At 55.7% G+C, this 57,671-nt stretch carries 58 protein-coding genes (1 of these 58 running past the window's edge); 36 read left to right on the top strand and 22 right to left on the bottom strand.

Features of this window, described 5'->3' with window-relative positions; genetic code table 11:
• Positions 1-512: the final stretch of a hypothetical protein gene (locus GJ633_RS00780; protein WP_122105580.1), read on the top strand. Its footprint begins 847 nt before the window's first position; 512 of the gene's 1,359 nt are visible here — the last part of the coding sequence; the start codon falls outside the window, past its left edge; its stop codon occupies positions 510-512.
• A gap of 115 nt (positions 513-627) precedes the next feature.
• Here the strand turns inward: GJ633_RS00780 and GJ633_RS00775 are convergent, their stop codons facing one another.
• Complete coding sequence (locus tag GJ633_RS00775; RefSeq protein ID WP_197431165.1) at positions 628-981, bottom strand: hypothetical protein; 354 nt, start codon at positions 979-981, stop codon at positions 628-630.
• 291 nt (positions 982-1,272) lie between these two features.
• Between GJ633_RS00775 and GJ633_RS00770 the strand changes: the two genes are divergently transcribed.
• Positions 1,273-2,034 (top strand): DUF429 domain-containing protein, encoded by a 762-nt coding sequence (locus GJ633_RS00770; RefSeq protein ID WP_122105581.1) that lies wholly within the window; start codon positions 1,273-1,275, stop codon positions 2,032-2,034.
• Between the two features lie 149 nt (positions 2,035-2,183).
• Positions 2,184-2,462 (top strand): hypothetical protein, encoded by a 279-nt coding sequence (locus GJ633_RS00765; protein WP_122105582.1) that lies wholly within the window; start codon positions 2,184-2,186, stop codon positions 2,460-2,462.
• 109 nt (positions 2,463-2,571) lie between these two features.
• Here GJ633_RS00765 and GJ633_RS00760 read toward each other — a convergent pair whose 3' ends face one another.
• Positions 2,572-2,814, bottom strand: coding sequence for a HalOD1 output domain-containing protein (locus tag GJ633_RS00760; protein ID WP_122105583.1), 243 nt, complete (start codon positions 2,812-2,814; stop codon positions 2,572-2,574).
• 372 nt (positions 2,815-3,186) lie between these two features.
• Entirely contained in the window at positions 3,187-4,857 is a 1,671-nt protein-coding gene (locus GJ633_RS00755; protein WP_156586331.1) for an ATP-binding protein, read from the bottom strand.
• 155 nt (positions 4,858-5,012) lie between these two features.
• Here GJ633_RS00755 and GJ633_RS00750 point away from each other — a divergent pair, with 155 nt between their 5' ends.
• A complete protein-coding gene (locus tag GJ633_RS00750; RefSeq protein ID WP_122105585.1) occupies positions 5,013-5,456 on the top strand; it encodes a pyridoxamine 5'-phosphate oxidase family protein in 444 nt (147 codons plus the stop codon).
• Between the two features lie 86 nt (positions 5,457-5,542).
• On the opposite strand, the gene GJ633_RS00745 is transcribed toward GJ633_RS00750, so the two are convergent.
• Together GJ633_RS00745 and GJ633_RS00740 are read right to left on the bottom strand one after the other, a co-directional pair.
• Complete coding sequence (locus GJ633_RS00745; protein ID WP_122105586.1) at positions 5,543-8,134, bottom strand: DEAD/DEAH box helicase; 2,592 nt, start codon at positions 8,132-8,134, stop codon at positions 5,543-5,545.
• Between the two features lie 116 nt (positions 8,135-8,250).
• Positions 8,251-9,684: a metallophosphoesterase gene (locus tag GJ633_RS00740; protein ID WP_231741170.1), complete on the bottom strand. Its 1,434-nt coding sequence runs from the start codon at positions 9,682-9,684 to the stop codon at positions 8,251-8,253.
• Here GJ633_RS00740 and GJ633_RS00735 point away from each other — a divergent pair, their 5' ends adjacent.
• From GJ633_RS00735 to GJ633_RS16870, 8 genes are all read left to right on the top strand, one after another.
• On the top strand, positions 9,685-10,332 hold the full coding sequence (locus GJ633_RS00735; RefSeq protein WP_156586329.1) for a BrxE family protein: 648 nt from the start codon (positions 9,685-9,687) through the stop codon (positions 10,330-10,332).
• Between the two features lie 9 nt (positions 10,333-10,341).
• Entirely contained in the window at positions 10,342-11,154 is an 813-nt protein-coding gene (locus tag GJ633_RS00730) for a BrxA family protein (protein WP_156586327.1), read from the top strand.
• A complete protein-coding gene (locus tag GJ633_RS00725; RefSeq protein WP_156586325.1) occupies positions 11,144-11,713 on the top strand; it encodes a BREX protein BrxB domain-containing protein in 570 nt (189 codons plus the stop codon). Before GJ633_RS00730 ends, GJ633_RS00725 begins: the two co-directional genes overlap by 11 nt.
• Positions 11,706-13,310 (top strand): BREX system P-loop protein BrxC, encoded by a 1,605-nt coding sequence (gene brxC, locus GJ633_RS16875; RefSeq protein ID WP_197431163.1) that lies wholly within the window; start codon positions 11,706-11,708, stop codon positions 13,308-13,310. Before GJ633_RS00725 ends, brxC begins: the two co-directional genes overlap by 8 nt.
• Before the next feature lie 2,228 nt (positions 13,311-15,538).
• The gene (pglX, locus tag GJ633_RS00715; RefSeq protein WP_156586323.1) at positions 15,539-19,261 is read left to right on the top strand and encodes a BREX-1 system adenine-specific DNA-methyltransferase PglX; all 3,723 of its coding nucleotides are present in this window, start codon (positions 15,539-15,541) and stop codon (positions 19,259-19,261) included.
• A gap of 6 nt (positions 19,262-19,267) precedes the next feature.
• Positions 19,268-21,694 (top strand): PglZ domain-containing protein, encoded by a 2,427-nt coding sequence (locus GJ633_RS00710; RefSeq protein ID WP_156586321.1) that lies wholly within the window; start codon positions 19,268-19,270, stop codon positions 21,692-21,694.
• Between the two features lie 121 nt (positions 21,695-21,815).
• The gene (gene brxL, locus GJ633_RS00705) at positions 21,816-23,438 is read left to right on the top strand and encodes a protease Lon-related BREX system protein BrxL (RefSeq protein ID WP_197431162.1); all 1,623 of its coding nucleotides are present in this window, start codon (positions 21,816-21,818) and stop codon (positions 23,436-23,438) included.
• Complete coding sequence (locus GJ633_RS16870; protein ID WP_321168845.1) at positions 23,323-23,844, top strand: S16 family serine protease; 522 nt, start codon at positions 23,323-23,325, stop codon at positions 23,842-23,844. Before brxL ends, GJ633_RS16870 begins: the two co-directional genes overlap by 116 nt.
• Positions 23,845-23,851: 7 nt before the next feature.
• Here GJ633_RS16870 and GJ633_RS00700 read toward each other — a convergent pair whose 3' ends face one another.
• Entirely contained in the window at positions 23,852-24,088 is a 237-nt protein-coding gene (locus GJ633_RS00700; protein WP_156586319.1) for a helix-turn-helix domain-containing protein, read from the bottom strand.
• Positions 24,089-24,184: 96 nt separating this feature from the next.
• On the opposite strand from GJ633_RS00700, the gene GJ633_RS00695 reads away from it, so the two are divergent.
• From GJ633_RS00695 to GJ633_RS00670, 6 genes are all read left to right on the top strand, one after another.
• Positions 24,185-24,781 (top strand): hypothetical protein, encoded by a 597-nt coding sequence (locus GJ633_RS00695; RefSeq protein WP_156586317.1) that lies wholly within the window; start codon positions 24,185-24,187, stop codon positions 24,779-24,781.
• Positions 24,778-25,773, top strand: a complete 996-nt coding sequence (locus GJ633_RS00690; protein ID WP_156586315.1) for a hypothetical protein — start codon at positions 24,778-24,780, stop codon at positions 25,771-25,773. The genes GJ633_RS00695 and GJ633_RS00690 overlap by 4 nt, the downstream gene beginning before the upstream one ends.
• A 326-nt stretch (positions 25,774-26,099) precedes the next feature.
• Positions 26,100-26,603 (top strand): hypothetical protein, encoded by a 504-nt coding sequence (locus tag GJ633_RS18160; RefSeq protein ID WP_321168843.1) that lies wholly within the window; start codon positions 26,100-26,102, stop codon positions 26,601-26,603.
• A gap of 392 nt (positions 26,604-26,995) precedes the next feature.
• Complete coding sequence (locus GJ633_RS00680; RefSeq protein WP_321168842.1) at positions 26,996-28,024, top strand: hypothetical protein; 1,029 nt, start codon at positions 26,996-26,998, stop codon at positions 28,022-28,024.
• The gene (locus GJ633_RS00675) at positions 28,024-28,716 is read left to right on the top strand and encodes a hypothetical protein (protein WP_321168841.1); all 693 of its coding nucleotides are present in this window, start codon (positions 28,024-28,026) and stop codon (positions 28,714-28,716) included. Before GJ633_RS00680 ends, GJ633_RS00675 begins: the two co-directional genes overlap by 1 nt.
• 298 nt (positions 28,717-29,014) lie before the next feature.
• Positions 29,015-29,941: an HNH endonuclease gene (locus tag GJ633_RS00670; RefSeq protein ID WP_394351109.1), complete on the top strand. Its 927-nt coding sequence runs from the start codon at positions 29,015-29,017 to the stop codon at positions 29,939-29,941.
• A gap of 121 nt (positions 29,942-30,062) precedes the next feature.
• Here the strand turns inward: GJ633_RS00670 and GJ633_RS00665 are convergent, their stop codons facing one another.
• From GJ633_RS00665 to GJ633_RS00660, 3 genes are all read right to left on the bottom strand, one after another.
• Positions 30,063-30,629, bottom strand: a complete 567-nt coding sequence (locus GJ633_RS00665) for a hypothetical protein (RefSeq protein WP_156586311.1) — start codon at positions 30,627-30,629, stop codon at positions 30,063-30,065.
• Between the two features lie 442 nt (positions 30,630-31,071).
• Positions 31,072-31,194, bottom strand: a complete 123-nt coding sequence (locus GJ633_RS18045; RefSeq protein ID WP_255470481.1) for a hypothetical protein — start codon at positions 31,192-31,194, stop codon at positions 31,072-31,074.
• A gap of 148 nt (positions 31,195-31,342) precedes the next feature.
• Entirely contained in the window at positions 31,343-32,122 is a 780-nt protein-coding gene (locus GJ633_RS00660) for a CBS domain-containing protein (RefSeq protein ID WP_122105601.1), read from the bottom strand.
• Positions 32,123-32,197: 75 nt separating this feature from the next.
• Here GJ633_RS00660 and GJ633_RS00655 point away from each other — a divergent pair, with 75 nt between their 5' ends.
• A complete protein-coding gene (locus tag GJ633_RS00655; protein WP_156586309.1) occupies positions 32,198-32,530 on the top strand; it encodes a hypothetical protein in 333 nt (110 codons plus the stop codon).
• Between the two features lie 203 nt (positions 32,531-32,733).
• On the opposite strand, the gene GJ633_RS00650 is transcribed toward GJ633_RS00655, so the two are convergent.
• Positions 32,734-33,159: a hypothetical protein gene (locus GJ633_RS00650; protein ID WP_238987657.1), complete on the bottom strand. Its 426-nt coding sequence runs from the start codon at positions 33,157-33,159 to the stop codon at positions 32,734-32,736.
• Between the two features lie 262 nt (positions 33,160-33,421).
• On the opposite strand from GJ633_RS00650, the gene GJ633_RS00645 reads away from it, so the two are divergent.
• Positions 33,422-33,952, top strand: a complete 531-nt coding sequence (locus GJ633_RS00645; RefSeq protein ID WP_004594164.1) for a hypothetical protein — start codon at positions 33,422-33,424, stop codon at positions 33,950-33,952.
• Positions 33,953-33,973: 21 nt separating this feature from the next.
• On the opposite strand, the gene GJ633_RS00640 is transcribed toward GJ633_RS00645, so the two are convergent.
• A complete protein-coding gene (locus GJ633_RS00640) occupies positions 33,974-34,504 on the bottom strand; it encodes a hypothetical protein (RefSeq protein ID WP_122105602.1) in 531 nt (176 codons plus the stop codon).
• A gap of 76 nt (positions 34,505-34,580) precedes the next feature.
• Here GJ633_RS00640 and GJ633_RS00635 point away from each other — a divergent pair, with 76 nt between their 5' ends.
• The 3 genes from GJ633_RS00635 to GJ633_RS00625 all read left to right on the top strand — a co-directional run bounded on the left by GJ633_RS00635 (position 34,581) and on the right by GJ633_RS00625 (position 38,511).
• Positions 34,581-34,925: a hypothetical protein gene (locus tag GJ633_RS00635; RefSeq protein WP_122105603.1), complete on the top strand. Its 345-nt coding sequence runs from the start codon at positions 34,581-34,583 to the stop codon at positions 34,923-34,925.
• Between the two features lie 124 nt (positions 34,926-35,049).
• Positions 35,050-37,338, top strand: a complete 2,289-nt coding sequence (locus GJ633_RS00630; protein WP_156586353.1) for a tyrosyl-DNA phosphodiesterase — start codon at positions 35,050-35,052, stop codon at positions 37,336-37,338.
• 174 nt (positions 37,339-37,512) lie between these two features.
• The gene (locus tag GJ633_RS00625) at positions 37,513-38,511 is read left to right on the top strand and encodes a tyrosine-type recombinase/integrase (protein WP_122105605.1); all 999 of its coding nucleotides are present in this window, start codon (positions 37,513-37,515) and stop codon (positions 38,509-38,511) included.
• A 30-nt stretch (positions 38,512-38,541) separates the two neighbouring features.
• Here GJ633_RS00625 and GJ633_RS00620 read toward each other — a convergent pair whose 3' ends face one another.
• Entirely contained in the window at positions 38,542-38,979 is a 438-nt protein-coding gene (locus tag GJ633_RS00620) for a hypothetical protein (RefSeq protein WP_004594159.1), read from the bottom strand.
• Positions 38,972-39,547 carry a hypothetical protein gene (locus tag GJ633_RS00615; RefSeq protein ID WP_004594158.1) on the bottom strand — a complete coding sequence of 192 codons (576 nt, stop codon included), beginning with the start codon at positions 39,545-39,547 and terminating at the stop codon, positions 38,972-38,974. Before GJ633_RS00615 ends, GJ633_RS00620 begins: the two co-directional genes overlap by 8 nt.
• Before the next feature lie 156 nt (positions 39,548-39,703).
• Here GJ633_RS00615 and GJ633_RS00610 point away from each other — a divergent pair, with 156 nt between their 5' ends.
• Together GJ633_RS00610 and GJ633_RS00605 are read left to right on the top strand one after the other, a co-directional pair.
• Positions 39,704-40,654, top strand: a complete 951-nt coding sequence (locus tag GJ633_RS00610) for a MarR family transcriptional regulator (RefSeq protein ID WP_122105606.1) — start codon at positions 39,704-39,706, stop codon at positions 40,652-40,654.
• Complete coding sequence (locus tag GJ633_RS00605) at positions 40,651-41,487, top strand: DUF6036 family nucleotidyltransferase (protein ID WP_122105607.1); 837 nt, start codon at positions 40,651-40,653, stop codon at positions 41,485-41,487. The genes GJ633_RS00610 and GJ633_RS00605 overlap by 4 nt, the downstream gene beginning before the upstream one ends.
• Positions 41,488-41,489: 2 nt before the next feature.
• Here GJ633_RS00605 and GJ633_RS00600 read toward each other — a convergent pair whose 3' ends face one another.
• The 5 genes from GJ633_RS00600 to GJ633_RS00580 form a co-directional block, all read right to left on the bottom strand.
• Positions 41,490-41,837, bottom strand: coding sequence for a hypothetical protein (locus GJ633_RS00600; protein ID WP_122105608.1), 348 nt, complete (start codon positions 41,835-41,837; stop codon positions 41,490-41,492).
• Between the two features lie 26 nt (positions 41,838-41,863).
• The gene (locus GJ633_RS00595) at positions 41,864-42,481 is read right to left on the bottom strand and encodes a tyrosine-type recombinase/integrase (RefSeq protein ID WP_122105609.1); all 618 of its coding nucleotides are present in this window, start codon (positions 42,479-42,481) and stop codon (positions 41,864-41,866) included.
• Between the two features lie 633 nt (positions 42,482-43,114).
• Positions 43,115-43,957 carry a GNAT family N-acetyltransferase gene (locus GJ633_RS00590; protein ID WP_197431161.1) on the bottom strand — a complete coding sequence of 281 codons (843 nt, stop codon included), beginning with the start codon at positions 43,955-43,957 and terminating at the stop codon, positions 43,115-43,117.
• A 212-nt stretch (positions 43,958-44,169) separates the two neighbouring features.
• Positions 44,170-44,913, bottom strand: coding sequence for a site-specific integrase (locus GJ633_RS00585; protein WP_161607607.1), 744 nt, complete (start codon positions 44,911-44,913; stop codon positions 44,170-44,172).
• Positions 44,914-44,960: 47 nt separating this feature from the next.
• Positions 44,961-45,167: a hypothetical protein gene (locus GJ633_RS00580; RefSeq protein WP_004594151.1), complete on the bottom strand. Its 207-nt coding sequence runs from the start codon at positions 45,165-45,167 to the stop codon at positions 44,961-44,963.
• Between the two features lie 264 nt (positions 45,168-45,431).
• On the opposite strand from GJ633_RS00580, the gene GJ633_RS00575 reads away from it, so the two are divergent.
• The 5 genes from GJ633_RS00575 to GJ633_RS00555 all read left to right on the top strand — a co-directional run bounded on the left by GJ633_RS00575 (position 45,432) and on the right by GJ633_RS00555 (position 49,083).
• A complete protein-coding gene (locus GJ633_RS00575; RefSeq protein WP_136516503.1) occupies positions 45,432-45,803 on the top strand; it encodes a hypothetical protein in 372 nt (123 codons plus the stop codon).
• 135 nt (positions 45,804-45,938) lie between these two features.
• Positions 45,939-46,637 (top strand): site-specific integrase, encoded by a 699-nt coding sequence (locus GJ633_RS18390; protein ID WP_122105612.1) that lies wholly within the window; start codon positions 45,939-45,941, stop codon positions 46,635-46,637.
• 325 nt (positions 46,638-46,962) lie between these two features.
• Positions 46,963-47,607, top strand: coding sequence for a DNA-directed RNA polymerase subunit epsilon (locus GJ633_RS00565; protein ID WP_122105613.1), 645 nt, complete (start codon positions 46,963-46,965; stop codon positions 47,605-47,607).
• Between the two features lie 907 nt (positions 47,608-48,514).
• Positions 48,515-48,817, top strand: coding sequence for a hypothetical protein (locus GJ633_RS00560; RefSeq protein WP_122105614.1), 303 nt, complete (start codon positions 48,515-48,517; stop codon positions 48,815-48,817).
• Positions 48,818-48,840: 23 nt separating this feature from the next.
• A complete protein-coding gene (locus GJ633_RS00555; RefSeq protein WP_122105615.1) occupies positions 48,841-49,083 on the top strand; it encodes a hypothetical protein in 243 nt (80 codons plus the stop codon).
• Between the two features lie 6 nt (positions 49,084-49,089).
• On the opposite strand, the gene GJ633_RS18155 is transcribed toward GJ633_RS00555, so the two are convergent.
• The 4 genes from GJ633_RS18155 to GJ633_RS00535 form a co-directional block, all read right to left on the bottom strand.
• Positions 49,090-50,460: a tyrosine-type recombinase/integrase gene (locus GJ633_RS18155; RefSeq protein WP_197431160.1), complete on the bottom strand. Its 1,371-nt coding sequence runs from the start codon at positions 50,458-50,460 to the stop codon at positions 49,090-49,092.
• A 70-nt stretch (positions 50,461-50,530) separates the two neighbouring features.
• Positions 50,531-50,794 (bottom strand): hypothetical protein, encoded by a 264-nt coding sequence (locus GJ633_RS00545; protein ID WP_156586305.1) that lies wholly within the window; start codon positions 50,792-50,794, stop codon positions 50,531-50,533.
• On the bottom strand, positions 50,772-51,374 hold the full coding sequence (locus tag GJ633_RS00540; RefSeq protein WP_156586303.1) for a hypothetical protein: 603 nt from the start codon (positions 51,372-51,374) through the stop codon (positions 50,772-50,774). Before GJ633_RS00540 ends, GJ633_RS00545 begins: the two co-directional genes overlap by 23 nt.
• Before the next feature lie 391 nt (positions 51,375-51,765).
• Positions 51,766-52,569, bottom strand: coding sequence for a MarR family transcriptional regulator (locus GJ633_RS00535; RefSeq protein WP_156586301.1), 804 nt, complete (start codon positions 52,567-52,569; stop codon positions 51,766-51,768).
• Between the two features lie 150 nt (positions 52,570-52,719).
• Here GJ633_RS00535 and cbiT point away from each other — a divergent pair, with 150 nt between their 5' ends.
• From cbiT to GJ633_RS00505, 6 genes are all read left to right on the top strand, one after another.
• The gene (gene cbiT / locus GJ633_RS00530; protein WP_156586299.1) at positions 52,720-53,298 is read left to right on the top strand and encodes a precorrin-6Y C5,15-methyltransferase (decarboxylating) subunit CbiT; all 579 of its coding nucleotides are present in this window, start codon (positions 52,720-52,722) and stop codon (positions 53,296-53,298) included.
• Entirely contained in the window at positions 53,295-54,149 is an 855-nt protein-coding gene (locus GJ633_RS00525) for a cobalt-factor II C(20)-methyltransferase (RefSeq protein WP_321168840.1), read from the top strand. The genes cbiT and GJ633_RS00525 overlap by 4 nt, the downstream gene beginning before the upstream one ends.
• Entirely contained in the window at positions 54,146-55,087 is a 942-nt protein-coding gene (locus GJ633_RS00520) for a cobalt-precorrin-4/precorrin-4 C(11)-methyltransferase (protein ID WP_156586297.1), read from the top strand. Before GJ633_RS00525 ends, GJ633_RS00520 begins: the two co-directional genes overlap by 4 nt.
• Positions 55,087-56,166 carry a cobalt-precorrin 5A hydrolase gene (gene cbiG / locus GJ633_RS00515; protein WP_156586295.1) on the top strand — a complete coding sequence of 360 codons (1,080 nt, stop codon included), beginning with the start codon at positions 55,087-55,089 and terminating at the stop codon, positions 56,164-56,166. The genes GJ633_RS00520 and cbiG overlap by 1 nt, the downstream gene beginning before the upstream one ends.
• Before the next feature lies 1 nt (position 56,167).
• Entirely contained in the window at positions 56,168-57,139 is a 972-nt protein-coding gene (locus GJ633_RS00510) for a precorrin-3B C(17)-methyltransferase (RefSeq protein ID WP_156586293.1), read from the top strand.
• Positions 57,140-57,141: 2 nt separating this feature from the next.
• Positions 57,142-57,671: SAM-dependent methyltransferase (locus GJ633_RS00505; RefSeq protein ID WP_231741168.1), on the top strand; the 530-nt coding region annotated here is incomplete at its 3' end.

Genomic DNA, 57,671 nt, shown 5'->3' with positions numbered 1-57,671 from the left:
TCGATATTTTCCACGACCAGAACGGCGCGATCGACTTCCACGAAACCCTTGACCCAGACGTTGTACCCGCCCACCCGACGTTCAAACGCTACCAAGACGCGCTCGTCGACTATACCAACGCACTTCGCGGGTTGACTGGGAGCGATCAAGATCCTGTTCTGTATCGAGGTCGCCCCGACATCGTTATCGAAATCTACGACACGAGTTCCCCAGACGACGACCTCGTCGCCGTGCTTCTCGGCGAAGTCAAGTACTCATCCGCAGCTCAAACATTCCGGCAGGGACTAGAGGAGTTGGCTACCTACCGACGGTTTGCGTACCACGACGACTACCTCATTGACAATCCAGATCTACCGGTCACTAGTCTCCTCATCACGAACGGGTATTCAACAGCCGGTACTGCTGACGAGCTCATTCACCTGAACGGGAGCGAGTTACTCACCGACGATGTTGATTTGTTCCGTTCGTTCGCTGCTGATTCATTTCCTGATAGCCCTACAATCAAGCCGTAAGTCGACTGAGGTCGAGATATAATGGGTATTGAAACATCTCATATCAGGAGAGTCTCCCAACAATCACATCTCGTCGAACCTAGTTAGCTCTAGTCGCTACACGGATGGTTCCCCTTTACGACTCGTCAGAGGTTTCTAACGTCGCACCATTACCGGCTGGCACGAGTTCCTCATCAAGTTCATCGAGTATCTGTTCGAACGAGAATTCGGACTGCGGGTCCTGGGCGACTCGCATCGCCTCAAGATGTCGTTCGGTTTTGGTAAGGCGATGATAAAATATTCGGTAAAGCTCTTCTTCTTGCTTAGCATCGGCGGCCGCAGCGCGACCGTTTATTTCACACCTTATTTCTGACATCTTCCGAGCAAGATCACTATCGTCACTCGATCGATGCGCATCAGTCGTAGTCCCGGTCGTTGAATTGTGTTCTTCTGTTGTCATAGTTTGTTGTTGTGATTCTCGATTGTTCATCTGCCGGTCTGTATGAGTATCGGCCCTTCTGCTGTTCGGACGCGTATGATTGCCCGTCCGCTGGTATTGACTCCGCTTGGAAGCGGCAGCCGTACTCAGGGGTGGGGGTGGGATCCGGACTGCTCCCGAAAATTACTATGGATGCGGGGATTCTGCATCCTGAGATTAGTTGGGGTTAGGTGTCCGGTGGTGTGCTTACATTCGTGAAAAACGGAAGCTCATTTATATGTCTTGTGGGGATAGGATGATCGCCGGACAGATTGATACGAATACTGTGTAATAGTACAACTTATGAGCGCCTCGCTCGGGGTCGACTGGGCCGGTGACCACTGGCTTTGCCTCGAACACCGACCCAACTCTGCTGCACCACATCCAGAGACGTACGACTCAATCAAAGACGTGTGGGAAGACTACGATGATGGACACGATATTGACCGTCTTTGTATCGACATCCCGATCGGGTTACCAACCGGCCCGAACGAACGTGCCGTCGACAAGGATTGCCGATCGCATCTTGACCGTACTTCAACCGTCTTTCGTGTCCCCGTTCGTGAAGCCCTCGAAGCTGACACTCCTGAGGAAGTAAACCAGAAAAGTCGTGCCGCTACGCAAACCGAAGAAACAGACGGTGTCGGCGTCCAACCACCTGCCTACGCCATCCGCAACCAGATCCTCGAAGTGAACAACTTCATCGACGACTGTGCACAGGATACCACGGACAAACTCTACGAAGTTCACCCAGAACTGTGCTTCACCGTGTTCTCCAGATCACCACCGCAGTATAGCAAGACGACTGCCCACGGTGCCGCTGAACGTATCGAAGCCCTCGACACGGTCGTTGACAACGCAGCAGTACTCGTTGGCGCGACACTCACTGCAGTCAAAGACAATATCGACGATGCTGCCGGGATCGAGGTCGATGACGTACTTGATGCCCTCGCAGCGATGTATACTGCAACTGCACCCGAGAATGAGTTCTGGTTGCTCACCGACGACGCCGACGCGACCCCACCGCAACGAATGGCCTATCGTTCCCCCTCAGAGTTAGATTAAGCTGTTGAGAGGGTCACAGAAGACTTCCCACATTAAATAAGAATCGCTCAGTCCAGCCTCTGAAACTATCGATTCATCCGTAGTCCAATAGCGGTATGCGAGTCTTTGTATGACATTCACTAAGTTGTTAGAGTAGATATGGCTCTGGTATGCCAAGTGACGCGAACGATTTTGTGGAGAAGTTAGACTCGTTCAAAGAATTTAGCGACGATAAAGGCGGCCACTACCTTGTAATCCAGTTCGAGGATGACAGCGGCCGCGTATTCAAGAAACAAGCAAGCGAAGACACTCGTTCAATCGCAGAACTCGAAATCTGTGTAGGACATACGAGAAATGCGATGCGGAGAATCTCCGAAGCAACCGACTTTGAATTCAACGAGGATATGAACACTCAGCAGAATCTCCGTCACCTGATGAGGGAAGGCTAACGATCTATGGGGGGCCGCCGCTAAATATACAGGTTCTTTCTAACGACTAACTCTCCTAATTACGGGTGTAAACAACACCTTGGGAATCGTTCTATGACATCCTCTGCTGTTAGCTGTCTTCAGTCAGAGTAACGTTGCCATCTTCGTCGACGGCGACTCGGTAACCATAGTAAGTGAAGCTAATCACAACAGAGTCTCCCGGGCCTTTGAAGAGATTATCTAACGCATCCGTATCAATCGCTTCTGCAAGCGGAGTCTCCAGTTCAGTCGGGTCGACATCCAATTCATCAGCGACGGCCTCAACGACTTTCGTACTTGGTGACGGTTCCGTAGGAGTTCCGTATTCACTCATCGTTACGCATCTGCCCGTAGATATGTGTTCGTTTGCCATAAAACCCGATATCCGGCTCCTTGGGACCTGAATCTAATTTTTGTCGATGCGCACATACAGATCTCCGGAGTGCGAGTTGCCATTCTCTGTATTGTGCAAGGCGACATTATGCCGGGAAGGACTCCAAGCACATCAACAGACGACGTATTAGCAATCTTCGAAGACAACTCCGACAAGTGCGAACCATTCACCGCTCCGCAAATCGCAAAACAACTTCAGACCGATATACACCGCAATACCGCTCGGAATTATTTACAAGACCTCGAATCCATAGGTGAACTCCGCACTAAGAAAGTCGGATCCGGACGTGTCTGGTGGAGACCCTGCAAATAATCATCTCTTATTCAACGGTGTATGGATCGGTAGCTCGACGACGAAGACCGAACCATTGGGATCTTTGTCTTCGACCCACACCTCACCACCGAATTGATTGGTTAAGAGATGAACGAGATACAGACCAATCCCAGATCCGGGGCTGTCTAATCCTTTTTCTCCCTTCCCGAAGATCTGGTCTTTCTGGTTATCGGGGATACCAGGCCCATTATCTGCAATCCGAACACGAACTGTGTCTGAATCCTCTTCGCAACTAATCGTGACTTCAGGAGTCTCTTTGTCGTTGTGTCGAACCGCATTTTCGAGGATATTCCGGAAGACCGAGGAGAGCATCTCGTTTGCCAGTACTGATACGTCGCAGAGTTCACCCGATACCTGAAAGTGAGCATCCGGGAACGAATCACGTACTGCGGCGAGTTCCGCATCCAGAAGCGGCTGTAGTTTGATTGGTTCCAATTCAGCATCCGCATCCTCTGAGAGTGACTCAACGAAGTCACGAGCAACCTCAGTGAACTGAATCACGTGCCGGGACTTCTGTAAGACTCGCTCTAAGGCTTCTTCTCCATCTTCATCGATATGGTCTTCCAGGATTTCGGCCCAGCCCAGAATCACCGCCATATCGTTCCGGATGTCATGCCGAACCACGCGATTCAAGGCTTCAAGCTGTTCGGTTTTCTCTTCAAGCCGTTTCCGATACGACTCACGTTCGGTCACGTCGGTAACTGTCACCAACTGGCCCGTCGTCACCTCACCAGCTAAGAACGGCGTGCTTGACACATCATAATATCGTGTCTCGTCATTCTGCGTAATCGCCAGCACGTCTTGCTTCGTGAGATGATCCGCAAGTGCTGTATTCACAGCAGTTAGAGGTTTGCCAAACGATTCCTCAAGCCCCGGAAAGAGTCTACGGGCTGCTTGGTTGTAATCCCGGACACAGGTATCCTGATCGAGGAAGATCGCCGGTTCGTCTGATTCGCCAGTGAGGCGGATCCCCTCAAACCGCTGTCTATAGAAAAACAGCGTTCCGACGGCGAAGAGCGCGACGCCAGGCGGCTCATACATTAATGGGAGCAGCCAGTCAATCTGGCCGCCAATGATCGTTGCACCAGCTGGGAGCCCTGAAAGTCCAACGAGCACGACGAGCGGACGGCTGTCACTGCCAGTATGATAGAATCGCTCCATAAGGACGAAAAATCCGACAGTGATGGCGGCATATGACAGTCCTAAGACGATCCAGTAGAGCAGTTCATGGTGAATAACGAGATGTGGAAACGGCTCAGTGACCCATTCGGTCGTAAAATAGAGATTGTGGAGTGGATTCGTGACTTTGAGCGCGATGAAAAAGAGGAACGTCCCGAGGATAAGATTCCGGAACGGGGCGTGTCGCGGTGGGCGGCCAGTATAGGCAGCACAAAAGTAGAGCCAGGCCGCGACAGCGACGAATGCGAACACAAACCCAAGAATATAGAACGCAACTTTTCCCGACCGTGTCGGTGCGATGAGGTAGCCGATGTATCCCCCAGACCACAGGGCGACTGAACCGAGGAAAACAACGAACCCTTCCCGTGTCCCCGGATGCTGGATCTTCCGTGCTTGAGGAATCGCAGCCACACAGGCAATCGCAGACAGCGCGAAAATGATGAGATGACCGAGAAGAAGTGGGTCTATCATTCTCATAAAAGACATTCTCTAGCTATCAATAACTGTTGGTCAAGTACTCTGACAGAGACCGATCTGACCTTCTCTCTGCTAATTGAGATGAGCTACCACTCGCAGTTCAAGCTATAAGCAAAACATATTCCGTTAGATGACGACTACGTGTTAGTATGACTGATAAATTATCGCAGGAAGAGATTAACACACTACTTTACGAGTCTGGAGTTGGTGTACTCGCACTTACTGACGGTACAGAAGCGTATTCGATTCCAGAATCGTTCGGCTACGACGGTGAGAAAGTGTATTTTCAGTTTGTCTATACCGCTAATAGCAAGAAGATGAGATTCCTCGAAACGACAGAGACAGCGACGTTGACGGTCTACGACGAAAACCCTACAAGAAGCGTCCTTGTTCAGGGTTCGATTGAACCTGTCCCTGGAGAGGACGAAACCAAGGCCGACACAGCAATCGCAGAAAATGCTTCTATTCCAACTCTGAATGTTTACACCGAAACGACCCCAGATGAATTCACAATGGACTACTACCGCTTAGAACCGACCGCAATATCCGGCCGTCAGTTCAGTGCTTTCACCCCTACTCCTGACGACCGATAGGCAAGCGCGTTCTGATGGGTGACCCATGTTTGCCGGTGTGAGTAGGCTCCTTTCGAATAGTTCTAGGGCACTTCTATTCGTTGTAACTACGAAAAAAGACGCTTGATTCGACTAACGACACTTCCGTCATCGGATTGCTCTCCAGAATCATCAGCATCCTGTTTATTGGCCTCGACGGAAGTCCTCTTTTTATCCGGCGCTGGCGAGTCAGATGTCTGGGTATCACCTCTGCTTGACGGCTCCTCTGTCTCGTCTGTGTTCTCTGAGCCTTCCTGGGACGTTTCGCTGCCCCGGTGCGTGCTCGTCTCGCTCGTCGTTTCTGTTGGTGTACTGGAGTCGTCAGCTGCATCAGACGCAGTACGGTATTGAGCTACCTTACGGAGCAGTTCTTGGAGTTCGTCCGGTCGGTTACGGTAGACCGGGAACAGCCACCATGTCCGTTGCAGTGCCTTTGGTGTGAGGGACTCATTCGTGCGGAGTAGTGTCATTGCTGTTTCCCAGTCAGATTCAACGACAGTATCGTGGTCGAAATCAACGGTATCGAGTAGTGTTTGCACCGCTGATGACGTTAGCCCCTCGACGATCTCATCCATCCGAACCGACCCTTGAACGGTTTCGATTTCAAGATCATCAAGTAGATCCTGCGCCCACAGTTCGTTTCCGCGGGCCTCAGCACGAGCGAGCAACGCCTCGTCGACGTTCGCCTCGTCGATCGTCGGCTGTTGCCCGATCTTTTCACCGAGTTCACGCACCCAGTGCCGCTGCTGGACGTACTGCTTGTCGTCTAACCCTGCGAGGTGATCGTCGCCTTCGGGCACAGCGACGAAGTGATGGAAGTGTGGCTCCTGATCGCCGTGGCGGCGGAGTACTCGACCCATCCGCTGAACGAGTTGCAGTTTCGTCTTGGTTCCCGAGACGTTAATCCCGACTTCTGCATCCGGAACGTCAATCCCTTCGTCGAGAAGTTTTGGCGCGATGAGGACACCGTGATCAGCCGCTGAGAACTGCTCGATCCGGCGATTAACCATCCGGTCCTTCTTGTTACTAGAGGCGGCGATTTTGCTGTGTACCACGAACACGTTCTCTGTCGCGTCGGCCAACTCCTCACCAAGTTGCTCTGCGGTTTCGATGTCCATAGCGAACATCACCAACTTGACTCCGTCATCGACGCCGGTGAGGTACTCACGAGCCAGCGTTACTGCACCTTCTATTTTCGGCTGTGACCGGTGCCGGATCCAGTTGCGACTCTGAATCGCCGCTTGGAGCTGCCCCCATGAGTCCGGCACGTCGTTGAGTTCGAGTTCTGCCGCCCGGTGTGCGCGGATGAAATCACCGAGGTCCTCAAGCTGGGTGAACGGCACACTCAGCTGGCGGAGCAGTTTCGTTGTCGTGTCGTCGTGTTTGAGTGCTCGGAACTGATTCGTGATGGACTCAGTCGCCTGTTCCCACTCCTCGCGCTCATACGGATCCAACCCAATCGGATGAACAGTCCACTCGAAATCCGGGATCACTCCATCACGTTGAGCGTCCTGCAGATCATACGTATAGACCACTGGCGCGAGGATCTCTTCAAGCCGGTCCCGCTTCGGGTCTGTTTGCTCCCCGATCGTCGCCGATAACCCCATCGCACGGTCGTAATTCGGCCGGCGTATCGCCTCGCCGTACCCACCGTCAAGATTCGAATAGTGATGTACCTCATCATAAATCACGAGATCGTATTGATCGGCCAAATCACGGTCGTAGCGCGGGAGCAGCGACTGAGCGGTGTAAAACTCCACTGTCGCCGTCGAAAACGACAACCTGTCCGGGCGTCCGCTACCGCTGCCTGCCCGAGTCGTCAATCCAAGCCTGTCTCGGATTTCTCGCTCCCACTGACTGAGGATCGCGTTCGAATGCGCGACGATCATAATCTCCGCATCGTCAGTCTGCGGGGTCTGCTCAGGGTTCTCCGGCACGTCACCGCACAGGTTAGCGATCGCTGCGATGCCAGCAACCGTCTTCCCCGTCGCCGTCGCCATCTCAAGGATGCCCTCGCCGTCGCTCGCAAGCCAGTGGTCAAGCCCTTCCCGCTGATTCTCCCAGAGAGACACCATCAGCACAGGTCGGGTCAGTAACGCACGGGCGTCCGCTTTGTCAAGCTCCTTGAACGCAGTAGTCTGAGCCAGCAACGTTTCGAGCAGGTCCGTCTCGGTCGTCACTGACTGCTGGGCTGCCGTTGCGAACAACTCAAGCAAATACAGCCCGCTGCCACGACTAATATGAGACACGTCCAGATCAGACGGATCGTACCGCTCCTGTCGTAGCCGTTTTAAGAGCACGCGTTCCGCTGGACGTGAAATCGTCGTGCCGTCCGGAGACCCACCTGCCGACAACTGCTGATTCAAACTGATGATCGCCTTCCGGAACTCGTGGAACTGATCTTCTCGGGTTTCAATCGGTGTCGTATCGATAAGCCCTGCAACGCGCTCAGATACGAAGCTCCCAAAGAGTTCACCGTAGTACCCCCCGAGAAAGGACCACTCATTCGGGCCGATCGGGCCTTGGTACCGTGACAGAAGCGCCTTATTGACGATCTCCTCATCAAGTATCGCAAGCTGCTCAATAGTGGGGCGGTCTGCAAGGAAATCATCGCGGTATGCGGTAAATGACCAGTACTCAGGATCCCCAAATCGTCGCACTACGAATAGTCTTGGACGGTGTCATATATGTGTGATGGTGCGTCTTACTCTCACGATCGCACAGTTCGTTGAAGCCTCTGACTAGAACAGCATCGCTACGAGAGACGGTTACACACTCATACAGAGTGTTGAGTCGTACTGACCCCATCAGCAGCGAACGTCAACTCCGTCACGAATGACTCGTGATCACGGTATGGCTCACTAATCCGTATAGCTGGTCCGGTGTAGAGTACTGGCGTCCCGTCTCTCGCTTGGAATGAATATCCGTTATCAAAATCATCGTCTTTCGGTCGATGCTCATCCCCGATCAATACACAATCGAACGAGACTCCGGACCGGCTAAGCAACTGATCCAGATCAATATCAGCAGTCGACCGATCTCGGTACGGTGTGACGCCGTCATGGAGACAGAGCACGTTCGGCTCGGGTGACGACGACCCGAACTGCATATCGGATGGCTCCCATCCCAGAGGCTTGAACTTCGCAACGTCGTCGATCCCCGTATTTCCCGCTGGAATCCCATACGCGTCAAGCGGCCCGCCAGCAACCGGCGTCGGACTCGTCGAGAGTTCCACGAGGGTACCCTTTCTAACCTGCTGTTGTAACCACGCGATCCCATTCTTCGAATTCGCGTGTTGCGGTGCGTATGAATCTCGATCGTGTGAGCCAATGATACAGTAGACTGGGATCCCTACCTTGGATAATAGCTCCAGCCTCGCCGCAGCGTTATCGAGAGTTTCCTGGTCAACCTCGTGATCGACAATATCGCCCGTATGAATAACCGCATCAACATCCTGCTCAATCGCAATCGTCACGATTCGTGTGAACGCGTCGGTACTCGACACCTCACTGATCCACGACACCGTCTTGCCGCGCCCCGTCACCGCCCGATTCTCATACCCAAGGTGCGTATCACTCACAAATAGGACCGTTACCGCATCGCCCCCTGATCCCTGTCCTGTATTCTCCCGAGCACGGCGAACACGAGCTGGATCAAGCAACACATCGACACCATCACCCGGCCGATCTGCCGCCGGCTCAGCCGGGAATTCCGCCAATAATGAAATCGCTCGATCGACTTCGTTCGTCGAGACGTGTACCGGGAGCACCTCTCCAGACTCTGGTGCAACCGGGATCACCGCACCGGGCGGAACATACTGCCGATCTTGTGGCCGTGGCTCCGCCACCGTGATGGCTGAAAAATCCGTAATCCGTGACCCATCACCATATCGGCGGACGTACTCTTTCCGCTTCTTGTGGTTCCGCTTATTCTGCTGTTCCCCATAACACGACACTTCTTCAGCCAACAGCTCGCCACCGTACAAGACTGATTTCACCGCTCGCTTCCACTCCAACTCCGTCGCCTCAGGCAGCGAGCTATAGAGAACCGAAAGACCGTCATACAACTCCACCAACTCATTCCCAGCACCCATCGTACTCGACAACTCCCTGCCGTACGGTGATATTTGTTCCGTACCGAGCCAGATACTACTACGTGCTCCAAGAGTTGAGGCGCTGGTTCTAAGCCATCCCGACTTGAGGATGTACATATGACCTCACACGATCTCGTCGAGGTGTTTACCTCAACACGGCAGAATCTCCGCGAGGCGGGACTGGAAGATGACTTCTTTCTAGATCTCATCGGGTCCCGGTTATTGATCGAACGCGTGGGTGAATCGAATAATCAAGGATGGTGGGACTCACGCGTTCTCTCAGAAACTGGCCGAGCAAGACTGGAAGAAGTGACTCCTAAAACCCGGCTGCAGTCTCAGATCAACCTTGCAATGAAGGTCGGTCGGAAAGCAGAATCGGATGTGCTCCCTGCGGATTCTATCTCGCTGTTTTCGTTCGGTCCAAAGCTCGAAGCACAACTCGGAGCTGCCATCGAAGACCTCAACGCTTCCGATGAGCCGTTATTGACTGACCTTGAGGGTCTCTCTGTCCAGTCTCTAGAGACCGATTGGGCGGACCCGATTATTGAACAGATGGCATCGAATATCTCCGCCGCTTCCATTTCACTCCCCGATCCGGGGAGTGAGTCATATCGTATCAGCGAAGATGGATTCGACCAGTCCGAGATTGAGGCAGAGAAATGGCGACTGCTGGCCACTCTGTTGCGTGGCTACGGCCAAAATACGGAACGGCTACACGTCCCGTATTATCCACTCAACTCGGAACTTAAATCGGAAAGCGCGTGAGGACTCCATATGAGCAACGAACACCTGGAGCCTGAAAACGAAGACAACGGCGATCAAGCCACGAGTCTTGACCCAAAAATCGCCCATCACAGTACCTACATCGACGAGACCAAGCGAATCCTTCAGGCGTACACCGAATCAGAATCGTACGATGAACTGGAGCGGATGGTGGTCGAAGACAACATCCTGAACAAAAACACGGACGAGTACCGAACGAACATTCTCCGCGAGGTAACCCGGAGACACATCCCGAGTAAAGAAGACTACACCGAGACCCCGCTAATGCGGGTACTTTCAACTGACGTTCGGAGTGATGTAGCCGATTGGTGTCTCTACTACGAGTTCGCCCAAGACCCATTCATCCGCCTCATCACGATCGAATTCCTCTATCCCGAGTTTCAGCGCGGCACTCTCTCTATCCAGGCCGAAGACATCGTCACGTTCCTCAAATCCATCAAGGACGACTATGCTGACCTTCGTGACCGGTCCGACTCAACGATCAATGAGGCAGCAACGAAGTATCTCACTTCACTCAGAAACTTCGGCCTGTTAGAAGGTAGACAGCGAAAGGAATTCGCAGTTACCTACATCCCTGACGAAACGATCGCGTACGTGGTGTATCGTCTCTTCGACGACGAGGCTTCGTCCGCATCGGACGTGATCGAACACGATGACTGGAAACTCTTCTTGATGGATGAATCCGAAGTCCAGCGCCGAATCCGCGATATTTCGCCACAGTACATTAACTATGAGAAACGCGGATCGACAGAACGATTGAGAATGAAACACGAGACGATAGACAAGTTGATCGATGCTTTCTGACTTTCAAACACGACTCGAAGAAGTCGAACGACTTGTTCGTGAGGATAGAGAGGAAGTCGGAAAGCGAGCGGGTGTTCCATTCATCGTGTTCACGTACGATCCCGCCGACGAAATCGAAGTCGATGAGGAAATTCGGAGTCTCATCGAGAAACTGGAGTACCACGACCAAACGGTTGCCGCGATCGATATGCGTGACCTCGTCTTCAGCGTGCTAGAGGAGCGAGGCATCCTCGACAACGTAATCGACCTCGAACGCCGGGATCGTGAACAGCTGCTCAGCGGATTGAAATCCTCACTACTCGACGACGGTGAAATGGGGCAACTGGCATCGGCTATTGCCACGCAAGCCGAAGACGCAGACACCGTTGTTGTGTATCGAATGGGTATCCTGTATCCGTTCGCTAGTGCATCTACGCTTATGGGGCAGTTGGAGACGAACACGCCAGATGACACCCCGATCGTGTTTTGTTATCCGGCGACCGTTGATGACAAGAGTTTAAGATTCCTCGACGAATCTGAGGGAACATATTACCGCGCGAAGGTGATCGGACATGAGTGACACTACTTCTACCTACCAAATCAACGAGATCTTCTACCGGCCGATCAATCGGAAGATCGACCGGGTCGTCAAAGTCGATAACGATGACCCGAGCGTCGTCAAGAAAGAACTCGAAGAGTACATCCTCACACCGCAACTCGAACGGCACTTCTCGGACGCCCTAGAGGCCGTCATCGACACGGAACACGCCCAAACAGAGGACGTTGGGATGTGGGTTTCCGGGTTCTTCGGATCCGGGAAAAGCCACTTTATGAAGATCCTCGGTCACGTCCTGGAAAACCGGGAGTTCGGGGATACGTATGCAGCGGAGATGTTCCGTGATCGGATCGAGGGCAACGAGATGCTCGACGGAGCCGTCTCGTCGGTCACGAACAAATTCGATTCCGAGGTGTTGATGTTCCAGATCGGCGCGAAGGCCGATGCATCTGGAAGTGAATCCATCACCGAGATCATTCACCGTGAATTCAACACGTCCCGCGGGTACGCTTCTATGCCCTGGGTCGCCCAGATGGAACAGGAACTCGAATCACGAGGCGTGTACGACGACTTCGTCGCTACCATCGAGTCAAACACCGGGAAAGACTGGACAGAGGCCCGGAAGGATGCGATGTTCGTGCGGTCGGATATGGAGACCGCACTGGTAGAGTCGACAGACGAGTTCGACGACGAAGACGACGCAGCCCGTGCGATCGACGATGTTCAGGACAACGTTCTGATCAACGCTTCGACCCTCGCGGAAGACATCGTCGAATACGTCGAACAGCAGGAACGCGAAACGGGGAACAACTCCCGATACTTCGTCTTCATCGACGAGATCTCTCAGTTCATCGGAGATGACGGACAGCTCCTCTTAGAACTCCAGAGTATCGTCGAGGAGTTCGGCCAGAAAGGCAAGGGGAAGGTGTACCTCGGAGTCACATCCCAAGAACAGCTCCAGCAGCTCATCCCCGGTGTGCTCGAAAAAGAGGCCGAGGAATCGAAAGTCATCGATCGATTCCCGCACCGGTTCGACCTCACGTCCGAAAACCTCGACAAGGTCGTCCGTGACCGTGTTCTCAGCAAGAAAGGCGACGCCAGGGAAGCCATCGGGAGCCTGTACGATCAGCACGAAGGCATCCTTTCCGCCAGGTACAAGCTCGATTCCGGTCAGAGTCTGAAGCCAATCACGAGAGAGAACTTCATCGATTGCTACCCGTTCCTTCCGTACCAACTCGACATTCTCCCGGAGATGTTCAAGGCGCTGGGCAAAGGCTCGGATGACCAACTCGCGGGCAGCGAGAGAACGCTCATCGATGTCACACAGAGCGTGCTTAAAGACGATACCCATCTCTACGACGACGAACTCGGGGCACTCGTCACGCTCGATATGATCTTTGACGAGATCAGCAACGACATCCCGAGCAACGATGTCAAATCCATCCGGGAAGCCACACCCAAAAAACGCCGATCCAGAAATCGCCAGCCGCGTTCTCAAGTCACTCTATCTACTCCAACAACTCCCCTGGATCCCGAACACCGCCGACAATATTGCAACCTCACTCCAGACGGAGCTCGGCCCCACGAAGCAGTTAGAAAGCGACGTACAAGACACGCTTGATGCACTCGTCGAAGCCGGGCTCGTCGGGCGAAGCGAAGAGGGCTACCGGTTCCTTCGAGAGACCGAGCGTGAACTCGAAAACGAAATCAAAAGCATCGAGGTCGGCCCCGGCGACATCCGTCGCTCCTCGAAACGCTTCTTGAACGACATCCTCGACGAAACATCACGCGTCAACTACCAAGGGAAAACGTTCCAGCTGAATCTGAGCATCGACGGAGAAACCATCACGTCGAACGGACACGTCGATCTCAAAACCTACTCACCGATCCACCAACGGTACGAAGACCTCGACCCAGACGGGTTGAAAACACAGAGCTTCAGCGAAGACGATACGCTGTACTGGATTGCCGACGACGAGAAGCAACACAGCATCTACGAGAAGCTGAAATCGATCTACCAAATCAACACCGTCGTCAAATCGAAGCGTGGGAACGAGCTCAGCCAAGAGGAGCAGGAAGCACTCGGGCAGAAACAAGAAGATCTCCAGCGTCTCCGGAACGAGGTTGAACGCGAGTTCAAACGGAGCTTCCAGCGCGGAACACTCATCTACAACGGAGACACCGAGGAATTCGACACGACAAGCACCTCACTTAGTTCGCTCGTGTCGCGGAAGACGGACAACGCCATTCCCAAAGTCTTCTCCAGCTTCAAACACGGGTCAGCCACGGTCAAAGATCGTCACATCGAGCAGATCTTCGGTGATCTCCAGGGCTCGTCGAACCCATCTGTATTCTCGGACCTCGGTGTCGTCCAAGATGGCGATCTCATCGCAGAGGCCCGAATCGCTTCTGAAGTCGAAGACGAAATTCAGCGACGCGAGAAAGCCGGAGAGTCCCGCTCTGGAAGCGATCTGATCGACCACTTCGCTGAACCACCGTACGGGTGGAGCCGGGAAGTCGTTCGCCTGGCCGCTGCCGTGCTCTTTAGAAACGGATCCGTCATTCCGACACACAAGGAGCGAACGTACGAGACGTATTCCGAGGACGGCGCACAGGAGCTGTTCACACAGGTAACGAAATTCAAGTCCACGTCGTTCGATGAGCGGGAGACCGTCGATGTCGAAACGCGAACGGATGCGAAGCAGCTCCTTGATCGGCTCTTCGACCGAAAGGTCAAATCGACCGACCAGGCCGTCGACGAGGGGATCAGAGAGGCAGCCAACGAGTGGGTTTCAACTACGAGCACACTCCTCTCGCAACTCCAGCGGGTCGACTTCCCGCTAGCAGACGACGTAGAGCAATTCCAGACGCGATTAAACAATCTGCTGCAACAGCCCACATCGGCCAAGCGTATCAAACAGTTCGTCGACTTCGAAGACGAACTCGAAGGCCTCACGAAAACCGCGAAGGATGTGGCCGAATTCTGCGGTGAGACCGGCGGCCAGAACCGGTTGGAGACCTACGAAACCATCCAGCGGTTCATCACGACCGAGTGGGAGTCCCTCGTCGACGAGGCCGATGACCACGCTAGGCTCGTCGAAATCAGCGACGAAGCCCGTGAGGCGGCCCGCCGCGTTGCTGATACGTTAGACACGGAAGGTGTCATCAGCCAGTGGAACAATGTCAAGACTGACTACCGAACTGCCGCCGAAGCCTTCACGAGTACGTACGAATCCCTGTACGAGAAACGCCACGAGACGTACAAGAAGTCCATCGAAACCGTCCGGGCATACGCTGGGTCGGACATCGAAGAAACCGATCTCAACGCCGCTCTATCCGATCTGACGGAACGGCAGGGAGAAGGAACAGTAGACCTGGACATTGCTGATGAAGAGCACATCAACCCGACGCCGTCACTCCCACGACTCATTGAACATATCCAAACCGTCGATGCGTACGAGGACGCTGCGAAAACCGAGATCGACGACTTAGAAGACGATGAAGAAGACGGGACGGTTCGAGAGAGTGTGGATATTGACTCCATCTTCGGAACTGTCGTTGTCACCGATCCGGACGACATCGACCAACCAATCTCCGAGCTCCGGGCAGAAGTCGAGGAACTCCTCGATCAGGATGACGACGTAGAGATCCGCTTCCGATAGCTCATACACCAGTATTCGAGATTTTCAGACTGAATTTGGATCCCAGATGGAACCTCTGAAATCGGCACTCCCACAATTATAAGAGACGCCGACTGCTTTTCCGTGGTATGTCACCACGGGTGGGAATCACGACACGGCACGCCGTCACCCCACCCGTCTCACAGCGGCGTGCCATCCTCTAATATCCATGTCCACAACCCACGGTCAACCCGGTCTCTCGTCGGATCAACGCTCGACCATCCGAAGCACGATCCTCAGTACACGCCACGCACTTGAAGACGAACTTCGCCGTCAGCTCGAAAAATACGGCATCTACGAAGACAAGAGACTCCCGTTGGAGAACCTGACACACCTCTCCGTTGAAGAGATCGAAACTCGGCGAACACTGAATGCAGCTATCGAACGTGAACTCGAATCCACCGAAGGCGACCTAGAGCGGTCAATCACCAACTACGTCCGGGAAGCGACGAAGACCTACCTCAATCGATTTGTTGCGCTGAAAACCATCGAGATTCGCGGTATCATTGAGGAAACCATCACCGAGCGACCGGAGTACGGCAACCGGTCGTACATACACCACACGGTCGCCGAAATCGCAGGCGAGCTAACCAACGCACCTGACGATGGCTTCGGTACCGCACTCGAACTTGCGTACCAAGAGATCGGCGCAGAGATTCGGATGATTTTCGAGGAATCCGAACACACCGTCATCGACCTCGATCCACAGGTGCGTGAAGAAGTTCTCGACAAACTGGATGCCATCGAAAACGAGGCTTGGGAGAGTGACGAGGCTTTAGGTTGGGTCTACCAGTACTTCGGAGAAGAAGAACGCGAGGAGATCGACGAGCGTGTCGATGAAGAGAACTACAAGATTGCAGGAACAGACATCGCCACGAAGACCCAGCTGTTCACACCGCGCTATATCGTCGAGTGGATGGTCGACAATTCGCTTGGACGGCTGTGGCTCGAAATGCAAGGTGAGAGAACCAGTATTAACGATGAGGACAAGTGCTTCTATCTTGCTCCGCTCGAAGACTCGCTGACTGACCGCGAGACGAAATCGGTCAAAGAGATCACCGTACTTGACCCGGCTTGCGGAAGTGGTCATATGCTGTTCTATGCTTTCGACGTTCTCTACCAGATGTATCTAGAAGAGAGTGAAATCGCGGAGAAGTACATCCCCCGTGAGATTCTCCGGAACAATCTCTATGGTGTCGACATTGATTCGGGAGCTGCGCAAATCGCTGCCCTATCCCTCTATCTAAAGGCGAAAGACCAATCGCCGGATGTCGAAATCCCACAGTTGAACATCGTTTCAGCAGACGCCGTGCTGATTAACGGTGAAAGGAAAGAAGAGATACTTGAACGCTCGGGGTCGGAATTGGAGAGGGAAATCTTAGAGCAGATCTGGAATAGTTTCGGGGACATCCGTGAGTTAGGCAGTTTGGTTCAGGTCGAAGACCGCATTGATGAGGTTCTCGACGAATACCGAGAAGAGTTCGAGGCAACCGGCCAAGCACAATTCACGAGCGGTGGTGGGCTGACCTCTCAATCGACATTCGTTGCAGGCGGTGAGGAAGAGTCTTGGGACGAAATCAAGTCCCGGCTAATGCAGAGCGTACAGAACCTCGCTAGTGAAGCGCTCGAACATAATGACCCAATTGAGGAGATGTTCGCTGCCGAGGTTGGAAAAACAGTGGAACTCCTCGATGTTCTGATGGGAGAATACGATACGGTCGTCAGCAATCCGCCATATCTACAGAGTAAAAAGATGGGCGAGACGCTCAAGGACTACATCAGAGACCATTACGTGGGGAAATATGATGTCTATGGCGCTTTCATCGAACGCTGTCTCTCCTTTTCGTCAGAGGATGGCCACGTTAGTATGGTTACTCCAGAGAATTTTATGTTCCTCTATTACTTCCGAGGACTGCGAAAGAAGCTTCTAAATGAGAGTTATTTCATTGAGGCTGCTCACTTATCTGGCCACTCCTTCTCGATGAAGGACCGGCCATTTACCATCCCATTTGTACTCCGTGGAAATCCCCCTAGCAGTGGCCAATACTCAAGATTCTACCGTATGACACATGAACAAGATCGATATGACAGTCATAAGAAGAAAATATCTGGTCTTGACCAGATTGCTCGAACGCTTCGATCTGGGGAACCTCATAAAGATGTATATTCCTTCTCTCAAACTCGGATTGACGATATTGGCAGAAGACCCTTCCTCTATTGGTTCGGTGATGAGACTCTCAGCTTGTTCTCGAAGTATCCGAGCATCGACGATATTGCTGAGGTCAAACAAGGTTTAGCGACTGGTGACGATGACCGGTTCGTCCGAAAGTCTTGGGAGCTCCCTCAGTCTGAGTTAGAGAACCGATTCAAACGCTTCCAAAAAAGTGGTACTGATTCTGAATATTATGATGTTCCTGAGGATTTCGTTGACTGGAAACAAGCCGGTGATCCAATCGCGGAATACGATGGTAGTAGACCTCAAAATATGGACTACTACTTCAAGCAGGGAACGACTTTCCGGTCGTTCGGGAACTACTTTGTATCTCGAATAAAAACCAAAAATACGATCTTTTCACACAAAGCTCACGCCATCTTCCCGAAAGAGGTCTCGAATGAGATACTACTCGCAAATCTCAATTCGACCTTACACCGGTTCATCGCTAATGGATTAAATCCCGGGCTGAATTTTGAAGTGGGAGATGCGAAACGTTTCCCACTAAAAACGGATTACGAATATCAAGAGGAGCTTTTTGAGTTAGTTAAAACGGGAATTCAAGAGAGTAAAACACTCTCCCGGCTAACAGAGATTAGTGCAGACTTCGAAGGATCAGCAATTACAGAATTGCTTGAATCAAGTACAATAGACCTCTTGTATGCAGAGGAGACGACTCAAGCTCGCATCCTTACTGTCCATGGGATTTCAGACACTCTCCTCTTCGATGAATATGAGATCTCCTCTGAGACGCAAGAACAGATGTACGCAAATCTCCCAAAGAACACCTCTAACTATCCTGTGGATGATAATGTTCACGTTGAGTATCCAGAATTCTTGAACGAGTATTTAGATGTATCTGACTTCGATGACGAGCGGCTTGATTCAGCAGTGGAAACTCTCCGGTCATTAGACGGAGTCCCGCTCCGCGAAGCAGCCGAAAAAACTGGGATCTCCCCGTTAACCGTAGCCCAACTTCGATACGACTACGACCTCTATACTGACGATGAGCAGACGAGGACCGCAGGTCGAGTGGTTTCACTAATTGTGGGCTCGCTGTTTGACCGATGGAAAACTGGTACCGAGATCCCCACTCTTGATGACGAGATACTTGCTTTTGACCACTCGACTACTTCAGTCACAAACCTGTTCTCGAAGGCTCTCAACGAACTATTTCAGGATTCAGCGCAGGCCGAACGCACACTCGAATCCGCCTTGGGAGATCAGCCGGTTAATTGGCTTCGAGAGAACTTCTTCCGGTACCATCATGTTGATGAGTACAAACCACGAGGTGAGCGAAGCCCAATCTATTGGCAACTCGAAAGCCCTAACGGTGGATTTAGTTGCTTCATCTACTACCACGACATAGACGCGAACACACTTCCGAAGCTCCGGGGTCAGTATCTCGATCCACGGATCGATGAACTCCAAAATGAGCTTGAAACCCTCAATGCTCAAACTAGCGGGGATAATCCGGATAAAGAGCTCCTGAAGAGGAAAGAAGAAGTCCAAAACGACCTTGACGACATTAAGGAATTCCGTGATACCATCGACGAAATGATTGACGACGGTGTCACAGTTGATGTGGAGAAAGGAATCTGGGAGAACATCAAAGAGTGGGACCAATACGAAGTCCTAGAAACCGGACTTCCAAAGCTGAAATCGAGCTATTCGAGGTAATTCGATATGGGTGATCTCGCAGACAGCATTGTCACGGAACTTCGCCAAAAATTCGACCGACACCCAGTCTGGGTGTGGTACGACGCCCAGGAGAAGTACAAGGGGGTTCTCGACGAGGTCGAAGCTGAACTCGACGATGTCATACTTGCACGCTACGACGACAGCTACTTCGAACTGAAGTTACGTCTCCGAAATGAGGATCCGAATTACGAGAAGAACTGGCTGTTCTACATCCCTGAGTCCCGGAACGACGCTGAGTGGTTCCGCGATGTTCACGCGCTCGGCCGACAGTATCGCGTCGGCCAGGACATTGACGACACACCGGTGACGCAGTTTCTCGTCGAGCATGACGAAGAAATCCCGGACGCTTACGAGGATTGGGGACAGAACCGCGAGTACCAACGGCTGGCGTTCTTTTGCGTGCTCTTCGAGACTGTGGGTCCAGCAATCGACGAGTGGGTCCGTGACTATCTCACTGACCCTGAGGAATACCGCGAAGACATCGAAGATAACGCGATGGCTGATGCGTGGGATGCACAGCTCCGCGAGGAGTACGGCATCGATGCCGGACTGGACCCGAAGGAACTGGCGACCCAACTCCTCTTCGGAGAGGTGACGAGTCGTGCGCCGACGGCACAGTACGACAACCTCGCTGCAGACGATGCTCAAGCTGCGGCGGAGTTTTGCGACGACTGGCAACAGTACACTCCTGCCGATTTTACCCGCTATTCACGAGAGATCGAAGCCGACTACGACCTCACAGAGGCCGTGATCGAATCCGATCAAACCCGATGGAACGCTACAGCGTTCAAAGGTATTGACACTGGCCTGATCCGACTCGTGATGGATCGACTTGCTGAGGGAACGTATGCTGATCTTCCGGAGATCGCGGCGGAACTCAATCGGACAGTCACGAAACGCCGGGACAGCTTCTGGAGCAACGAGGACCTCGTCGATTGGTCGGTGCCTGCTTTGGCGGTTGAGACGCTTCGTCAGATCGGTACCGTCGATGTCGACGACGCGAAAGCGATGGGTTCGACGGAACTCGCAGGACAGTACACGAGTGACGATGGCTGGTGGCAGGTTGACGCAGCCTATCGGCGTTACATCAACGCGACCCAGAAGGCCACATTCCCGTACCCAAAGGAAGCCACGGTGAAACGCCAGGTCACTAACCACTACATGGCCTTCCTTCAGGGCGTCAACCGGCCTCTGGCAGAGATTTTGAGCGACGATCCGACACTCGGAACCCCACAGACCTCGTTCTACGAGGAATTCGCTGAGGTCGAAGACGGAACGGCGATCATTATCTGTGACGGGCTCCGCTACGAACTTGCTGAAGCCATCCGCGAGAATCTGGGCCGACGAACCGATTTCGAGCAGGACCTGAGCGCGGTGAGCGCCGCGCTACCGTCAATCACCGAGGTTGGGATGGCCGCACACCTTCCGGGCGAGCTCGGACTCTCGCTCGACGACGACGAACTCGTGGTCACCAGCGGCGGTGAGGAAATGGCTGGAAAGGCTGAGCGCGTCAAACGACTCAGTGCTGCGGGCTTCGATGTCGTCGATATGGACGAAGTGGGCGACATTTCACTGGAAGAGCTGACCGAGTCCGACCCCGTTCCGCGTGTCGTCTACTCCGGCACGATTGACAAACTCGGCGAGAGTCTTGACGACGATGCTGCATTCAGCCAAGTTGCGTCTCACGTCGACGATGTCGAACGGACTGTCCAGCGTCTCAAACAGGCCGGCTATACTCGCTTCGTGATCACCAGCGATCACGGGTTCCTGTATACGGACCGGCTGAATGACGATCACAAAGTTGAGGCTCCTGACCTTGCTCCGGTCGTCAAACGCCGGTTCGCTGCTGCCGACCGCGAAACACCACTCGTCGATACTGATGAGTTCGTCGAGATCGATCACGAGGCACTGTCGAAACTCGGCATTGATGGCCCCGAGATCAAGTTGCTATTCCCCCGTAGTGTCGCTTGCTTCAAGTCACGAGGTGGGAATATGCGCTACTTCCACGGTGGGATTTCGCTTCAAGAACTCCTAGTCCCGTGTCTCACTGTGACCACGGGCGAAATCGAAGAGAGCGCGTCGATCAGCTACGATGTCTCGATCCCCGATCCGATTACGAACTCCATACTCACCGTAGAGATTGAGGCCAAGAGTGGGCAAGTCGCCTTCGACCCCGCACCAACATTAGAGGTTCGTGCGACCATCGATGGTGAATCAGTTGCGGATGCCGTTACAATGGAGATCTCACCGGGCGACAACAGTGCTCGTGTCCGACTCAAACAGGGAGCCATCTCGGGAGAAGATACGGTCCAATTCGAAGTCGTCGATACTGACACCAGAGAGACGATCACGAGACAGACTGTGAGCCTCGATTTACTCTTCGGAGATGACGATATGGGATTTGACGTGTGAGTGATCTCGGATACAACAACGGGCTGTCGTAGTCGAATCCGAGCAGGATTCATTCACTATCTTGAGTTCTCACTCCTGATGACCGACACCAATATGCCCCCGGCAACATTGCCGTTATATAATGACGACTGAGGACGTAGATCGGAAAGCCCTGGATGTCTTCTCCGGGCGCGTCGTCCGGAAAGACCTTGTTCAGGACATCAAATCCGGGGTAAACGTCCCCACCTACGTTCTCGAATATCTGATCGGACAGTACTGTGCGACTGATGACGAGGAATCTCTGGAAGAAGGCCTCGAAAAGGTCAAAGAGATTCTGTCAAAGCACTACGTTCGTCCCGACGAAGCCGAATTCGTCAAGAGCGAAGTTCGAGAACGAGGACGTTATCGCGTCATCGACAAGGTCACCGTCAGGCTCGATGAGCAACAGGATGCCTACATCGGTTCGTTCGTCAACCTCGGTTTGAGCGATGTCGAGATCAACGAACATCTCGTCAGCAAGCATCCAAAGCTCCTGGGTGGTGGCGTCTGGGCTATCATCGACTTGGAATATCTCCCCGATAATGCGAACAGTCCAAAGAGCCTCTTCGGCATCGACTCGTTCAAACCCATACAGGTATCGAACCTTGATCTTGACCAACTGAAAGATCGACGTAACGATTTCACGCGCGACGAATGGATGGATCTTCTCCTTCAGACCGTCGGCTACGACCCCTCTTCGTTTAGCGACCGCGAGAAATTCCTCTTCTTAGCTCGGTGTATCCCACTCGTCGAGTCGAATTACAACTACGTCGAATTGGGACCACGTGGGACGGGAAAGAGCTATCTCTACCGCGAAATCAGTCCCCATTCAATCCTCATCTCTGGCGGTAAAACCACCGTTGCGAAACTCTTCTTGAACCTGAATACAGGGCGGATCGGACTCGTCGGTCGCTGGGATGTCGTCGCGTTCGACGAGGTCGGGGGACTCCAGTTCAGCGATTCGGAAGCCGTCCAGATGCTCAAAGACTACATGGAGTCCGGAAGCTTCTCTCGTGGGACTGAAGAGCTCACCGCCCAAGCCTCGATGGTCTATGTCGGAAATATCGACCTTGACGTTGAAGGCGTTCTCAAGAGTTCACACCTCTTTGAACCGTTCCCCGAAGATATGCAGGATCTCGCGCTCATCGACCGATTCCACTACTACCTTCCAGGGTGGGAAGTCCCGAAGATGCGGTCCGAGTTCTTTGGCGACCAGTTTGGATTCATCGTCGACTACTTCGCTGAATTCGTCCGCGAACTTCGCAAGGAGTCGTACGGTGACGCGATTAACGAGGAGTTCGCGTTTGGTGACCATCTGAACCAACGGGATGAAAAGGCAGTACGAAAGACAGTCTCTGGTCTACTCAAGCTACTTCACCCACATGGTGATTACACGAAAGAAGAGCTCCGAGAATATCTCGAATTCGCTATGGAAGGTCGTCGTCGAGTCAAGGAGCAATTGAAGCGGATTGGCGGTATGGAATATCGTGCCGTCGAATTCTCCTACCTCGACTTGGATACCAAAGAGGAGATCTATGTCTCAGTGCCCGAGGAAGCAGACGAGGCACTCATTCCCCCCCGGAACACAGCAGGCAGGAACGGTCTACACCATTGGCGAGAGCGAGGGACGCCACGCCCCATTCCGAATCGAGACACAGACACTCCCCGGATCAGGCAAGACGAACATTTCAGGAACGCCTGGAAAGCGGATGAAAGAGTCGTTTGAAACCGCCTGTGACTATCTACAGGCGAATATGCGGGAACTCAGTCGTGAAGATACCCTAGATGAATACGACATCAACGTCCAGGTTCTGAATCCTTCTGATGCGAATGAGGGTGGTGAAACGAGTGTCGGGCTCCTCGTCGGTATTGTTTCGGGAATTCTTGATCGACCAGTTCGGCCACAGACCGTCGTACTGGGATCGATGAGTTTGATGGGCGAGTTAGTCTCCGTGAGTTCGTTGATCGATAAACTCCAGCTGTCTGCGGATTCTGGAGCCAAAACGGTGCTCCTTCCGGCGAAGAACAAAGAAGACTTGCCGAAGATCCCCGACGAACTCCTCGATCAACTCCAACTCGTGTTCTACACAAATCCCCTTGATGCGGCTAGTAAGGCGATTGAACTAGAGTGATTACTCCCTAAGATTCGTCCACTAATTCCCACAGCAGAGCGTTTCCGACCTTTCGACTCTCAACATCGCCTTCCTCTCTGAGACTTTGGAGCTTCAGATAAGCAGTTCTTCGGTCGCACCCCACGTGTTCAGCAACGTCGGTCGTCCCGGCTGCACCGAGTTCTTCAACGACCCGGAGAAAATCTTCCCGAGGATACTCCTCGCTAAACCGACCACTGTTCTCGTCACGCTTCCGGTCGCCCATATCACCGATATTGACCCCGGTTCACTAATGAGTGCTGGGACGCCATCCATTAGTCGAACGTCCAAAGGTTTATGCCATTAGCGGTATGACTAATGGGTGGAAGCTCAGCCATGGGGCGTTAATCAGGAAACGCCCGGGTGTGGTAGCACCCAGGCTGGGTTCAGAATAACCAATCTCGAACCCATGACGAAATCAACACCACCAAATCAAGAAAGTATCGACAGCGAGCTTATTGAAGACATAAACAAACTGAAACTGTCAGATTTGGCGGAAGGGGCCGTTATCTGTCAAGTCTGTGACTCTCGAATTTGGGAAGGCGGACGCATTACTGTGTCCGCTTTTCGATCGAAGTCTGATCCGAAATTTAAGATTGAGGATGTGTTTTGTCGGGGGCATGGAGATGAGTATAATCGCTCGTGGGATCGATCGCTCCGGGAGCTGGTTGTCCAAGGGCGGGTCGGTACGGTGTCAGACGCGGCGACGCAGTCGGCGTGGCTGGTTTTACTGGAACCTGAATTGGTTGTCTTCAGTCCGCGGAACACGCTAGAGGCATACACGCTGGATGATGCTTATCCGGACTCGGGTGCCGATGGTGAGGATGCCCGTGTTGATGTAACTCATTCGGGTGTGGTGACGGAGTCATCTGGCCGTGAGCAGCCGTCGTCGTGGTGTGACAGTGGTGGTTCGCAATGACGGGGGGATCGGAGTCCCCGTCATTCTCGGTGTGGCACCTTGACGGTGAGTTCGAGCTTCCACCTGTCGATGAGTCGACGTTCCCGGATCTGTACCTTGACCTTGGGGTGGATTTGCTTGCGCCGGGTGACGGCGTCGTGACTGATCGGCATCATGCGTCTGCGGATCGGTACGAGGCGGATGATGCGATGAATCAGATTCGCGGGCAGATCTCGCCGTTCACGTTGTCGGGCTGGTTACGGCACGGGTGTGAACGCGTGTTGCAGATTGCGGGGATGTCGGCGTGCCATCCGGGTGAGCCGAATGCGGATTATATGCGTGCGGACGTGTATGATCGTGACTTGAGCCAGGGGTACCACGAGAAAGGAGCCTGCGTTGAGGCAGGCGATACCGACGCTGGCTGTGTTGTCTACGAGTTGTTCGGTGGATTCGGTGACAAACCGGGCGAGTTGTTGCGTCGGCCGATTCGGTTCTCGCCGGTTCGCTCCCAGGTCGATGTTCTCCGTGGTGAGGCCGAGGCGCATTACCGGCAACTGCACACGCAGGTTCGGTCGCGGAACGATGAGGACGGTGGGCAGCCGTTGCGGCACGCGACTCGGGACGTGGTCGGGAACGTCGAGGGAACGTGGTTGTTGACGCTACGGACACTGAAGCCCGAGTTCGTCGGGTTGTTGCTAGAAGCGGTTTCGTTGCTCAATTCGAAGAGTGATACGTTTGAGTTCCAGCTCGGTGGTGCGCGGAATTTCGGTGCGGGGATTGCTGATGTGGGTGTGGTGAATCCGCTGTACACCAAGCGAGAGATCCGTCGCGTGTACAATCGGGCGCAGAACGCCACGAAGGCGATGCAGGAGAAAGACGATGAGTGGCGGAAGACGTACCGTGAAGAGTTCACGCGAGCGTTGCAGGCGCGTGTGAGCGATGCTGACGGCGAGCTGAGTGCGGCGATCGATCGTCAGGACAGTGTCGTCGAGGGAGAGCGAGGTGATCTCTGATGAGTGATGCTCGTGACTTTGTGGATGCTGATGCAGTCGGTAAGACGGTTGCTGATCCGATGGTGGCGGTGTATCGCCACGATGTCCACAAACTCCGGAATCGGCGGCACGGTTCGGGTGCTGACGAGTATCACGGTGTGCCGGTGAATGAGGCTGTCCCGCGAGGTGCGGATGGTGATGCGGCGTTACTGAGCCGACCGTCAGGTGAGCCGGAACAGACGGTGGCGAACCACTCGTCACCGTACCGGTTGTCGTTGCTGACGGGCGAGTCCGCGACTGAATCTGGCCGGATTGAGGCGGCAGCGGATGGCGGGTTCCGATCGTTGGTGACGCCTAGTGAAGCCGTTCGGCTCCACGCGGCGTGGCTGACGAGCGACGTTGCTGCGGCGTTCAACGAGTCGGCGTACTATCCGTACACGTCGCTGAAGTACCACGTGCTGTTGACGGCGGCGCTGTTGTCCGAGTACCGTGCAGGACGTAGCTTCGACGAATTGTTCCTGGCGGTGGGGTCTGGTGAGGCGACGGCCACTGATGGCGGTGTCGAAGCGGCGTTAGAGAGTGGTGTGGTGTCGCCGCATCGTACCGTGTTGTGGTCGCCGCTGGTGACGCTGGTTGTGACGAGTGATCCAGGCGATCGGCCGGCGGCGAGGCTCGGGCCGGGACCGGCGCGGTCGTTTTGCGGATGTATGGTCGCGGTTGACCGCCCAGCCGTTCGAGACGGACGGGGCACGATCGAGGATGGTGTTGGATGCGCAGCTTCGACGGCTCCGATCCTGGTCAACGGCGTTGCAGTACATCGAGGAGTTCGTCGCGTGGCGTGGTGTGCGTGATGCTGGTGCTGCTGATGTGGGGTGGGGGTGGTCGTGATGATGGGGCGCTTCGAATCTCCTCGTTACAGGGCAGCGTCGATGCCGGAATACGACGGTATAGATGGATCTACTGCCCGGGGCACTGGAAACAGGGTGTGTGGTCGTCGTGGTGAAGACAGTGGAAACGGGGTGTGTGGTCGTCGAGATAGAGGGGCGGCATCACTGCGGCGAGGTGCGATGCCGCTGCGGGACTGGTGGCTACAATCTGCCCCTACCGGCCCCTGTATTGCGCCGGCAGCGGCGCTGTACGGCTCGTGGCACTGGAAACAGGGTGTGTCTGGACCGCAGTCCGTGGCGCTTCAGTCTCGGAGATTACTCGGGATCTGGAGTGGAAACGCAGGGGGTGAGTCAGCGTGACACGAATTCAGCAGGTACTGTTCGAGCTGGAGACGGGGTATCTGGGGCACCCGTACTTCGTGACAGGGAACGCGCTCTATCAGGCACTAGCACAGCGTGTCGATGAGTCGATGCGGCGAGGGCTGTGTGTCAGCAACGGTGTGTTCCTGCCGAAGGCGTACGGGACGCCGCCATCGTGGTACTCTCAGGAATCGTTAGGGAAGGTTGGATTGTCGCTACCGCCGGTCGAGGCGTATGATGATCTGTTCCTGCTGCGGGATTCGGCGCAGCGTTGGCTAAAGTCGTCGTGGCCACGAGACGCGCATAACGCCCATCCTGTCCAGTCGCACGGTGGGCGGCTTGCGTTCGATTCGGTCGCGTGGTTTGGTCGCCCGCCAGAGATGCAGACTTCGAAACGATCGGTTCGGTGGTTCGTCCAGTGTTACCTGTCTACGACTGGCTCGCACTCGAAGTCGGTGCTTCCGGTCGCGGATGAGACGCTGGATGGCCTGCAGGTCGGCGGCGCGCGGAACTACGGGTTCGGTCGGTTGTCGATCGTCGATTCACAACTGATCGATCTTGAGGCGTTGGACTACGATCGGATCGCAGCAGCTGATGAGCACTCCATTGAGTTGGTGTCACCGTTCGTCATAGCGACCGACTACCCCGGTGCTGATGATCAGTCCGTGCCGTGGTGGTGGGATGTGTCCCGCCCAGCTGCGCCGTCGAGTGCGGCTGACTGTGACCGTAACAATGAGGGTGAGGTGAGTGAAGCGAGAGGATCCGGGCTACGGCGACGGACGGAACGGCTCGTCGACGATGGAGACGTGTATGACCTAGCGACGATTGACCACGGACAGATTGTCGGGTACGACGGATCGGACCCGGTCAAGACGGCAAAGAACGGGGTATCCCGGGTTGGAACGCATTCGCGGTTCGGATTCGGTGAGCTTCGAGTCCGCCCGGCGAGCGATGATCGCATCCCGGATCGTGCCGAGCTGATACACGACGTTGAGAAGGCAGATGTCTCAGGGGGTGAAGCGTAGTGGTGCTGGAACTGGTCGCGTTCGATATTGAGACGACTGGGTTCGGTGTCGACGACGAGGTTACTGTAATCGGATTCGCGGTGCCGATGGGCGTCCGCGTGTTCGTCCAGACTGGTAGTCGGGATGCCGACGGTGTGGAGAGACGTGTTAGTGATCGCGTGCCTGTACACGTGCAGGTAACGACGCATCCGACGGAGCGAGCGCTGTTTGAAGCAGTGGGATCGTTCACTGCGGACCGGCTCCAGGATGATGACGTGTTGCTGGTGGCGTTCAACGGAGAACGATGGAAGGGCGGGTTCGATCTCCCGTTCCTTCGGACGCGCTTGGCACGGTTGGAGATTGAGTGGCCGTTCCGTGAGCTCCCGTACGCGGATCTTCTGCCGGTCTTAACGCGGCGATTCAATACGACCGTCACATCCTGTGATGGTGGTGACGGTGATGTCGTGTCTGATGATCAGAGGGACTTAGCAGGCGTCTATGACGTGCTGTGTGATGGCCGGTACAGCGACGTGGATCCGTTCGTCGAGAGTGGTGAAGCAGTCACAGCGTTCAATGAGGGACGGTTCGCTGACCTAGTGGCTCATAACGTCGCTGATGTGCTTCGGACCCGTGATCTCGGACGGCTTGCTCAGTGGTATTGCTCGAAATCAGAGTTCTCGGTGAAGTCACTGTCACCGACGGTGCAGAGGTGATGCTCGCGTAACTGTGCAACACCGAGTCTGACGGGGAGCGATGGAAGCGGTCGATCTGATTGAAGCGATCATCCATATGCTGGCCGGAACCGCGCGAACCAATCGAGCAAGCGACCGAAGCTAACAGAAACTGATGACACGAGCTGACGGACACCACGAGTTCAGCAACGAATCGAACGAACAAACGACGACGAGTGAGCCAGACGGCGCGGAGACGCGTACGTCTGACTCAGCGGCGAGCCACGACTACGAGCAGAACCGCGAGAACGCATCGGTAACTCCCGAGACACGCTCTGACGTGTTGGCACGAGACGGTCATCGGTGTCAAGTCTGCGGGCGAGAAGGTCCAGAGCGAGGTGGTCTGGCGACGTTACACGTTCACCATATCGAGCGTGACCCCGTCGGAGTCGCTGAAAACGACTTGGAGAATCTGACGACGCTGTGCCGGTCCTGCCACAGTTGGATTCACCAGCAATCGACGCGTGCAGACGCTCCAGTAACACTCACAGAAGCCGATCTCAGTGTGCTGCTTCCGCAGGACATCGAGATCTTACGGTACTTGGCTGACGAGGGGCCAGCGCAGACTGGTAAGATCGCGGACTCGTTAACGGCGGAGTTGTCGCCAACGACGGTCCGTGAACGCCTTGCAGTCCTGATGGGGCTTGACAACCAGGTCGAGACGCGTGACCGGCAGATCGTTGATCAGGATGTCCAGACGGGTGCGTGGGGCTTGACAGGCCAAATCGAGCATTCTGCGCGTGGTCACATCCCGTCGGATCCGCAAGCGTTGATTCAGCGGGTTGAAGACGAGCAGGTCCGGCAAGCCTTAGAACGCGGTTGTAACCGGCAGACGGTTATGGACGTGCTTGACATTTCTAGGCGGACGACGTTCCACAAAGAGAAGCGAGCGTGTGCGTATGATTTCCCCCTGGATGCGTTTCGCCGCGGTGGTCGCGGTGGGCAGCATCCAGGTGGTGACACCACGAGTGAGACAGCCGACGAGGCAGACGTGAATTCGAGTAGTTCCGATGAGCAACAACGGCTGGATTCCGTTGGCCACGGTGTCGGAGACAGTACTCCGTCTGACCCTACAGGACTAGGAGAGTCCGTTCAGGGCGATCAAGAAGATAGGGATAAGTCGACACCGGACGAGGGAAACGTAATGGTCCGCGAGCAGTTACAGACAGCTATTGCGGCGCTACAGCGGATCAACGCAGAGCTGTAGTCGTCTAAGAACGGACGATACGCGGTCAAATTCCTGTTTTCAACGCTGTTTCTATCACCCTGGGATTTGAATCCAATCTTGAGTTCGCTGAAACAGGTTCCACTGGGAGTGCGAATTCCGGTTAGAGTGGTGTTCCGGTGAGTTCGACTTTAGCGCTGTACTCGAAGTCTCCAGGTGATGCGCTTCGGGCAGCGTTGAAGAGTTTCCACTGTATTTCTCGATCAGGAAGTTCTGTTATCGCGGCGATACGGGTGATTAGGTCTTCGAATTCAAACTCCCAGCCGAGAAGTGGTTCTTCCACATCTGTAGAGATGATCTTGTAATCGGCTTTGGATAGGATTCGGTCTCCGCTAAAATCATCCATCCAGTGGCTGACTACTTCGTGGCCTTGTTCTTGGTAGTATGTAGCGATGTGCTCAGCTTCTTCGTCTGTGAGCGTGAGGTTGAGTTCTGCGTTGACGAATCTCTTGAGTTCGTCAATATCAACCTCAACTTCACTGATCGTGTAGTCTGTCCCAATCTCTGATGTTTCTACCCAGCGGCTGTCTTTCGTGCCGTGAGTATACACGATCGCTCTAATGATGAGGTTTCGAGCCTCATTAAGGTAGTAGTAGCCATATTTATCGAGTTCATCAAGGTCGACTTCGATTTCTGTGCCGTTTGTTTCGATGGTTGTTGTTAGCGTCATAGCTGTTGGGTTGTTGTCTTGTTAGCAACGTGCGAGGGGTGCCCTGTGGGTGTACTGAAACGTGTGCGTATCCAGACAGTCTCACGACTACCTACAAGTGGTAGTCTATTAGCTACGCAGGGTTACCGCGGGCTTCCATCGCCAAAGGGAGCTCTGAAACAATAGTAACTATCGGATCGTGACTTAAATACCCTTGGGGAAAGGGGATAATCCACGGTGGACTGCTTCCGCTTTCGATATTCTATTTCGTCTGCGAAGTCCCCCCGCAGTGAGAAATAAATTATACTTAACATTAACACAGGCCGTCTCACTTAGACTATTACCACTAATGTAAACAGTTCCATCCTCTGCCGCGAGCATTTCTCCGATGCTTTCGAATTCTCTCATTGATTCTAGTAACCGATCGTGTTCGTAGAACCAACTTCGCCTATCAGGGATACCGCTACTCGTCGGCAGAGTCGCCCGACATCTTCGCCGCAGCCTCACGATCCTTGAGAAGCTGCTCTTTGGACTGGCCAGTCGTTTCGACCAGTTCATCAACGGTTGGGATGTCTTTCAGGACCATTCTTTCACTCACAGATTTGCCGGTCGAACAATTATTTCGCACAGTCGTACGCAGGGGCCGCCTCTTCTTAGAGCCAGGCGAAGCCATCGAACAAATGGTTTCTCGTCGACGTAGTCTCCGACGCGGGCCGCGTATGACTCTCGCCGTGTCATTCGTTGTGGGTGGCAAGTAGTTCCTCAATAAGTTGGTACTGGTCGAGGAGATGGGTTATTGTTCGCCCGGATTCTGTGAGGCCGCGGTCTGTGTTCTGTATGACCGGTGTTGAATGGGCGACATCGTTCCGGAGATCCGTGATTGGGTCGAGTTGGCTGCTTGCTTGATGCCCGGCATCGAAGTCGAGTGCTTGTGATGCAGCGTCGCTGTTTCCGATGATAGTCACGAGTGTTGAGAATTGGGCGTAGTGAATCGGGTCAAGTGCGACGCCGGCGTCTTTCGCATCAGCGAGGCGTTCGTCGATGGCGTCCAATATGTCTGGGTGAAGCGGCGTGGTTTCGCGCCAATCTGGCACGTGTTCCTGGATTGTCTTTCGGAAGGCTTGTTCAAGTTGTGAGAGTTTGGTGTAGAGGTGTTGGTAGACTGGCTCGGTGTTGAGGTCTGCACGGGTGAGTATACCCGTGACTTGGTTTCGGTCCGCGAGATAGTAGAACGGGCGGTCATAGAGTGCTTCGAGAACTGTGTCGAGTGGGGAGTCGCTGGCGATGAGGACATCGACTGTGAGCGGTTCTGTAATCTCTGCGAGTGACGTGTCTGGCGAGGCTGTCTCTGCGGCGTCTCGTGTCACGTAGCCAATTGGGCGGCCATCCTCGAACACCGGTGCCGAGTCGTAGTCGCGTTCTGAAAGCCAGTCTGCTGCCGTCGGAACGTCGTCAGCCGGGCATATTTCTGGGTTTGCGGTAGCAATATTGTCCGCGGTGCAACCGTTGGTCATGGTTTGTCGTGTGAGGGGAGTGCTGTAATACCGACGTTAGATTTATTACTTTCAAAAATTAATAGGACTGTATAGATGCGTAACAAGCATCCATACCTCGTATATGATAGTATTCCATACGACGAGGCATCCGATCTGTTTCCCGTCTCTTCACTCCCGACCGATGCAGTTGTCCGTAATGCGAATGCTGAAGAACTGATTGAGGCAACGCCTGACGAGGCGATCGTCGCTGTCGCACCGGTGAGTATGGCAACAGGGTACGCACTGGCCCAAGAACCGCTCACCGCCGTGAAACTCTCTCAGCTATCTGGGACGGGGGCACTGCCAGTGCCGATGGGGGAATATGAGCTGTTGGTACGAGGCCGTCCACAAACGCGCCACAATCACTCACTTAGTGAATACGCCTGATATTCCCGGGATATGTATGATACAGGCGTGCTGTGAGTCTGGCTGCCCGAATGTGACTCTGCTATCGGCCCTTCTGTATTCTCATATCCTGCGCCGAAATACCCGGGTGTTCGATTCACTTTCCATAGAGAACTCTCCGTTTCGCTATCCAGTTAAACTTCATATGGAAACGGGCACTCGTTTATAATATCCTACTGGCGCAACTACGCTATTGCACCGGTATCCTCAGCGACGAATGTCCCTTCCCCGCAGACGGGGCATTGTTCGTCAACAAGTTCATCGATGGTCTTGACCGCGTTTGATCGACACTCCGGACACGCCTTCTCATCCCGGTCGAGATCTAAATCCACCTGCGCTTCGCAGTGGATACAGAAGCAGTAGGTATTGAACCCGGTGCGACGGTCGATCTCTTCCTGGGACGCGTCCTCGCCGATCACGTCTCGCGCTCGTCCCATCTCTCCAGGGTGTGGACAATGGATGCGTTCGCCGTCGTCAGCGATTGCGTACATATAGTATCCCCAGCCGGACGGCATCTCGAACTCACAGTCCGGGTTCGTACAATGGAACTCGAATATCTGGGGCATCGGGACGAGGTATACTGGGACGACAGTAATCAGTTTCCCTGACACGAGGCGACTTCGGTTAGACTTCGTTCTGTAGAACCGGACACCCGTCTCTATGTGGGATTACTATTTGATGTAGAGCGTCTTGATCCTCAACCCGCGTCTATTAGTGAGCTATATTCGGCTCTGTTGAAAGCCCCACGAACGGATAGAGGTGGCGTGGGAAATACAAGGATATATCCAGCACAGCCAACATCGGCGTGAGCTGCCAATCTCACTCTATCATCACTGCCCAACAATAATGCATCTATGAGAGAGATCAGCAAATATGCTGATTGACGCGCTTACTAGGGTGTTCGGGGCTAATCTCCCGATATTCGCCTTGCTGTTCGTTGGGATCGTGGTCGAGAAATACTACGTGTCCAGAGTAACGACATTCACGAACGTTCTCGCGTTGAATATGTCGTTTCTGGGCTTAGAGACAGCACCAAGATTCCTCGTTTGGTACGGTGACCTCGGATTGATTCTTGGAGTGTACGGGATGCTTGCGTATCTTGTAAATGCTGAGATCGGGAAGCTGTACCGTGTACCGGCGTTCACGATGTACGCGTCGCTCCCGGTCGCGGTCGTTATCCTCGCGGCACCAACGGATTGGTGGCTCGCGTTGCTCGTCGCAGGGACAGTGAACTTCGTCGGGGGAGTAGTGCTCGAATCAGAGCTCGGGATTGATGTCGCTCACTGGGGACCTAGGCACGGCGAAGTAAGTCGGTTCATCGACACCAGGAAAATGGAATTCATCGATCCGTACGGAGTACATCAGCACGTGGATCTCGAACTCGGGAAATTCGAACGACGCTGACCGTCGCGTTCCAACCGGCGTCTACCCCACGATCCCTATGGCTAGTAGCACCTGAACAACCGCGAATAAGATTAGCAGCACCGAAGTGCCGAACATAGCTAACTGCAGCCGCTTCGGCTGCCGGATCGACGCGTCGTAATGCGAATTGTCCCACACGTGGAAACTGTACGCTGGGTCAGCTGATTTTGCACGTCCGGATTTTAATTCTCGGCGGTCGGAACCACTCTTTCCTGACGCCCCACCGGTAGCAATACCGAAAACCCCGTGGCCTTCGTACGCTAGAACTTTCCCACCGACAGTAACCGTCGTTTCCTCTCCACGGTCCAAGGGGCCGAACTCGACTTCGTTGGTATGCACTACTTGCATCGGGTTCGTTTCAATTGTCCATGTGAACGCGCTTTCTTCACTGAAATCGTATTTTGCGTCCTTGTTCCGGATGTGTACGTCGAATTCGGGTTTGTCGCTCGTATAGTAGACCGGGTCCGGTGCTTCGGCGGGTTCGACATAAAATTCTAACCCGTCAAACACGTCGATTGTTTGTGTTGCTGGCATACGAGCCGTGAGGAGAGCAATCGGGTTATATGTACTGTGGCCCGCTCGTTTTGTAGATCAGATGTCTGATAAAGTGATGAACGACCTTGACTCGGAATGGACCGTTGAGTGGGCGACGCCGAAGCCGCACGATGATGGGGTTCTCGATACCTTGGTTTTGAGCCGAGAGAAAGCCAGTGAGTATGGTGACGAGCTTGTCCAATCGTTGCGGGTCGACGGGGAGATACTCCGACGGTGGGGCCTTGATCCGAACGAACCGTTCGCTTGGATGGTTAAGGATGGTGAGATCGTCACGAAGCAGATTTCGCGGCAATTGTTTGAGCGAGTTGCGGAAAGCGAGCGGGATGGCGCGTACTATGCCCGCGAGACTCTGAAATATCGAGCGGAACGATGCCTTCGCCAGTCGTCTTCGTACAGGTAGAGGCGGATACCGAGTAGTTCACGGAACCCGGCTTCCTGGATTGAGAGTGTTTTGGCTCCGATCATTTGTTCCACTCTGAGGTGAACGGTTATCAGACCAAGTTGTGTAAGTGGTAACGAACATTATGGCGGAGCAGTTTGATCTCCCGCTGGGCGGCAGGTCTGAAACAACGGGACACGTTGAACTCTTCAGGAGCTACGGGCGGTTCGAAACGTACTTTGAGGACGCTGTCCGGATGCGTGTCGTCACGTACTGTGATTCACCGGAGTTCATCCTTGAACTGTTTGACCGCGTTGAGTCGCTTGAACAATTGGAAGTAGTCGCGGGTGACGTTGCGGATTATCGGGAGCGACTCATCGATAAACCAGAACTTGCAGATCGGCTTGAACAGCTCAAACGAGACGATAAGTTAGTGATCTATCTTTGCGAGACGAAAGAAGTACACAGCAAACTCTACCTGATCGAATACAGCGCTGAAAGTGACGACTCGGACGGGAGTGACGAGACTGATGCATCCCAGCAAACTTTCGAGTGGACCGATTCGGACTCGACTGCAAGTGGCGGTGGAACTGATATAGACGAGTCAGAGGATGCTGCGGAGACAGAGACGGTGCGGCCAGCGACGGCGATCGTTGGGTCCCCGAACTTGTCGAGTAACGCGTGGACGCGGCAGGCGAATACCGGGGTCGTATTCGAAACGGCGACGGACACATCGCTGTGGGGCGAGCTCGTCGATTTCTATGAAGAGCACCGGTCCTACAATAACGACGGCCCGTTTCTCGATGATCTTACGGAGCGGTTGGAACGGACATCTGATGACCGGGCAGAGGTGGTCTCGCTGTACACTGAGGGGAAGGTGAAGACCCGTGATGAAGTAGGCGAGCTTCACGGACGGCTTGATGAGCGGATTGAGTCAGAGGTGGATGAAGTCGATCTGGTACTGGGCGATGAGACGGAGCTGAGTGAGGGTGCTGAAGAGAAAGTCGACGAGCAGCAACACGAGTCAGATGACGGTGAGAGTGAGGGATCAGCAGAGGATTTAGATCCGGGTGACGAGAGTGAGACGCGAATCAACCTCTCATTGCTGGGGCATAGCGAGGATGCGATTGAGGCGTTGTCTCGAATGACTGATTACGACGCGTCTCTCTCCGGTGATTCACTGACGACGACGCCACAGGCGGTCCAGCAGTACAAGCGCGATGTCTATGAGGTGCCGACAATGCGTGTCCAGCGTGCACAAACAGGTGATAATGCTCCGGTTGAATTCGGGCGTGCACTGAGCTTCCATACTGATGGGCGGGTCTACCGGGTAGGACAGCCGCTGCCTGACGATCCAGATGTCGTTGATACCGCCCTGTCCGATTTAGAGGGGTATTTTGAGACGGTCGACAAGTACGGGAATTGCAACGATGAAGACGCCGTGAAAGCGCACATGACCGAGGCGTTGCTGTGGATGTTTTGGGCACCGTTTGCGAACCGTGATGCAGCATTCTACGATCAGTACGGGATTGACCTTGACAAGGCGCTTCCGAACCTCTACATCTACGGCGAGTCGGACGCCGGGAAAGGAACATTCGCACAGTTCGTGCTGTCGATGATTAGCGGGGGGCGAGTCGTGAATCCGGTTGATGCCGACGAGGTCGGGAAGCGGAAAGTACGGGGAATGCGGTCTGCGAATACTGCGTTCCCTGTCGTCGTCGACGACATCACGAAAGATACCGTGAACCGGTTGGATACGTTCCGAAACTACTGGGGGAACTGGACGCCGGAAGCGAGCTTCCCGCTGTTCGCATTCATTAGTAACGACAAACGGCCGGATGAGTGGTTCCGAAATCGCTCGAAGATTTTGCATTTCAACGTGAATTTCGACACGAGCTACAAGGGTGAGGCCGAGGTCAACCGGCTGATCGAGCAGGATAATCCGCTGTTCCTCTGGTTCACCCACGAAATGCTGACCCGAGAGCTGACGCTTTCGAATGATGACGATGCGTTACGGACGGCACGTGCCGTGATGCTGGAGTTCTACGAGTATGCTGGTCGTGACGTACCGGAGTGGTTCCCACGACGCCCCGCCGAACAAGAGCATGATGCGGGTCGTGACCGCTGGTTCGATCTGCTCAAGCGAGAGGATATTACGACGGAAGACCAAGGCGATCGGCTTCGTGTATCGTTCCCTGAAGAGATGTCGACGGATACCTACACGTATGCGCGGGATCCGCCCACCGTTGCGCGTGTTGAACGCCGTGGACGCGATCTGCTGATCAAATCACCTGCCGAGTTCCTCGACTGGTTGGGAGAGCCGCCAGCTGGCGCTGAATTGGATGGACGGGTGAGTGAAGGAACAGGAGCGGAAACAAGTGAGTCAGAGAGTAGTGGCGGGGTGATTGGCCGCGTCCGAGGATTGTTCAGCTGATACTCCTACAATGACGGATTGCTCCCTCTTTGAGACGGTTATCGCTGTAGGTCGACGTTGAGAATCAGTTTCGCCTATATCTGGGGAAGAATTCGATTGTAGCGCCCTGAACTGTCGAACACGAGAAAGGTATTCACCGCGCGCGTTATCTCCATAGATACCTTCACGAGCGGTATGCCTACGATGGATTATGAGGCAGCGGTGAATCGAACATTAGCGTATATCGAGTCGGCCACCCACATCCACCCCGAAAATAAGCAGCTCATAGCCGAGTATCACCGGGATATGGTTCTTGCAGATATTAGTTCGGCGCAACAGCAGAAGGTGCTTGCCCATTTCAAGATCATCACAGATCACGTGGGGCAAACACGGTTCGTGGATCTGGACAAAGAGGCGATCGTTGATTTAGTCGCGTGGTTGTACACACGTGGAACGTCTTCCTCTACTGTCGTTGATTACAAGCAAGCGATCAAGCAGTTCTGGAAGTGGTTGAATGATGGAGAAGACCCTGAGGAGACGAAGTGGATTCGACGGGGCCCCGTAGAACAAAAACGGATTTTGCCCCAGAGTCTGCTCACTCCAGCAGATGTTCAAGCCCTATTGGAAGCGTGTCATAACGACCGTGATCGTGCATTTGTAGCCGTCTTATGGGAAACCGGAGCGCGGATCGGAGAACTCATCGACCTAGAAGTTGGGCATATCGAACAGACGGGACTCGGAAAACAGATGGTTGTCTCGGGGAAAACCGGGTCGCGCCGACTCTTGCTCCTCGAATCTGAATCGTATCTTGAGTCATGGCTAACAGCACACCCGAACCAACGCCCTGACGCGCCACTCTGGTGTAAAATCGACACGAAGCAAGGGTCTCCAGATGAGACAATCAGTTACCAGTACATTCGTTTGCGGATTTTAGATCGTGCTAGCGAACAAGCCGGGATTCAGAAACCGGTGAATCCGCATCACTTCAGACATAGCCGAGCGACGTACCTGGCGAATTACCTCACTGAAGCGCAGATGTGCGCGTGGTTCGGATGGGTTCCAGGCTCCCGAGTCCCAGGACGATATGTACACCTGTCTGGCCGGGATATTGACCAGGCGTATGTATCGATGCTTGAGAACCCTGGCTATACGCGTCTTCCAGAAGCAGACGGGTCAATAGCGCCGAGTGCTTGATGCGCTGTAGGCGTTTCCCCCGTCGGATCGTCACTCGTCCCAGAAGGCTTTGATTCGGTCATCGAGATCGGTAAGAACGGTTGCGAGTATATCTCGCCAGTCGTCGGGATAGTCGGCATCCTCTCCGGGTGTCGACGCATCTGGGGGTTGATGGAAGTGCTCGCGGGTGTTATGGTCATTGGGGTGCCGATCCCATCGGCACTCCCACTCGTTACCGGTCTGGTATTGCTCCGAATAATGGATGCTGAAGTCGTCGGTCTCGAACCAGCGGATTCGTAGATACGCACGGGTGACGCCGCCTGGAAAGTATCCGAGATCGTAGTCAGCGACGACTGCGTTCGGCGCGTATTCCGGTCGTGTCTGGATGTCGTCGAACCGATCACTACGGGCGAGGTGGGCAGCAATCCGATCGAGGATTTCTGCATCGATGGGGCCGCGACTGGGTGGGTCTGCCGTGTCCTCAGGCATCGACTGGACCGGGCTTGCTACCGGCGACTGGATTGTTTCCGCGTGCTTCGTCGAGGAGCGCGGCTCGCTGTTCGAGTGTCTCCCACTCGGAGAGCGCTTCCCAAGCTGCTTCGGTGGATAGATTCTGCTCCTGGGTGGCGTCGACGAGGGACACATCGTCCGGGTGCGTTGCATCGAACTGCGCTCTGTAGTCTTCGATCTGGGTGAGCGTGTCGTCGAGGGCGTCAACGATCTCCTGCTCGGAGTATTCCTCGCGGATCCGGTCGATGCGTCGCCACTGGAAGTACGCGTCGTTGCGTTCGTACCGGACTGGACGACCGTCGTGTCGCTGTACCATCCCCATCTCGTCGAACCACTCTAGGTAGTCCCGGGCTGTCTCGGTGTCACAATCGGCACGATCGGCGATCGTCGAGACCTTCGTCGGCGTCCGCAGTCCGATGACAACGTCGAGGAGCCGCTCTCGGATTGATCCACCTTTGAGAAGCGAGTCAGGCGATTCTAATGCGTCGAGATCAGGCGGTGACTCCTCGCCGTCGTATGCATCACCGGGGATGTCTGTGAGATCCATGTGTGGGGGTCCGTTGCTGTAGCTACTTGCTCTGGCGATATATATCTATGGAACGCTGAATTATTTCTGCTTTAGCTGGGTTCACGACATCGCTGGATAGACCGTATCTCAAAACAAGCAAGATATTTATATATAGGTTTCGTGATTTGAGACAAGATGATCTCTGAACCGGAACTCACCGTCCTCTCATACCTCAGTACCGAGGGAGTGGATGGCGTGGTACAGCGGGAGTTAGCTGATGCGCTTGAGTGGGATCCGAGTCACACGTCTCGCGTGGTCTCGACCCTTGCCGAGCTCGGGCTGATTACCAGAGAGCAGCAACACGGTCGATACCGCGTTTCGTTGTCGAACGCTGAACCGGCTGAACGGTTTGCAGACCTCGCACGTGAATTCCCGCACGTCGATTTCGCTGGCCTGATTGCTGGGTCGACCATCCAACTCCTGTACCATTTGGATACTGAACGAACGGCTGCGGAACTCACGGATTGGACTGATGTGAGTCGTGCAACGGTCTACCGGCGACTCAAACAGTTACGAAACGTCGGTATTGTCACGAAACGCGATAGCCGATTTGCACTGACGAGTCAGTTCCAGGGATTGGCTGCGTTTGCACGGTCGCTGGTACGCCATATGCATCGACAGGAAGCACGCGACCACGCTACTGGTGTCCGTCTCATCTGGATGGATGTTGATGAGTACCTGTTCAGTTGCCGGACGGACGTGACTGCGTCACTCTTTCATCGGACTGGTCCGGATGCACTCGAACAATACGGAATCCCGCTGTTAACGCGGGAAGAGCAGTACTATTTCCGCTCCGAGGATCGAACCGAACTCACTCCGGAAGACCTTGTCTGTCACTTGCTCCTCATTGATGATGGCGCACGGTACAGATCATACTGTCTATTACTGATCACAGCCAGTGAGATTGGTGCAGAGGCACTCACGGAGACTGCAGCCCGGTACGATCGAGAATCCGACCTCAACCTCACTGAAACCGTTCAGGCGCTCTGTACGTACCTCGAAACCAGCGGTGATGTGGCTGGGGAGAAGCTTCCTGAATGGGACACGTTCAAATCGAACGCGGCTGATTACGACATATCTGTATGACGCCTCGCCCCCAGTTCGATGCCGCGTATATCGAGGCCGAACTGCAGGAACTTGGAGCGGCTCTGAACACCGAGGTTACAGCCTTTCTCATCGGTGGCGGGGCGATGGCGTTCCGAGGACTGAAGGACACGACCAAGGACATCGACTTGGTCGTCACGACCGAGGTGGAGTTCGACCGATTACTCGCCGCATTAGATAACCAGGGATACGAGGAAGTCTCAGACCTTGACGAAACGTACCAGCAGTTGGGGGCGAGGTTGTGTGTCGAGAACGACGATGGGTGTCGGATAGATGTGTTCAATCGGCAGGTTGCCAACAAACTCATCTTCAGCGATGGGATGCAACACCGGAGCGAGGACCATCTCTCATCTGGGCAGTTGTCCGTCCGGTTAACGGCGCTGGAAGACATCTTCCTATTCAAAGCAGTCGCAAAGCGCCCTGACGACATCGATGACATGAATACACTGGTACAAACGAATCTCGACTTCGACGCCATCGAGCATGAAACCGCAGCACAGATCGAGTTGCTGAATGGGAAGCAATTTACGACCCATATCCGTGAATCGCTGGATGAATTATACGACCAGTACGAGGTTCAAACACCGCTTGAAGAGGTCATTGATGAGTACTACGCGCAGTATATGGATGAGTTAGAAGTCAGACTCGTGTTGAGTGAAGACGAGCCGATGTCCGTTGAGGCGATTGCAGAGGAACGTGGCCTCGATCTGGATCACGTCGTCGAGCAGTTGGATCAACTCGAAGCCTACGGGTATGTCGAGCAGAGTGATTCAGGCTTTGTTGATACGGGCAAGCGAGATGCGTTCACCGAATGACGTTATGAATTGTCAGATGACCCTTTCTCTTGGTGGAGTTCTCTGAGATAGGCGATTGCGGCGACACCGACGTTGATCCCCCAGACGTAGTCATCCTCACCGAAGGCGGCCGTCCCGGCCATGCGGTGCGTGTAGCCGTCGACGAGGGTATGCCGGATACAGCTCGCCACGTCGTCCTCTCCGAATTGGGTGATGGCGTTGGAGATGTACTGGTCGAAATGAGCGTCTGGATGGTTGCGGGGCCGTGGATCAGCAGCTCGTTCGACCGCGAGGTCGATGACTGCGTCAATCGATGGATGCGATGTCTTTCCGGTGTTTTCTCGAACCTGGTATTCCCCGTCTGTACACATATGTCTACGTTGATTTCGTAGGTGAATCAGACTTTCAGTAGGTGGTCGTAGATTCGCTCAGTCGTTTGAATGCTTCCGTGGCGCAGTCGGTTCCGAACATCATAGAGCGTGTTCCCCTTTTCGTCGTTCATCATTCGATATGCCACGCTGTGTCGCAGAGCGTGTGGGGTTACGTCACTGGCGTCGCCCCGACTACCATCGACCTTGTAGGGTTGGACACCGGCCTCGTCAGCAACCTTGTGTAGCATATTCCGCACGCCTTGTTCGGAGATCCGATCCGCAGAACGGGACGGGAAGAGACCCGGTGAATCCTTCCACCGGGTATTGAGGTAAGCTGAAAGGAGTCTCGTGGTATCGTTTGAGAGGGTGAGTGTTACTGGTGGGGGCGAGTTCTCGTTCGGGTAGTCTTTCTGAATCTCCGTAGGAAGATAGAGCTCCTTATTTCCGTTCCGTAGCAGGCTCACGTCGACTTGAACGAGTTCCCCGACCCGCAGCCCAGTATCGTACATAAACGCGATGATGGCCTCGTTCCGTTGCTGTAGATATTCTGCTCCAGTCCGATAGGATGCCGAGCGGAGTGTCTCGACTTGGTCTGGTGTCATCCAGACTTTGGCCCGAACTTTGGAGTTTGCAGATTCACTCATTCTGGTAGCACCTCTTTATATACTGTTATGCGTCTCGACCACCTTAACTTTGGAGTCCATAAATAAACTCCAAAGTTCATATGACTGGTGTGAACTGAACGGTGTCTCCCACCCTTTACGAATGACTATTTCACCGGTCGACTGTGGAATTGACCGGCCGTCCATCCAGCGCAATCCGTAGCGCTTTGGACGATTCGGAATAGATAATCAGCACTCAATCTATCTGCTGGTGGCCTATCATTAGACCAATAAACTATACAAAACCCTTCTTCGAATATATATTGGTTATTTGATTAATCCCGTGTTGTCTACAAGAGAGAAAAATGAATAATTTGGGAGATAGCGCCCCTATTGTTGTTTATGATTCGATAATATAGGAGAATACAAAACTGATTTGGGTCGGCCTCTTCGGGCAGTTTTTGCATTTCTCTATATTATGAGTGACCACGTAAACACGTCATTCGGCCGGTTGCAATATATGACAGAATGTCCTAATGTATTCTTATTTTAACTTCCGCTAATCCATTCGTATTAAACTCTGAGCGTTCCTGATGATGACCCACTTTCTCTGCTACTGGACAGCCTGATGGTGAGGGTGCCATAGAGATCTTTCAACGGTTTGGGTTCAATAGTTCAGTCTGTACTAGGTGACTGATTTTTCCATTCATCAGGCACATCAAACCAGTGGCCTGTAATGTCGCATCTATGGAACTCCATTCCTTCCTCGGTGACCTCAATTGCGCCGATGCTTCGTAGCAGCCGGAACATATTGGCATTCGGATTATTGACGTTGAACCGTGCATCCGAATTGGCGATGTCGTCCAGCCACGCTTCAACGAATGCAGATCCGATACCCTGTCCACGGAACTCCGGTAAGATGTATAACTGCCCGAGTTCCGGTTGGTCGCTATCGTAGTTCCATGTGATGTAGCCGATACAGTATTCCCCATTGAAACACAAATGTGCGTTTGTCTCCCCAGGGACGTAGGCGTGAAAGCTGGAATCGTTCGCCTTCGCTTCGGCATTCAGGACTTTCGTTGCAAATTCCTCTCGTGCAGTTCGGGGGCGCGTCATCCACACCCCGTCGGTGACATCTGTTCCTGGATCATCCGGCAGCTGGCCAGTCAACACCCAGTCTGTTTGTAATAATTGCTCTGGTGGCTGTGGCCCGTTGTCGGTTTCGATGGCGATGTTTTTCGTACAGTGGTGGCAATGATACGCGTCCCACTCGCCAATGGTGCATCGATGTTCTTGGATAAACGAGATTACTTCCCCGCAATCTGCACACTCTACCGCTGAGCACGTTTCCGAACGATGATCGGTGGCATAGAACGCGGCGTCACAGGCATCGCACGTCACATCGCCGACCGTTTGCGCAAAGACGGTTTCGCCACAGTTTGAGCAGGTGACGGCAGCATCCTGAACAGTTGTCGGTTCGCCAGAGCCCCAGCGCGTCGCTCCTTCCAGTATAGTCATCATTCTAGAGGCCTGCGGGACCGGCGGTAAACCTTCCGCCCACACGGTTTCTAACGCCAGATCGCGGTGTTGAGTAGTTCCTAACCTGGTAACAAGATCCGGTCGTTCTGTTCCCACTTCTGTGCGGTCATTCTGAGTTTGATCTACGGAGACAAGTCTGTCGGGGTTTTGTTGGGAGTAGATTCCCGGTGACGTTACTCAGGAAAAGGAAATCAGAGGAACTCTTCCAACGAGTGGTCCCCATCGCTTTCTTCCGTCTCCAGCTCTTCAGATCCGACCTCTATAGTGTCTGCTGCTAAGGTTCGGTCAAGAGTATCAATTCGATTTTCCAGCTCGTTCATCTTGCTGAGTACTTTTTCGAAGTCAGACTGATGGTCAGTCTCGATGTCGAGCACTCCTTTCTGGGCCAGGTGTCGTTCGATAACGTCATCGAAGTAGGGGTCCAGATACTCTTCTTTCATATAATCTGGATCTTCCCACCCGCCGAGTGCTGCGATGAATTCGATATTGATCCCCTTTCTGTAGAAAAGGTTGGTTGCAAAGTATCGCCGGAAGTCATGGAACGTCACTTCGAGGAAATCATCATCACCGGTTTTGTTGGCTGCCAGTTCCCGTGCATCCACCATATCGTTTTGAAGAGTTCCTTTGGAGTTCGGATAGAGAGGAGATGACGGTCTAATGTTTTTCCGTTTGCTGTACCGTTCGATGTCCCCACGTAATGAGTTGGGGACCCAGGGTTTCCGTGGCTTCTTGCTATTTTCTTTCCGTGTTTCCTTTCCCCATACGCGCATAAAGAAAATCTCTACACCGGGGCTTCGGGATTTCTGAATCTTATCAAGCGTTACCTCAAGAACCTCTTTCTTTCTCAGGGAGCATTCTCCACCTAGTCGAAAGGCGATCTCCGCTCGATCACGGGATGCGCATTCGATGATTGTCTCATATTCATGCGGCTCCATAAAGACTCGATAGCCGTCTGAGTTGGAGTGGGGGGCCAACCTCATCTTTACTGAACCTCTTCCAACTCTTTGATTCGCTCCAAATCTTTCGTGATGGACTCTACTGATGCATCCTCTCCGTATTCGACGAATGCCGCTATCGCTAACGCCCGAACGAAATCGTTGTTACTGTGTTTGATCAACCGTTCGAGTTGTTCTTTGTTTTCTCGTACGTATTCACCCGGTGAGAGGCTGCTGTCCTCGTATTCGGTCATACTCTAATTAGGAGAGGTGTAGTATTCTGAGTTATCAGAAAGAAGTGACTTCACCAAAGTAATGTATTTATGTTTGAGATAAAAACACGACAGAGAACCTCTCTAACCACAGAATATGCCCCGGTGAATTTATGATATTCCCAAGTATTTCTAGGGGCCGTACAGGATCGTCTTTGGACTCACCAATCCCACATCTGGCTAGCTTATTTACGTATAGACTTGATAAATTGAATTATAATGGACAATAGTGGGTTCGAGAAAGTAATGGAGTACAAATACGCACAGGTCGTGCTGAAAGTATTGCTGAATGCAGAAGATCACAGTTGCGCGTTTAATCAACTACGAGACGAAGTCAATGCGATCACTGCAGATGACTCATACGGTGCCGAGGAAATAATTGAAGGCGGAGAGTATTCTACTGCATCCTTGAGTTCGCTACTTTCAGCAGCAGAAGATGCAGGCATCGTTAATCACAAGCTCGATAATGAGGGAAATAAACGATGGGAACTGTGTACTTCATCGCTGTCTCAATTTCAGAAAAATAGAATCCGAGACAGAAACAGTCCAGATGTATCACATGCCGATACAGCAAATGTTGACCATTACGTGCCAAATACCGATTCTAAGTCCTCATAATGTCCATTACCTGGCGAATGACTCGTATATTGATGCTTTTTATCACTGAAAGATGACACGGCGACCCGTGTGTTTTTAAATGTTTTGTTGCTGAAGTGATTTCACTCACGAATTGGGAATTATCCCCCGGGTCGAATGATAGGGTGCGTTATGACAGAACCGAATGACGACCAGGGGACTATGGTCCGCTGGGAAGACCACATCGCACCGATCCTCGAACATCCGGACATCCACATCCGGAATAAAGCGCTCGTAGCAGTCGCGTGGGAGTCGCACGCACGACCATCTGAGCTTCACCGGCTCACCTTCGGTGACGTGGAAGACAGAGGCGACCACGTTGCCATATTGATTACTCGTCGAGATGGTCAGAAACGATTACTCACTCTCGACGAATCGATGCCGTACTTCAAACAGTGGGTACAAGCAGAACATCCAGTAACTGAATGGCTTGCTCCGGATGCCGACCCACTAGAGGATGCTTCCTCGGAGATGCCAATCTGGACACAAATCGATTCAAACAAACGTATTCCCTATATGATGTTATATGACATTACGAATCGTGCCTGTGAACGCTCTGATGTCCCGACAAAGTTCACGTTGCATGATATTCGTCGATCACGAGCGAAACTGCTGATCGCCCAATCGGGTCTGAGAGCTCACCGCCTTCGGGAGCTATTCGGATGGGGACCCCAGGTGCCAAAGGAGCTCATAGAAACAGCCGAAGATGGTGACCTCGATGAAGACAGTAGACCCCAACTCTGTATCAGGTGTCCAAATTGTGGAGTATGGACTCTACGAAACCGACCCTGTATCTGGTGTGGGCTTAGTCGCTGATAAGCCGTTTTCTGCAGCGAACTGGCGAACCAAGTTTCAGTTTCTCTATATTTCGATGCCTAACAGCAAGCAGTAGTCAATCGCGTTCCGGACCAGAGTGATCGTTGTCGATTACTCAGTCGCTTCTACAACAGGGCCAATTTCTCCAAGACCCTCGAATCACAAGCATCTGTGATAGAGTAGATGATTAACATCCCTTCTGCAGTCCTGAAGTCCTTGCAAGGTAGCTAACCGGTTGAAGCACTCAAATATACCATTTATATAATAGCTATGGCCAAAATTAAGCTGACTGCCTTAGTTCCCAACAGAAAGTACGGAAATTCCGATGACTCGTGAACACGTACAGGCTAATGAACAGACGAGCGAGACTGACCAAGAGATCGATGAAAAACCGGAGATGGTTCCGTCAGCACAGCAACTGCGTGACCATCAACCCGATGCCTACACGACTGGATATGATCCCTTTGGGGAAACACGAGTCGGAATCGGCACAGCCAACGGAGACATTGAACGACTCGTCAGACTGAACGAGGGTCGACACCACAGTGATGGAGACCACAGTGCGCGTGAAGCCGCACGTGATAAGAAACGCATCACCGAATCACTCAGTTCAACCCTTGATGTTCCAACCTATCAGAAACGTCGGGCTGTCTCTGCGATGAGCCAGATGAATCTCGACCGCTTCGGCCAGCAGAAGCAGATTGAGAAAGTGGCCCTCTGTACAATCGGGATCGTCGTTGATCGTGAGCGTAGGCGCTACTTCTTGCAAGGAAACGACCCAACCGAAGTCGATCTCTCCGAGGTGGGCCAGCAGGAGTTTCCGAAAAGATTCAGCCAGGAGAAAGACTTCCAAGACCTTTGCACACAGTATGGGGTCTCCGGTGACGACCACTACAGTGTGACCCAACTTGTGAAAGCGGAACTCAAGCGAATCGGGTATTTCGAACGGGAGAACCAGCCCCTTCGGTAGTTCTCATATGATTGCTCGACCTGTCCTTTTCGAGGGGGTGTTGGTATTTCTTTAAGTATTTCTTGCGACAATATGCGTGATTGAGGCGGTTCGGTCAGAGTGGTTCCCCGATAGGGGAAGTCTCTGGCCGGCCTTTATCGCGGCCGAAATGGCCAACCCCTTTGAAGCCTTACGGCTTCAAGAAATTCACCTGTTGAGTCTACCACTTAACACGGTTGAATACGCCCGCACGAAAGTCCTGTTCAAGGGGGTTCGGCGAGTCAGCAACTATCCGCGAATTGTACTTGTGAACACGCGCGCCTGATTCCCGCGCGATGTACCCCCTAAGTGTTCAACGGTCGATACTCAGCACCGTCCTCATCCCGAAGAGCCGTGACTAACCTGACGACCAACAGTCGTCGATAGCGATTGTTCTCTCCGACTTTAGTCTTCACGCCCAGTGGCGACGCTGTCCAGCGATCCCGCGATAACTGGCTGAGTACCCCCGTTGAAGCACAGGGAATCTTCATCCACCGATGTTTGACCCAAACCACTACGTACACGACCAGTCGTACGTACCGCCTATCAATCGCCCGCACGCCATCGACCAGTGGAACGACCGTACGCCCGCTGAACTCCCGCTTGTGGAAGCCTGGAAGTCGGCTGTCCCGGTACATGCTCCCGAGTGCGACGCCGATAGCACACGTCTGTATGTCCCTTACGATGCGCTCCTCGTTGAACGAGCAGGAGTCCTTCGAACCGTGCTGCACAATGACGGCCGTATCGATCTGAACGGCCTCTCGACCTGTCCGAGCTGTGAGGGACTCTACGACCCGCTCCGTTCGAGCGGCACCTGCCGATGGTGCGACGCACCGCTCCCGACTCGACAAACAACAGGTGGGGTGACGCTGGTCAGAGGTGGAGAGCGATGAGTGGGCCCCCGTTCGTAGAACTTGGTGACCTCGACGGCACGAACGGTTGGGTGACGACGAAAGGGTTCGTCAACTGGTTCGAAGATGTCGCGTCCCATCAGCCGTACCAGCGTGTGAGGCTTAGTGACGATACAACACGGGAACCAGTAGTCTGCACGGTCTGGACTGCAGACATTGAGCTTGAGAAGGGTGTCGGCTACTACTTCGGTGGGATTGACGAGACCTACGAGAAGCGCGAGGAGATCCAACTCAAACTGGTCGAGAAGTCTTGGGCGAACGAGTTTTGGCGGCCAGAGTAAGCGACCAACATCAACTAGACACTATGCATCACGACAATACGGATGCGAACGGCTGGGGATACCGAGGCGGCGACGGACACATCATCGGTGAGTCGATGCCCGGAACGTTCGGGGATGCAGAACGGGCCTTGCACGACCGACAGGGGCAGACACCTGTCGTGAACGAAGATGTCGAGGTTCCGGGAACCGAGATGGAAAGAGGAACTGAGTCGGTCGACACCGGTGATGTTGAGGTGGGGGACCTCGTAAAGCGACTGAAAGAGTAGATCGACTTAGCTTCCCTCAGTTGCTTCGACGAATTGTCTGGCAGTATCGATGACCTGTGCATCTCCACCTAAGGACTCTATCAGGGGCTCAAGCTCCTCTACCGCCTCTAACAGCTCGGGGTTCTCTTTGGCGATTCGGAGTAACTCCCGGCGTTGCTCGGATTCTTCCTTTTCGAGTTCCTCTACGGCCTCGGGTTCCATCGCTTGGTGGCACCAGACGCAGAACGGCTCATCGCGGGGAGTCTCCTTGTCGCACCGGGGGCAGGTGATCGGTGTCCGGTCTTCCGTCTTTTCCGTCTCGACATCAAGCCCTTGGAGCTCCGCGTACTGGTTGTTCTCGTTTTCGGGGCCGAACTCTGCGATGTATCGTCGCGCGTGATCGGAAGTCGGCTTTCGGCCTTGGCGATCGTTGATGAATGACTCGTTCGCTCCTTGCTTGGCGAGCCAATACGTATTCGACTTCCTGAAGTTCGTTGGCGTGACAGGTTTGTCGATGTCTGCCCGTCGTCCCGCTTCTTTGAACCGTTCGAGGAAGGTCTGATAACTCGCGTTATCGTACGGATCGTTGAGGTTGCACCAGAGGTAGGCTTCGTCGTCATCTGGAGCAGGATGATCGTTGAGCCACTGTTGCAGGTAGGGGACGCTGTTGATTAGGGTAACCGAGTGTTCCCCTTGTTTCCCGTCGAGACTGATTTGTATCCCATGGTCTGCATCGGTCACTTGCCCAATCCGGACCCCGTGCATCTCTTCCCCTCTGGGGCCGAGTTCGTGGGAAACCGTTATGAGTGCCTTGTCCCGCGAGTTCTCTGTGCCCTCAATAGACATCCCCTTTGCTTCATCCCAGTCAAGCATATCCGATCGACTGGGTGAGGGATCGTACGAACTGCTCGTGCCTGTCGGGACCCACGCTAACGAGTCCGGCACCTCGTCGTCGGCCATCTTGAGGGTTCGCTTCCCGAAGATTCGTAGTGCGACACGGTAATCTTGATTCGTCTCTTCGCTGTATTCCGGAACACCTCGTTCTCTATTGATCCACACGACGACTTCTTCGGCAGCGTCTCGACTTTCTAATGCGTCCGCCAGTCCACCCACTTGTTCTGCCATGATGACGCAGTGGCGGAGAAGTTTGAGATGCCGGTAATCGGTGTACTTCGAACTGAGCAGGTCGAGCTGTCGACTGAATTCGAGAAGCACTTCTGCGTCGTCCTCTGAGATCGATGGTGCGTTCTCGTCATCAGGCTCCTCGTCGGACAGACTGATCGTTTCTTGACTCGTTCTTGTAGGTTCTCGATTTGATCTCTTGTCCCCATCTGTGTTTATATAGTATATACGCAGGGCTTTAGGGCTTAGCCTTAAAGCCGGCCCTTGGCTCTCCACGTTACTTGAACTGGATTGTTCAGCAGACGCGTAAAAAGACCTCTATTCGGACGATACCGCGAGAATCTATCTACTCCGAATCAGCGTCAGACGTGTCACTCTCTTTGAGTATCTCGGCCGCTACGTCCTTTACGTGTTGCTGGTGGGCAGCCGACGTCTGTACGCTTTGAGCCGCATTGAGTTGGTCGTTGACGACCGCGTTCTGCTGCGGTCCCCACGTCTCCGGTGGCTCGGAGTCGATGTATTCGACCCAGCGCTTGATACCCTCGATGCGCTGCTCACGGTTGCGTTCGTGCTTCGTGTCGAGGTGTTTACGCGCGTTTGAGTCGCTCATATTCGGCTTCGACGTTGAGTCGCGTTACCCACTCTTTGAGGCGGGACATACTAAGGCTTTCTTCGAAAAGGGTGTAGAGGTGGACCGCATCCTCGATGTCCTTCTGTGCTCCGCGGTGGAGTTTGTAGGCGATCTGGAGTTCTAACGGTCCAATCGAGATCGCTTCGTCGCCGATTCGGGCCGTGATTGCGTTTTCGAGGGATGCGCGGTCGAACTCGTCGCGCGCGAACTTGACTTCGAGATGCGGCGTAACCTGGTCCTCTGGAGCGACCCAGATGTTGTCACCGTTGTCGAGCATCTCATATATCGATGAGAGCGGCATGGCTGGGCCCCAGAACCCTTGCTCGTCGAGCGTTTTTGCGGGTTTGTCCGCAGTCTCTTCGCCGACCTGTTCGATGAGGACGTCGACGTTTTCGGTAGAGCGTGCCCGACCAGCGAGGATGGAGACATACCCCGCGATGTAGACGTGCTTGATGTCGAACTGACCGAGTATTTCGGAAAACTCAATCGCCAACTCGTCGAGCTGATTCGGTTCACGCTCGACGACGAGTGTGTCGTTCCGTAGCTCGATACCGCCCATAGAGGTTCGTTTGCAGGTGAGCGCATAAATTGTCGGGAGCCGATGGTCAACTCCCAAATTCGATTTTGGTTCCGGTAGTTGGTCCCCTGATCCAAGGATCGTTCGGTAGAGAGCCCCAACACCCGGCGACGACGCGTCATATCCGGAGAAATGACGTGACGTGCTGTCGATGTTCTCGGTGAGACCGAAGAGCGACAGCGGGCCTTCTGGACCGGGTGAGCGTCGGGTCAGAGTCGCTCGCGTCGTCGCATCAGACTGCGACGACCGGCCGTGTTCGACGCCGACCGGCTCGGTGCGTGCGGCCGCCGCTAGGGCGTCCCGCTCGAAGGCGACGGCCGCGATCGGTTCGCCGAGGAGCCACTCCGCGGCGGAGGTGACCGACCTCGCTCGCTCAGAGGTCGGCGGCGTCGAGCACCTCGTGCGGGATGTTCTCCTCGCGGAGCTTGGCGGTGTGTTGCGGGAGCTGGTCGGCGGCGACGACGAGCAGCACGTCGAGGCCCCGCACCGCGGCTTCGGCGACGCCGTCGGCCGTGCCGAACCGGATGTCGGGGTCCGCGTTCGCCTGCGAGACGAGCGCGTACGCCTCCGCGCCGGCGACCGCGAGGAGCTGGTCGGCGTCGCGGTACGCCGCGACGACCGCGGGGTCGAGCGAGTCACCGTCGGTCACGGACGGAACGGGGAGGACGGTCACGTAGCCCGTCTCGTAGTCGACGACGCCCTCGAAGTCGGCGACGCCGACGGCCTCGCCCGCCGCGGCGCTCGTGACGGTGACGGCGGTGGCGGTGCCGCCGGCCGGGTTCGCGTGGAGCACGCCGTCGCGCATGACGAGTCCGACCTCGCGTCCCTCCTCGACGTCGTCGATCGCGATCGCGGCGTCGACCTCGACGCTCCCGAGGACGTCGGAGGTGACGCGGTCGAGGTACGTCTGGAGGGAGTCCGTTCGGGAGATCAGCCAGTCGATCCCCTCTTTGGTCACCTCGTAGCGGCCGCGCCCGCCCTTCTCGACGTAGCCGTTCTCGACGAGGTCTCTGACGTAGTCGCTGACGGCCTGTGAGGTGACGCCGATCGACTCGGCGATCTCGTGTTGGCTCACCGCGGGCTGGCGGGCGGCGATCTCGACGAGCACCTGGTAGCGCGTCGCGTCGCGCTTGCTGTCGAGCACCTCGGGGGGTGTCTCCGCGTCGGGATCGGTCATTGTCCGTCCTCGTGGTTCAACAATCAAAGTACTGTTGTAGTCCGCCCGCCGTCGACCGCCGATTCGCGGGTCTCGCGCGCCGAGTACTAAATACAACTTTACTTAGAACAAGCACAATTGTTATACGGGAGAGTGCACTTGTTCACGCCGATGCAGGTGACACGACTTCCGACCGACGCCAAGGCCGGCCCGACGAAGCCCGAGGTCCGCGCGGTCCTGGCGCGCAAGCTCGCGCTCGGCCCGGCGGACCACTTCGTCGAGGTCGGGTCCTGTACCGGCGCGGTGACGATCGAGGCGGCGCGTCGCGCCGGTCGCGTGACGGCCTTGGAGCGCAAGCCCGACCGCGTCGAGGCGACGCGGTCGAACCTCGCGGCCAACGAGTACGACGCCGAGGTCGAACTCGTGAACGCGGAGGCCCCGGCGGGACTCCCGGACGACGGAGACGCGCTCTTCGTCGGTGGCTCGCGCAACTACGAGGCGGTCCTCGACGCCGCGCTCGACGCGGGGTACGCCCGGATCGTCATGAACGTCTCCCGGCTGGAGGTGGCCGGCGAGGCCGCTCGCGCGTTCCGCGAGCGCGGGGTCCTCGACGAGGTGCTCTGTCTGCAGGTCGCGACGGGGTACGACCTCGCGGGCGCGACCAGCTTCGACGCGAACAACCCGGTGTACATGCTCGTCGCCGAGCCGGGCGCGGACGGCGACGCCGCCGAGACGGAGGGCGACGCGTGACCCTCTACGGTGTGGGGCTCGGCCCCGGCGACGCCGACCTGGTCTCGGTCCGCGGGAAGCGCGTGCTCGAGTCGGTCGACGTCGTGTACTCGCCCGGCCGGCTCTCGCGGGCGGTCGCGACCGAACACGTCTCGGCGGCCCGCCTCGGCGACCTCGACTTCCCGATGACGCGCGACGAGGACGCGCTCCGGGAGGCCTGGCGCGAGGCCGCGGAGGCGATCGCTCCCGCCGCGCGCGACGGCGACGCCGCGTTCGTGACGCTCGGCGACCCGAACGTCTACTCCACGTTCGGCCACCTCCGGCGGACGCTCGACGCGTTCCACCCCGACGTCGACGTCGAGGTGGTCCCCGGGATCAGCGCGATGACGGCGTTCGCGACCGCCCTCGACGTGGAGATCGAGGCGGGCGCGGGCCTCGCGCTCCGGGAGGCGGCCGGCGGCGCCGCGCCGACCGGTCCCGACCGACTGGTCCTGTTCAAGGTGACGGACGCCCCCGAGACCGCCCGGAAGCTCGACGCGGCCGGCTACGACGTGACGTTCGGCCGGCGGCTGTTCATGGACGCGGGCGAGACGGCGGTCACGACGGACCCCGAGGCGGTCGCCGACCGCGACTACTACACGCTGGCGTACGCCGAGCGGCGCGGACTCGACACGTCGCGCGCGACCGACGCGTTCGCGGACGAGGCCGTCGAATCCGAGACCGTCGAATCCGAGACCGCCGAGTCCGCGGTCGACGGCGACGGGGAGCCCGCGGACGCCGCGGCGGACGGTGCCGTCCCGGACGGCGGCTCGAACGCGGTCGAGTACGCCGAGGCCGAAGAGCACGGGGACCTCCCCGGTGGTGCGCGATGACCGCCGAGGACGGCGGTGACGACCGGAATGCGTCCGCGTCCGACGCGGGGCCGGACGCCTCCGCCGATCCCCAGGACGCCATCGACGCCGCGGGCGAGGCGAAGGCCGACGGGCTCGACCCCCGGGTGCACGAGCACGCCGCCGGCGACACACAGGAGGGGATCCCCTTCGTCGGGGCCGGCCCCGGCGACCCCGGGCTGTTGACGGTGACCGGAAAGGAGCTGCTCGACGACGCGGACCTCGTCGTCCACGCCGGATCGCTGGTCTCCAGCGAGCTGCTGGAGGCGTACTGCGCGGACGCGGAGCTTGTCAACTCCGTCGGGAAGGACTTGGAGGAGCTGATCCCGCTGATGCGTGACGCTCACGAGGAGGGGCGGAACGTCGTCCGCCTCCACAGCGGCGACCCGGCGATCTACGGGGCCGCGCTCGAACAGATAGACGCGTTAGAGCGCGCGGGCGTGCCGGCGTACGTGGTCCCGGGCGTCACCGCGTCGTTCGCCGCGGCCGCGACGCTGCGCACCCAGCTCACGCTGAACGGCGTCGCCAACCACGTCGCGTTCACGCGCCCGCAGGGGAAGACGCTCGACCCCGAGGACGACCACGTCGCCGAGTTCGTCGGGATGGGCGACGTGACCACCTGCATCTACCTCGGCACCCACGCCGTGAGCGAGACGATGGACCGGCTGCTCGACGACGGGGTCGACCCCGAGACGCCGGTCGCGGTCGTCTACCACGCCTCGTGGCCGGACGAGGACGTGATCACGGGGACGGTCGCGGACGTCGGCGCGAAGGTCGAGGACGCGGGGTACCGCGCGTCCGCGCTGGTCCTGATCGGCGAGGCCGCGACCGGCGCGGGCTACGAGCGCTCGTACCTCTACGGCGACTGGGCGAACCGCGGACCGGGAGACGCGACGACCGAAACGGAGGCCGACGACTGATGAGCACCGACAGCGACACCGACATCGACACTGACGAATCGGCAGACGGCGGGGCAACGGGATCGACGAACGAGAGCGGCGCGGGCGGGTCGACCAACGAGGGAACTGCGGACGGGTCGATCAACGAGGAAAGCGGCGGCGGTCACTGCTCGACGCCCGACTCGGACGGCGAGGTCGCAGAGGAGATCGCGATAATCAGCTTCGAGCGGAAGCTGGAGACGGCGCGGGAGATCGTCGACGGGATCGGCGACCGCTACGAGACGGTCGACGTGATCGAGTACCACGGCGACGTGTTCGCCGAGCACTGGGGCGAGTACGACTGCTTCGTCGGCCTCATGGCCTCGGGGATCGCGATGCGCAAGACCGCCCCGCTGCTCGACGACAAGTGGGACGACCCCGCGATCTGCGTCGTCGACGAGGCGCTCACGTGGGCGATCCCGATCACCGGCGGCCACCACGGGGCGAACCAGGTCGCCGACGACCTCGCCTCGCTCGGCGCCGTCCCGGCGATGACGACCGCGAGCGAGGCCGCGGACAAACAGGGCGTCGAGAAGCGCGCGAAGGCGCTGTCGGCCCACGTCGTCAACGGCGACTCGACGGTGGCGACGAACCTGGCCGTCCTCGACGACGAGCTCGGCCCGGTCGAGCGGCTCGACGGTCCCCGGGCGGTGCTCGTCGACGACGACGTCACGGTGCTCAAGCGGAACCGCGACGACGGGGTCGTCCTCGGGACTGGCTCCGTCGCCGGCGCGGACGCCGAGCGGTTCCTCGAGGCCTGGGACGCCGCGCTCGACGCGGTCGACCGCGAGTGGGCGGCCGTGGAGTTCGTCGCCACCGCGACCCGCAAGGAGGAGGAGCCGGGCCTGTTGGAAGCGGCCGCCGAGCGCGACGTCGGCGTCGTCGCCTTCGGGAAGGAGACGCTGCTCGATCACGAAGGGCCGACGCCGTCGAAGGCGAAGGAGCTGATCGGCTGGCCCGGCGTCGCCGAGGCCAGCGCCATCGCCGGCGGCGCCGACCACGACCTCGTGCTCGAAAAGCGGCGCCACGCCGACGAGGTCACCGTGGCGGTGGGGCGGTGACATGACCGGCACCACGGACGTTCCCGGCGACGCGACCGACGCGGGCGAGGAGCTCGGCACGCTGTACGTCGTCGGGATCGGCCCCGGCCTCCCGCACGCGATGACCCAGCGCGCCCGCGACGTGATCCGCCACGCCGACTGCGTCATCGCGTCGAACCTCTACCAGGAGTTCCTCCGGCGGGACGGGACGCTCCCGCCCGAGTCGCGGACGGAGCCGGCCGACGCGGCCGCGGATGGAGGAACGGCGACCGACGCGACGGAGGACGGCGTCGCCGATTCGACCGACGGCGACCCCGCATGGGAGCCCGGGAAGGTCGGCACGCACCCCGACGGCGACGCGGTGGAGGTCGTCCGCTCGTCGATGGGGCGACAGGTCGAGCTCGCCCGCGAGGCGTTCGCGCGCGTCCGGGCCGGCCAGGACGTCGCGCACGTCTCCGGCGGCGACCCGAACGTCTACGGCAAGTCCGACCTCGTCTACCTGATGGCCGACGAGGACGACGCCGACGACGTGCCGATCGAGATCGTCCCGGGCGTGACGGCCGCGCTCGGCGGCGCGGCGATGGTGGGCGCGCCGCTCTCGAACGACTTCTGTACCGTGTCGCTGTCGGACAAGTGGCGCGGGTGGTCGGAGATCGAAGAGAAGCTCCGGGCGGCCGCGGTCGCCGGATTCGTGGTCGTCCTCTACAACTGCTGGCGCGACTACGAGCGGGCGGTCGAGGTGCTCCGCGAGCACCGCACCGACGACGCCCCGGTCGCCATCGTCAACGACGCCGGCCGCGGCGACGCCGGGCGCAACCGCGACGGCGAGGCGTACACGCTGACGACGCTCGGCGAGGCGACCGCCCACGACGAGGAGGTCGGCGGGATGGGCACCTCGATCGTCGTCGGCACCCACGAGACGGAGACCTGGGAAAACGACCACGGAGAGTTCCTCGTCACCCCGCGTGGCGGGCGAGACGTCGACGACTTCTGACAATGACGGAACGCACCTGCGGCTCGACGGACGAATCGACATCCGAGTGTGGCGGCGCGGCGGACGGGACGGAATCGGCGGACGGGACGGAACCGGCGGACGGAACGGCGGCGGACGCGACGGGCGGAACCCCGGAATCGGCGACAGACACGGCCCCAGACGGCGGGACGACGACGGAGACTGGCGGTTCCTCGTCGAAATGCGGCGCGAGCGGAGCGGGCTCGACCGACGGCGACTCGGCGTCGACCTGCGGCGGCTCGAAGCGGTCGACGACCGACGAGAAGGTCGCCTCGACGGTCGAGGACTTCGACGCCGACCCCGGCCGCCTCGTCGCGGTCGGGCTCGGCCCCGGCCAGCCCGAGGGGATGACGGAGCGCGCCCGGGCGGCCCTGCTGGCGGCGGAGCACGTCGTCGGCTACACGACGTACATCGACCTCCTCCCCGACGAGGTGACGGACGCGGCCGACGAGCTGTACGACACCCCGATGTGCGGGGAGGTCTCGCGGACCGAGGAGGCGGTCGACCGCGCGCT

This window comes from Halorubrum sp. CBA1125, from assembly GCF_009742825.1.
In the GTDB taxonomy this organism is placed as follows: domain Archaea; phylum Halobacteriota; class Halobacteria; order Halobacteriales; family Haloferacaceae; genus Halorubrum.
The sequence above is the reverse complement of the archived record's forward strand: the minus strand, read 5'-3'. Positions and strand labels throughout refer to the sequence as shown.

What these genes read in the sequence shown, in the direction of transcription:
- GJ633_RS00775 (WP_197431165.1), bottom strand. Translation starts at nt 981, where the DNA reads ATGAACAATCGAGAATCACAACAACAAACTATGACAACAGAAGAACAC.
- GJ633_RS00770 (WP_122105581.1), top strand. Translation starts at nt 1,273, where the DNA reads ATGAGCGCCTCGCTCGGGGTCGACTGGGCCGGTGACCACTGGCTTTGC.
- GJ633_RS00765 (WP_122105582.1), top strand. Translation starts at nt 2,184, where the DNA reads ATGCCAAGTGACGCGAACGATTTTGTGGAGAAGTTAGACTCGTTCAAA.
- GJ633_RS00760 (WP_122105583.1), bottom strand. Translation starts at nt 2,814, where the DNA reads ATGAGTGAATACGGAACTCCTACGGAACCGTCACCAAGTACGAAAGTC.
- GJ633_RS00755 (WP_156586331.1), bottom strand. Translation starts at nt 4,857, where the DNA reads ATGATAGACCCACTTCTTCTCGGTCATCTCATCATTTTCGCGCTGTCT.
- GJ633_RS00750 (WP_122105585.1), top strand. Translation starts at nt 5,013, where the DNA reads ATGACTGATAAATTATCGCAGGAAGAGATTAACACACTACTTTACGAG.
- GJ633_RS00740 (WP_231741170.1), bottom strand. Translation starts at nt 9,684, where the DNA reads ATGTACATCCTCAAGTCGGGATGGCTTAGAACCAGCGCCTCAACTCTT.
- GJ633_RS00735 (WP_156586329.1), top strand. Translation starts at nt 9,685, where the DNA reads ATGACCTCACACGATCTCGTCGAGGTGTTTACCTCAACACGGCAGAAT.
- GJ633_RS00730 (WP_156586327.1), top strand. Translation starts at nt 10,342, where the DNA reads ATGAGCAACGAACACCTGGAGCCTGAAAACGAAGACAACGGCGATCAA.
- GJ633_RS00725 (WP_156586325.1), top strand. Translation starts at nt 11,144, where the DNA reads ATGCTTTCTGACTTTCAAACACGACTCGAAGAAGTCGAACGACTTGTT.
- brxC (WP_197431163.1), top strand. Translation starts at nt 11,706, where the DNA reads ATGAGTGACACTACTTCTACCTACCAAATCAACGAGATCTTCTACCGG.
- pglX (WP_156586323.1), top strand. Translation starts at nt 15,539, where the DNA reads ATGTCCACAACCCACGGTCAACCCGGTCTCTCGTCGGATCAACGCTCG.
- GJ633_RS00710 (WP_156586321.1), top strand. Translation starts at nt 19,268, where the DNA reads ATGGGTGATCTCGCAGACAGCATTGTCACGGAACTTCGCCAAAAATTC.
- brxL (WP_197431162.1), top strand. Translation starts at nt 21,816, where the DNA reads ATGACGACTGAGGACGTAGATCGGAAAGCCCTGGATGTCTTCTCCGGG.
- GJ633_RS00700 (WP_156586319.1), bottom strand. Translation starts at nt 24,088, where the DNA reads ATGGGCGACCGGAAGCGTGACGAGAACAGTGGTCGGTTTAGCGAGGAG.
- GJ633_RS00690 (WP_156586315.1), top strand. Translation starts at nt 24,778, where the DNA reads ATGACGGGGGGATCGGAGTCCCCGTCATTCTCGGTGTGGCACCTTGAC.
- GJ633_RS00665 (WP_156586311.1), bottom strand. Translation starts at nt 30,629, where the DNA reads ATGACGCTAACAACAACCATCGAAACAAACGGCACAGAAATCGAAGTC.
- GJ633_RS18045 (WP_255470481.1), bottom strand. Translation starts at nt 31,194, where the DNA reads ATGGTCCTGAAAGACATCCCAACCGTTGATGAACTGGTCGAAACGACT.
- GJ633_RS00660 (WP_122105601.1), bottom strand. Translation starts at nt 32,122, where the DNA reads ATGACCAACGGTTGCACCGCGGACAATATTGCTACCGCAAACCCAGAA.
- GJ633_RS00655 (WP_156586309.1), top strand. Translation starts at nt 32,198, where the DNA reads ATGCGTAACAAGCATCCATACCTCGTATATGATAGTATTCCATACGAC.
- GJ633_RS00645 (WP_004594164.1), top strand. Translation starts at nt 33,422, where the DNA reads ATGCTGATTGACGCGCTTACTAGGGTGTTCGGGGCTAATCTCCCGATA.
- GJ633_RS00640 (WP_122105602.1), bottom strand. Translation starts at nt 34,504, where the DNA reads ATGCCAGCAACACAAACAATCGACGTGTTTGACGGGTTAGAATTTTAT.
- GJ633_RS00635 (WP_122105603.1), top strand. Translation starts at nt 34,581, where the DNA reads ATGAACGACCTTGACTCGGAATGGACCGTTGAGTGGGCGACGCCGAAG.
- GJ633_RS00630 (WP_156586353.1), top strand. Translation starts at nt 35,050, where the DNA reads ATGGCGGAGCAGTTTGATCTCCCGCTGGGCGGCAGGTCTGAAACAACG.
- GJ633_RS00625 (WP_122105605.1), top strand. Translation starts at nt 37,513, where the DNA reads ATGCCTACGATGGATTATGAGGCAGCGGTGAATCGAACATTAGCGTAT.
- GJ633_RS00620 (WP_004594159.1), bottom strand. Translation starts at nt 38,979, where the DNA reads ATGCCTGAGGACACGGCAGACCCACCCAGTCGCGGCCCCATCGATGCA.
- GJ633_RS00615 (WP_004594158.1), bottom strand. Translation starts at nt 39,547, where the DNA reads ATGGATCTCACAGACATCCCCGGTGATGCATACGACGGCGAGGAGTCA.
- GJ633_RS00610 (WP_122105606.1), top strand. Translation starts at nt 39,704, where the DNA reads ATGATCTCTGAACCGGAACTCACCGTCCTCTCATACCTCAGTACCGAG.
- GJ633_RS00605 (WP_122105607.1), top strand. Translation starts at nt 40,651, where the DNA reads ATGACGCCTCGCCCCCAGTTCGATGCCGCGTATATCGAGGCCGAACTG.
- GJ633_RS00600 (WP_122105608.1), bottom strand. Translation starts at nt 41,837, where the DNA reads ATGTGTACAGACGGGGAATACCAGGTTCGAGAAAACACCGGAAAGACA.
- GJ633_RS00595 (WP_122105609.1), bottom strand. Translation starts at nt 42,481, where the DNA reads ATGAGTGAATCTGCAAACTCCAAAGTTCGGGCCAAAGTCTGGATGACA.
- GJ633_RS00590 (WP_197431161.1), bottom strand. Translation starts at nt 43,957, where the DNA reads ATGACTATACTGGAAGGAGCGACGCGCTGGGGCTCTGGCGAACCGACA.
- GJ633_RS00585 (WP_161607607.1), bottom strand. Translation starts at nt 44,913, where the DNA reads ATGGAGCCGCATGAATATGAGACAATCATCGAATGCGCATCCCGTGAT.
- GJ633_RS00580 (WP_004594151.1), bottom strand. Translation starts at nt 45,167, where the DNA reads ATGACCGAATACGAGGACAGCAGCCTCTCACCGGGTGAATACGTACGA.
- GJ633_RS00575 (WP_136516503.1), top strand. Translation starts at nt 45,432, where the DNA reads ATGGAGTACAAATACGCACAGGTCGTGCTGAAAGTATTGCTGAATGCA.
- GJ633_RS18390 (WP_122105612.1), top strand. Translation starts at nt 45,939, where the DNA reads ATGATAGGGTGCGTTATGACAGAACCGAATGACGACCAGGGGACTATG.
- GJ633_RS00565 (WP_122105613.1), top strand. Translation starts at nt 46,963, where the DNA reads ATGACTCGTGAACACGTACAGGCTAATGAACAGACGAGCGAGACTGAC.
- GJ633_RS00560 (WP_122105614.1), top strand. Translation starts at nt 48,515, where the DNA reads ATGAGTGGGCCCCCGTTCGTAGAACTTGGTGACCTCGACGGCACGAAC.
- GJ633_RS00555 (WP_122105615.1), top strand. Translation starts at nt 48,841, where the DNA reads ATGCATCACGACAATACGGATGCGAACGGCTGGGGATACCGAGGCGGC.
- GJ633_RS00545 (WP_156586305.1), bottom strand. Translation starts at nt 50,794, where the DNA reads ATGAGCGACTCAAACGCGCGTAAACACCTCGACACGAAGCACGAACGC.
- GJ633_RS00540 (WP_156586303.1), bottom strand. Translation starts at nt 51,374, where the DNA reads ATGGGCGGTATCGAGCTACGGAACGACACACTCGTCGTCGAGCGTGAA.
- GJ633_RS00535 (WP_156586301.1), bottom strand. Translation starts at nt 52,569, where the DNA reads ATGACCGATCCCGACGCGGAGACACCCCCCGAGGTGCTCGACAGCAAG.
- cbiT (WP_156586299.1), top strand. Translation starts at nt 52,720, where the DNA reads ATGCAGGTGACACGACTTCCGACCGACGCCAAGGCCGGCCCGACGAAG.
- GJ633_RS00520 (WP_156586297.1), top strand. Translation starts at nt 54,146, where the DNA reads ATGACCGCCGAGGACGGCGGTGACGACCGGAATGCGTCCGCGTCCGAC.
- cbiG (WP_156586295.1), top strand. Translation starts at nt 55,087, where the DNA reads ATGAGCACCGACAGCGACACCGACATCGACACTGACGAATCGGCAGAC.
- GJ633_RS00510 (WP_156586293.1), top strand. Translation starts at nt 56,168, where the DNA reads ATGACCGGCACCACGGACGTTCCCGGCGACGCGACCGACGCGGGCGAG.